This is a genomic window from Pseudomonas ceruminis (assembly GCF_021602025.1).
GTDB lineage: Bacteria > Pseudomonadota > Gammaproteobacteria > Pseudomonadales > Pseudomonadaceae > Aquipseudomonas > Aquipseudomonas ceruminis.
Map to the genome: position 1 here is coordinate 1 of NZ_BQHW01000014.1, position 54,282 is coordinate 54,282.

Below are 54,282 nucleotides of genomic sequence, written 5' to 3' on the forward strand. Positions count from 1 at the left end.
CTTTCTCGGTCACTTGCTTGACCGCTTCGATCTTGAACTCTTCGGGGTAACGCTGACGACTCATGGCACCTCCTATTTGGGCCTCATTATGAGGCTTGGAGGTGTCTACGAAACCAGGGGCGATTCAAGGGGGGGGTGAAAATAAAATGGACATTGCCGACGAACGGTAAATAAATTGCCTATTTGTCAATCTGAGTTTTCACTCAAAAATCCTCGAAAACCTATAAAAAATGCTTTAAAACAGGCGAAAACGCTAACATTTATGAGTTTCGATTCACCAAATGCGAATTTTGATCGCCTACAACCGCGTCCAGTAGCAGATACATTGGCCATGTCGATCATTTGTAACCGTCCGGCCAACTCACCTTCCTATCCACAATTGCTGGGACAAAAATCAGCAATCCTCCCTGGGTCAATTTTCAATCGGCAGGATGGGTCAGTTTTCAATCAGCGCCAACAATCAAACATCTTGCCTAGCCAAAAGGGCCTTCAGATCGCTTGCATGCAGCTGCTCTTGATGCCTATTGATACCATTGGCGCTGATGCTATAGGATCAGATCAGGAGATGGCATTCCTCCTTTAACCGCCTTCGTGCTGATGATGCCTACGTGAACCCTGGACAGGGTGCGTAGGTGCGTCTCCCTGTCCTCCATTTTAGGACAGGCTATGATCTTATCCTCCGAGTTTCCTTTTTCTTTCGGCGCGAGCCGCTTACCAGTTAGTCCACTCAGGTCTGATGAGGTGGGCTCGCCATGCTGAAGTCTTTAATGGTCATCGCCGTTGGCGCTTCACTTGGAGCCTGGTTGCGCTGGATATTGGGCATGAAACTGAATGCTCTGTTTCCTACGATTCCCCCAGGTACTGTGGTCGCGAACATGGTTGGGGGCTACATCATCGGCCTGGCCATCGCCTTCTTGGCCGCTTCTCCTACCCTCAGTCCAGAGTGGCGTCTCCTGATCATCACGGGTTTCTGTGGTGGGCTTACCACCTTCTCTACATTTTCAGCCGAAACGGTTGCCTTGATTCAGGAAGGCAGACTGGTCTGGGCGCTTGGCTCAATTTCGTTGCACGTTGCAGGCTCGTTAGCGATGACCGCTGCGGGGCTTCTGTCCTACCAAATGATTGGTACTCGCTGAGGAGATAGAAATGAAAGGCTATATGGTCGTTTTCTTCACCCAACAAAACCGTCGTTATCAGGGAAAGATGCTAGGCGAATGGATCGTCGACGTGGCTAAAGAAATGGGGTTGCGAGGCGCCACGCTCTGCACCGGAATCGAAGGGTTTGGGCACACAGGAAAACTGCATTCATCGCACTTTTTTGAGCTGGCGGATCAACCCACGGAGATTCGCTTGGCCATCACGGAAGATGAGGCAGAACGATTGTTCAAACGATTGGACTCTGAGGAAATATCGGTGTTTTTCACGAAGACGCCAGTCGAGATGGGCACCCTTGGAAAAATGCCCTCCAGCTCAACACCCTCCACAACTTCGGAGCTATGAACATGAGCTACGCGGACATCCCAGCTGGCAACGCCATCCCCGATGACTTCTTCACCGTTATAGAGATTCCTGCAAACCACTCGCCGATCAAGTACGAGGTGGACAAGCCAAGTGGGCAGATCTTTGTCGACCGCTTCCTCAGCACACCGATGTTCTATCCAGCCAACTACGGATTTATCCCGAACACGCTGAGCGACGATGGTGATCCGCTGGACGTCCTGGTGGTTTGCCCTTATCCCGTCTCACCTGGTGTTGTCATCCGTAGTCGCCCGGTTGGTGTGATGTACATGACTGACGAAGCCGGAGCGGATGCCAAGGTGATCGCAGTGCCTCACGAGAAACTTAGCTCATTGTACACCGACGTGAATGAGTGCTCAGACCTACCTGCGTTACTCCTCGCACAGATCCAGCACTTCTTCGAAAACTACAAAGCATTGGAGCCGGGTAAGTGGGTGAAGATGGGGCGTTGGGGGAGCGCGGATGAGGCGCGGGAAGAGATTCGCAAGTCGGTAGCGGCGTATATCCCCAAATAGGCTTACTCCAGATTCAAATGCCACTGTCGTAGGATCGCGCTGAGGTGCGTGCATTTATGCTGGGCCTCAGTTGCTTCAATCATCAAATATCCGAGGAGCCACACACCTGTAAAGAAGGATCGATGCTCGCTCGCCTAGTGAGGCTATGTGCTTGGAGCGCGCTCCTGCGTTTCATGAGCGAGCCCGTGCCGGGGAACACACTGACGGCTGATTAAGGCTCGGTGTAAATCGTTACAGGCTATGTGCCCTGCCGTGCTGGTAAACCTCGGATGTTAAAATAATCGCTTTGGATCAAAGCGCAAGGACACTGATGACTCATAGTAGAGCTCCCGCAGAAACCCCTAGAGCAGCCGCGATTCTGGCTCGCTTCCTATCGTCGGAATCCGCTGGCGGTCTTGTACTGATGGGCGCAGCACTCGCGGCCCTAATCGTGGCGAACTCGCCTCTCTCGCAAGGTTATTTTGCCGCCTTGCACAGTGTCTGGTTGGGCATGTCTGTGGAGCATTGGGTCAATGATGGCCTCATGGCCATCTTCTTCCTGATGGTCGGCCTAGAGATCAAAAGAGAGGTTCTGGCAGGTGGGCTTTCCACTTGGGGCCAGCGCGCCCTGCCGGGGTTTGGTGCTTTAGGTGGCATGGTTGTGCCTGCGCTGATCTACATCGCAATCAACTGGGGTAATTCTGAGACTTTGAAGGGGTGGGCTATCCCAGCCGCTACCGACATCGCATTCGCCTTGGGCGTCTTGTCGTTGCTGGGGAAGCGAGTCCCTACGTCGCTGAAGGTCTTCCTCGCCGCCTTGGCGATCATTGACGACCTGGGTGCTGTAGTCATCATTGCCTTTTTCTACACCTCTGGTCTTTCCATGCCGATGTTGCTGGCATCGCTCGCAACCCTGGCCATTCTGATCGCAATGAATCGATTGGGCGTCAGACGATTGTTCCCGTATCTGCTGGTAGGTGGTGTGCTGTGGTTCTTCGTGCTGCAATCGGGAGTGCACGCCACCCTTGCAGGTGTCGCTGTAGCGCTGTGTGTTCCAATGGGTAAGCCTGAAGAAGAAGCCCGGTCTCCACTGCTGTTCCTAGAAGAAAAGCTGCATATGTGGGTAGCGTTCGCTGTGGTGCCGATTTTTGGCTTCGCCAATGCGGGTGTTTCATTGGCCGGTATTTCGATGGAAAACCTAGTCGATCCGGTTCCGCTGGGTGTAGCGCTCGGTCTGTTGGTGGGCAAGCAAGTTGGCATTTTCCTATTAGCTGCTCTGGCCATTCGTATGGGCTTGGCCAAACTGCCGGAAGGCAGCAATTGGGCACAGCTTTACGGCGTTGCGCTCTTGTGTGGCATCGGCTTCACCATGAGCCTGTTCATCGGAAACCTGGCGTTTGCTGGATCAGCTCACCTGATCGACGAAGTAAAAGTCGGTGTGTTGATCGGTTCGACCTTAGCTGCAATCAGTGGAGTCCTGATTTTGCGACGCAGCGCTGGGCCCGCCATTGTCGCCGCCACGGTCTCTAAATAAGCGTAAGCGAGCCGGCCACGGAGTTTCTCCCTGACAGAAATCCTGTGGCTGGAACATCGTCTCGCGAAGTGAGGTCATCGTGCTTTACGCCACAAGCTGCTGAGATAGCCCATCAAAGGCTGATTGGCGGCATCAACTCGGACACAACTTTTTTCAGCATGAACGTTTCGCGCTGAATTGACTGCCCCATCGATGACTCCTGACGCTGCATCACGGCTTCATTATGCGTTATGGCCTCATGCAGGTTGATCCAGACAGGCCGCATACCATTCGCGATTTCGTGGCTTTCCATTCTCACGGGCTCTAGCTGGGGCGCTACTTCGCATTGATAAAAATGCGAGGTCATGTGCATCAGATCGTACTGTGGCTTCCAGTAGGGCCGGTACTCCTCAATGTAACCGTAGTGCTGGAGCACCTGTATTTCACGGGCGCCAGTCTCTTCCTCAAGCTCACGCTTCAAGCCTGTGACAATGTCCTCGTCACCGTCAAGGCCGCCGCCAGGAAAGCTGAAGTCGTTATAGCGCTCGGTAAACAGCAACAGGATCTGCTCATGCCGCATCACGATGCCGCGTGCTGCATGTCGACGGAATACTCTGCCCTGCTTTGATGTGAGCTCGGGGTGAACAATTTCAGTTATGAGTTGCATGTGCTCTCGTTACGGCAAGATCAGTTAGTCATCGCCCAGGGTGGCCACGGCATTTCCGCAGTTCTGGAAATACTGTGGCCAGTGGCACTGGCTCAGCGAAGCAGCAATACGGGAAAAGTGGATGTTCGCAGCATCGTCGTGGTCGTGCTGCCTACCAGAAATTGCCTGATGCGTGAGTGCCCGTAACTGTCGGTTCTTCCCCGCTATTGCGGATCAATTCCAAGGTGTTGCGAGAGGTGCCGCATTCGGGGTTGTGGTAGATCGTGATCTGGCTCATATCGCTTCCTCGTGCTGACGTTAGATGGAGCGCTGGTTGACGCGCTTGGACAGGTCTTCGGCGGACTCTTTACGCTCGGAGTACCGATCAACCAGATAATCCTGGCGATCCCGCAACAGCAGGGTGAATTTCATCAACTCCTCCATCACGTCCACCAGTCGGTCGTAGTACGAGGACGGCTTCATACGGCCTGCTTCATCGAACTCGGTGAACGCCTTGGCCACGGAAGACTGGTTAGGGATGGTAAACATCCGCATCCATCGGCCAAGTACCCGTAGTTGGTTAACCACGTTGAAGGATTGAGAACCACCACAGACCTGCATCACAGCAAGGGTTTTGCCTTGGGTAGGTCGTACAGCGCCCATCGCCAGCGGAACCCAGTCAATTTGGGCTTTGAATACCGCACTCATGGAGCCGTGACGCTCAGGGGAGCACCACACCTGCCCCTCAGACCATTGCATCAGCTCGCGCAGCTCAGCGACCTTGGGATGTGTATCGGGAGCGTCATCCGGCAGCGGGAGACCTGACGGGTCAAAGATCTTGGTTTCGGCGCCAAACTCTTCCAACAAGCGCGCTGCTTCCTGAGTCACCAGCCGGCTGAAAGAGCGCTCTCGCGTCGATCCGTACAAAAGCAGAATTCGAGGCTTATGAAGCGAAGGCGTACGAGGTGCCAGTTGCTCCAACGAAGGAATGTCGATCAGGTCGGCGTGGACGTTCGGCAATGTGTCTTGCATATAAACTCCTACGGCGACGCCAGGTTGGGCACCGCCTCGGTTGATCTCTAAAGTGAACCGATGCGACTCAGTTCAGCTTTCAACTGTTCAGCGCTTATGGTCTTCAGTGGAAGCGCAAGAAATGCGCTCACGCGCTCGTGAATTTTCACGAGTGTGGCTTCAAACGCAGCGGTGATCTCGGCTTCCGACCCGCTAGCCTCAGACGGGTCAGCCAGCCCCCAATGCGCCTTCAAAGCTGGCCCAAAGAAGATTGGGCATGCCTCACCTGCAGCCCGGTCACAGACAGTGATCACGATGTCTGGAGGCGAGCCTTCAAAAGCATCCGAAGCCTTGCTGCTTAAGCCCGCCGTAGAGATACCCGCCGCCTCAAGCGTCTGCAGTGCCCTTTGATTCACCCGGCCACTGGGAAAGCTCCCCGAGCTGACCGCTTCTACGCCTTCAGGCGCCAGGTGATTGAACAGCGCCTCGGACAGGATGCTGCGGCAGCTGTTGTGGGTGCACATGAACAAGACTTTCATCAGAAGATTCCTTGATTCAGAAACTGAGGCGCAATGCCAGGGCAGACAAGGTGGCGACGAGGATAGGCAAGGTCAGCACGATCCCAGTCTTGAAGTAGTAACCCCAACTGATCTTGATGTCCTTCTTGGCCAGCACATGTAGCCACAACAGCGTGGCCAAACTGCCAATTGGGGTGATCTTCGGGCCTAGGTCGCAGCCAATGATGTTGGCGTACACCATCGCTTGCTGAACGACGCCATCCACTTCGGCGGCATGAATGGATAAGGCACCCACCAGAACCGTGGGCATGTTGTTCATGATCGACGACAGCAATGCCGTTAGCATCCCAGTACCCAGGGATGCCCCCCAGACGCCATAACCGGCGAATACGTTCAGAATCTGGGCGATGTGATCAGTCAGGCCCGCGTTCTTAAGGCCATAAACGACCAGATACATACCCAGGGAAAAAATCACCACTTGCCATGGAGCCTCCTTGAGCACCTTGCTTGTGTTGATGGCATGACCACGAGCCGCGATGACATAGAGGACGAATGCGCAGACCGTAGCAATGGCGCTGATTGGCACACCCAGCGGCTCAATGACAAAGAATCCGATCAGGAGTAGTGCCAGCACCCACCAGCCGGCTACGAAAGTGGCGCGGTCGTGAATTGCCTCGTCCGGGTTGTCCAGTTGGTCGAGGTCATAGGTCTTTGGTAAATCTTTGCGGAAAAACCACAGCAGCATGGCTAATGTCGCTGCCACGCTGACGATGTTTACCGGCACCATGATCGAAGCATATTCGTTGAAGCCGATATCGAAGTAGTCGGCAGAAACGATGTTGACCAGGTTGGAAACCACCAGCGGTAAGCTCGCCGTATCGGCGATAAAACCGGCTGCCATGACGAATGCCAACGTAGCAGCAGGAGAAAAACGCAACGCCAGCAACATCGCGATCACAATGGGTGTGAGGATTAACGCTGCTCCGTCATTGGCGAACAGTGCCGACACAGCTGCGCCCAGCAAGACGATGAACGCAAACAACTTACGAGTGCTTCCAGCACCCCACCGCGCTACATGCAACGCAGCCCACTTGAAAAAGCCTGCTTCATCAAGCAGCAGGCTAATGATGATGACTGCGATAAACGTCCCGGTGGCATTCCAGACAATGCGCCAAACCTCTGGTATGTCAGCCAGGGTAACGACGCCTGCCAGCAGCGCCACGATGGCACCCAACGTCGCGCTCCAACCTACCCCGAGCCCCTTGGGTTGCCAGATGACGAGCACGATAGTGGCGATAAAGATCAATACGGCAATCAGCATTTCAGTAATCCGGTTGGGGCGTGAATCAGCTGCACACGCCCTGATTGATAGGGCGGTCGTTCATACCGCACAGGCGTTTAGCCTCGGTTTCCAGCCAATGCTGATTGGCGTCTACGACTTCTTTCAAAACCGCAGTTACCCACGCAGGCAAGTCGGGGTTCAGGCGGTAGTACACCCACTGACCTTGCCGACGATCCATCAACAAACCAGCAGAACGCAGCAGGGCCAAATGACGAGAAATCTTCGGCTGGCTCAGGTCGAGTGCCGCCGTCAGCTCGCAGACACACAGCTCGCCTTCGCTCACGACAAGCAGGGAAATTTTGGCTCGGGTGTCATCCGCCAAGCACTTGAATAACGTGGTGGGGTTCATGGGTTCTGTCATAGATCCTCCAGGTGTTTGGTCTTGACCAAAACGAAGAGCTTGATGCGCTCATGGATGTCGTGGAGCGTGTGGCGAAATGCGCCGGGATCATCGCTCGTTACTGGGTCAGAAAAATCCCAGGCAATGACTTCACCTGCACTGGGCATTGATAGGCACTCGCTGGCGGACTTATCGCAAAGAGTGATGACGTAATCGAATCGATCAGCTTGAAACTCGCTGATGGACTTGCTTCGCAGGCCCGCTGTATCGACTCCAACTGCCTCCAATGCCTGAATCGTGCGCGGATCAATCTCAGACGGTTGGGATCCTGCGCTGAAGGCCTCGAAGCGCGGGTCGGTGTGCCGCAGTAACGCCTCTGCAAGCTGGGAGCGGACTGAGTTGGCAACGCACACGAAAAGAACTTTGATAGCAGGGGTCATGACTGGACTCGATGCATATGGAAAATCGAATATACGCTTTGGCAGATATTCGGTAAAGCGAATATGATGACCGCTGCTCAGGCTTGAGCCATAGCGGTCATGCAAAGCAAGGCATAGGGAATGACAGGGTGGAGACGGAGATGATGATCCAGACAATGCAAATAGCCGGAGGGCAATGGCAGCGCTTTCGCGACGCCTTGGAGTCTGCTGACCTTCCATCAGACGATGTGGATCTTCCGAACCGAACCTTTTTCGAATTCACGCGGGATGGTGAGACTGTTGGGTGGGGAGGGTTTGAAACGCATGGGGCAGATGGATTGCTGCGTTCCCTGGTCGTGGAGCCGGCATACAGATCGACAGGGGTTGGAGCTGAAATGCTTCGAGTCGTTGAAGCAATAGCTGCGAAGCAGGGAAACGCTCGATTTCATTTGCTGACAACAATTGCATCAGGCTTTTTTGAACAGCAGGGATACGCACTAACCAGCGAGACTCTGAGCCGCCTCTGATTGGGAATTGCACCTCACTTGACCAATCGTTTGCATTGCACTTGACCACCTGTTTGCATCGGACTTGACCAGCCAATTGCATTGGATCTGACCACTTGAAGCACGGCGTAAGCCGATCAGAACGAGTTCCATGATGGTCGACCTCAATTATCGATTTACGCTATCGTATATCGATAATTTCATCCAGCCTTGTCAGAGATCAGGTATTGACCATGACTAAAATCACCAAGACTGACCGTAGCCCTTGGGCTGTTTTTTTGATCTTCCTCCGCTTGGGGTTCACCTCCTTCGGCGGCCCAATCGCACACCTGGGCTATTTCCGCGATGAGTTCGTGGTGCGTCGACAATGGTTGAGCGAGCGCAGCTATGCGGATCTTGTCGCCCTTTGCCAGTTCTTACCGGGGCCAGCCAGTAGCCAGGTCGGGATTGCGCTCGGGTTGTCTCGATCCGGCTACGCCGGGGCACTAGCCGCGTGGATGGGATTCACCTTGCCCTCCGCAATCGCCTTGATCCTCTTCGCACTCGGCATCGCCAGTTATGGTGATGCCATGCCTGCTGGCGTGCTGCACGGTCTGAAGGTGGTGGCCGTGGCGGTGGTCGCCCAGGCTGTCTGGGGCATGGCGCGCAATCTTTGTCCCGATGCGCCGCGTATTTCCATCATGGCAGCGGCGACCTGCTTCGTGCTGCTCGTACCCTCTGCCTGGGGGCAAGTGAGTGTCATCATCCTTGCAGCCATCGTCGGCCTGCTGCTATTCAAACCACAGCAGGGCGAGGCCCATGATCCACTACCGATCAGCGTGCGGCGTCGCGTTGGCTTGTTCTGGCTGGCCCTGTTCTTTGCCCTGCTGCTTGGGCTGCCGTTGCTGACAGCTGTGTTCCCGAGCCAGACACTGGCGATGATGGATGCCTTCTACCGCGCCGGCTCGCTGGTATTCGGTGGCGGGCATGTGGTGCTGCCGCTGTTGCAAGCTGAGGTCGTACCAACAGGCTGGGTCGACAACGAAGCATTCCTCGCGGGCTATGGTGCGGCGCAGGCCGTGCCGGGGCCTCTATTCACCTTTGCAGCATTTCTCGGTGCCTCGATGAACCAAGCACCAACTGGCTGGCTTGGCGGGCTGATTTGCCTGCTGGCGATCTTTGCGCCGTCTTTCCTGCTGGTGGTGGGGGCCTTGCCATTCTGGGAGCACCTGCGCCGTAACCTGCGTACGCAGGCAGCACTGCTGGGCATCAATGCGGCCGTGGTCGGCCTGCTGCTTGCTGCTCTCTACCAGCCGGTATGGACGAGTGCGATTCATGGCCCGCAAGACTTTGGCCTGGCCCTCGTGGCACTGGTGGCGTTGATGTTCTGGAAGCTGCCGCCGTGGATGGTCGTGCTGGGCAGCGGTGTCCTGGGCGGGCTGTTGAGCATTGCACTGTGAGATACATCGAGTGACCGACAAAGACCTCTACGGCGGGTTGATCCGCCTGCATATCCTGCACCACGCTGCCGAGGCTCCCATCTTCGGGCTGGCCGTCATCGAGGAGCTGAGCCACCACGGTTACAAGCTCAGCGCGGGCACGCTGTATCCGATGCTGCACGGTTTGGAGAAGAAGGGTTATCTGTGCTCGCACCATGAACGCACTGGGCGCCGCGAGCGACGCATGTATGAGATTACCGATGAAGGCCGAGCCGCGCTGGCAGATGCCAAGGTGAAGGTTAGGGAGTTGTTCGGCGAGTTAATCGAAGGACGCTGATGGTCTTAACCGGAGTGCCTGCGACCAGCTACTTGCTTTCATGACCGCACACTGACCGAAAGCAGTGGCCTATTAGCTACGTACGCTTTTGGCCGACTTCTGCCCGTCAAGGCGTACCCGTGCGCCGGTCAAATTCGATGCAAACAACTGGTCAAGTCGAGTGCAACAGGTGGTCAAGTCCATGCAATTACGCATCTGATCTCACAGACGGAGCAGTTCAGGGGGCTTTGCCCTGGCTCGGCTTGCTACATGTGCAAGGCGTTACCATTCGTCAATGGCTTATAGTCTGCCCACCCGATAGTCTGAAAAGCCAGATCGGAAAAATGTGGCAGTGAAGCTCAGCACACAAGACCACGAATCGCACAGTCTCTGGTGCGGCGGCCCTCACTCGATAGAACGCAACGACAGGCTAGATGGCATTAGGCTCGTATGCCGTGGTCAAGCCGTATAATCTCGTCATGGATAATTGTGAGTCCCATAGGTGTGCACAGCACCCTGCAGGGTGCCTGACGGCCTACACCTACTACAGATCTTACGAGCCATCGCTCCGCCTTCTTTCGGCTTCCAAACACTTCAAGTGCGATTGAGAAGACCTGCTCGTAACGCGTTTCAAAACAGCGATGCCTAGCACTCCAGCAGCCGATCGGGGAGCGAACGCATCGCCCGACAATCCTAAGCTCATTCATGCTTCACCCTCTGGTGATACTGGTCTGGTCGCCGCTCGTACTCTGTGCAGGGGGCATCCCGACAGGGCCACCTCGTGGCGCGGCCCTTTAGCTCAGACGCAACGCTTCCATCGAATTGAAGATCTGCTCCCAGCTACCTATCACTCAGCACTGATTGTGCAAAATGGGAAAGATTGGAAGCCCCGCCTCCATTCCTGCGCAACAGATAACCCTTGATACCAACCTGGCCAGGCCCATCCCGATCACACCTTTCTGAGTCGCCAATCATGACAATCCGCCTCTGACTACTGAGCTCATTTCCTGGCCGAACATCAAGTAGATCGCAGATGTGCTGGTAGATGGTCGCTTGCGGTTTCATAACACCAATGCGATAGCTGAAACCATAGGCCCCAAGGTGCGGGAAAATCCTTTCCACTACGGGGCCGTAAGGCATGGCCAGGTTTGAACACACAGCCAGTCTCAGCCCTGCAGCTTGCAGTAGCCCAACGGCCTCAACCGCGTCTGGATAAGGCCGAATGCTTGCCAGTTCCTCCTCCAGGCATTGGTCGAGAAATGCAAGCTGGGAGGGCGAGATTTTGATACCAAAGTACAGCGCAGCCTCGCTTAGGGAAAGGCAACGGGTCATGATCGCTCGAATGTCATCAGCGCGAGGCAAGCGGCCTTGGCGTCGCCCCTCTCGAAGCAACTGTCGAAACGGATGTGTCGGCTGCTGAATCTCGACCAGCGTTCCGAAGGCGTCAAAGATAACGGCATTGGTCTTCATCTGAGTTTCCTTCGCTGGTCACCGTCCGCAAGACAGCCACTCTAACGAGAATCAAGTTCAACAACCAAAAAACTAAGCTATCGAAGAGTAACGCCAAATTTTGAAAAATCATCCACCAGCGTTTTTCGACCCAGCATTTTCGGAAGCTTGAAGACGTTCCTGTACCCATACCACAAAAACATAGGAATAATGACAAGCCCAACTCCAAAGGTTGCCGTTGCAGCAATAATCCCAGCTGGAACCGCTGCTAGCGAAATAACCACACCCTTTACCAAAGTCGACCTTGCAATAATTCGCAGATCATCCAAGTCGCACTCAACTTTCCCACCAGCCTTCTCAAAAGCGACAACAATTATCGATTTCTTTGAGGCATGCTTATAGTACCAAGTTCGCGGAACATCAGTCGCCAAAGCACCATGCTTCACAAGGTACTTCAGCATCACAACCTCTTTGAAATAGAGAGTAGCGCCGTGCTCATCTTCGTATCTAACACGTCGATAGAGAGCGTCTAGATCACCGCTCCCTTGAGCATCATAGTTCTTAACAGTCAATGTCAGTTTCTTTAACTCGGACATGCTTCCTCCCTTAAACACACATTAACTATTAATGGATTAGATGACGGCGGGGCCTAATTAAGCAGGCTGAGACAGCGGCCTCGACAACGCGGGGGCAATCAAGCGGCGGCAGGCAATCGGCTGACCATGACGTAATGATCGTTGCCTGACACTGTCCGCAATAACGCCATGCCTTCGACCTCCGCTATCACCTCACTAGGGGGTGTGACAATTGTCATCCCATCAGCCAGTTGCCCTGAAAGATCGCCATACACATACGCAACGAAACGATCGCCAACTTCAGCTGCATCTACCAGGTACGCGTCCACTAGTGCACCCCAATCATGGGCCTGCGCGATCGCCAACTTAGCTGACACCAGACTGGGCAGTCGTATTACGCCCTCAACCATCCAGTCCTGGGAATTCAGACAACTCATGGATTCTCCATCACGTTCGAATTTGAAACCTACTCACTTACTGAAAAAGCTAAACGACGGCAGCCCAATCAGTCTTCATACACTGACAACTAGGTCTGGCCGAAAGCCAGTTTCTTCGGTGGGATAACCACGAGGATTACTCACAAACCGAACGCCATTAACCACCTCATCCACAGCTTCGTGGGTATGGCCAAAGATCCATAGATCGATCTTGAAATCCATCAGGCCATCCCAATTGTTTCCATAGGCTGCTCGCAAGTGAGGATCGGCTCCTTGGTCACTCACGAACTTCATAAGGGGCGGATAGTGAGTCACAACTACACGCTTACCGTTGAATGGCAGCGATAGCTGGCCCTCCAACCACTCCTTCGTCTCTCGATTTCTCGCGATCAGATCATCAGGGCGCAAACGCCGATACTGTTCACCGACACGGATTGCGCGAAAGTCATTCAGTGAGTTACGAGCGCACCAAGAAGCAGCTACTGGGTCTCCGGTCGCGGCCAGGCTCGTCCAACCCGTAGCGCAGAGAAACTGCACGTCACGGTGTTCTAAAACCTGATTTTCCAATACGTGGACGTGCGCCTCAGCAGCGTCAAGCAGCTTGCTGTGGGTTCGATCTATATTCCCGCTGTAGTGCTCATGATTGCCCATGGCATATATGACAGGCGTGCTGAAGGTCAGGCTGGCCCACATGGCCCCCCTGGACTTCACGTGGATGTCACCGGCTAATACGACCACGTCACAGTCCACCACAGGGGGGACGAAATCGGCGAACTCACAATGCAGATCAGACAGTATATGAAGCTTCATCCCAAGCCTGCTGACGTCGACTTTCTAATAAATTGATCATTCCCTGGCCCGGTCGCTCGGACGCGGCGAAGCTGCCATCAGTAGGCCCACGATAAACGATGATCGCCATTATTGCTAGCTTTCGATATTTATCGACGCATGGCGCTGTGGCCCTATTCTTCGTTTTGAGCGCTCAGCATGCAGAACGAGATAGCAGCAATAGTCCGAGCTCTGCGCGACCTGAGAGGATCAGCTCAGGAGGAGCTTGCCGAGATCAGTTCCCAAGCCAATCTGTCACGATTGGAGCAAGGGAAAACGCAGGTCTCTTTGGTCAAGCTGAGCAAGATCGCGCGCACCCTGGATTTCGACCTCGTGGCTCTCGTCGCGCTATGTCAGGCCCTCCAGGATGGGTCATCACCTATCGATGTCATGGCGAAGGCTTCAAAGGACTTGGAAGGCTTCGTAGCCCAGGGAGGGTTGCAGGGCCTGAAGAGGCATTGGGACGCTGGTGAAGGGCTGGTGAAGCGCACGCGAGGCAAACCCAGCAGCCCAGATCGAATCCGGGCAGTACTAGAGCTCAAGGCCAGTGGCATGTCGAAGGCGGAGGTGGGTCGAGCGCTGGGGTTGCCTGAAGCGACTGTCAGGCGTTACTGGCTCAAAGAACTGCCTGGCTAGAAAGGGAGTTGTGGGGTGAGAGCAGAGAAGCTCTCCACTTTTCCAATTCGATTTAGCGCGGCGGCAGATCCGTGAAGCGCAGCCGGGGATAGATACGCCTTTCCTCAGCGCATTTGGAAATCTGCAAGAACGCTGACAGCAGTGCATCTTCCGAAGGGCAGTGGCGGGTCATGACCTCGAACTCGTTGTAATCGAAGGCTAGGACGCGAATTCCGACCTCATCCATGAATTTCAAAATCATGGCGCTGTATTCATCGTAGTTGTCGATAAAAAGCTCTCTGACCACGACAACTCCCACCAGGGGGCGTGCAGCAAGATCAATGTCCAAGGGCGTGCCGTCCACAAGCGCTAAGGCTGGATTGCCTTCTCGCCTGATCGTTGAGATGGCGCCACGTAGTTGCTGCAGGCCGTTCTTCAACTGACTTATGGCCTTCTTTCGCTTTCTCTCAAGCGTTGTGTTCATCATTGCTGGCGTATTGGGACTGTCCTTCGCCTGCAGCAGCAAAGTCACTTCATCGCCCATCACCACTACGTCAGCCAGCTCCTCGCCATCGGAAACCTTCAAGGGGCCATGGATGATCCGCTCGGAGGTGTATGCGCGCTGGAGAAGATAGATGATGTCCAACTCCTGAAACGTGCCCGGCTCAGTGCGCTCTAACTGCGTATTGGAGAAGCCTTGGGAGCCTCGAAAGTCCTGGCGGGTCAGGTCGGTGATCAAATAGTCCGAGGGGAACAGATCTTCCTGCAGGAACACCGTTGTGGCACGAGCGTCGTCCTCATAGGTCGTGAGGCTGAACCATCTTTCCGCCTGCTCATACATCTTGGGCCAGTGATCTGCTCCAATGGGGCTGAGTGTACCGAGCTCCTTGCGGAGCTGACCAAGCTTCGCCTGGGCCTTACAACTGAACAGCTCGCGGTTGTGCTCGTCGAAAAAGCACACACTGAATTCGTCAGGGAAGCTCTGCAGTGCCTCTGTGAGAGGGTCACCAGGGATGAGTGGGGTTTTGATCAATAGCGGACTTTGTGGGTCATCAAAGCAGGCTGTGAGAAGCGTAAGCCCCGTCGTTTCGCCTGCCTTGTATGGCGCAAGGTAAAGCTTCAATTCACGCCTTTGCTGAGCGGCCAAGATCAGCTCTTTCCCTGCCTTGATTACCAGCACGAAGCCTTCAGGGCCTTCAACGATCCATAATCCACGGGCTAAGACAGCGATTTGCTGAAGCGCTTGTGGCTTCATGATCGTGAGGTACATTTGAACTCCTTGGCGGTTGCCTGATTGCGTCCTGCAAAACCCGAAGCCTAAAGCGATGAGGCGAGGCCTATGCTTACCATTCAAAATTCCCATCCTGGCCAACCAAAATTTGGCTAGCCAGGCATCGACTCAGTTAGATCGATACAGGAGCAGGAATATGAGGATGTGGGTCATAGCCCACAATCTCAAAGTCCTCAAACTTGTAATCGTAAATGCTGTCCGGCTTGCGCTTGAACTGCAACTTAGGCAGAGGGCGCGGATCACGAGTCAGTTGCAGGTTAACTTGCTCAATATGATTCAAGTAAATATGCGCATCACCCATTGTAACTACAACCTCGCCAACTCCCAAATCGCACTGCTGCGCCAACATATGAGTTAAAAAACTAACCCCTGCTAGGTTATAGGGATTTCCGAGCAATAAGTCTGACGACCGAATGTATAGATGCGCCGACAACTTATTGTTGGCTACATAGAACTGATAGAGCAAATGGCATGGTGGCAATGCCATCTTCCCATTCCGGGCATTCTCTTGTGGACTCACCGATTCATCAGGAAGGTACTCGACGTTCCATCCATGGAAGAGAATCCGACGACTGTTTGGGTTAGTCTTGAGCGTATGAACGACGTAGTCGATTTGATTGATGGCCTTGCCGTCCTGGGTAGGCCAGGCCGTCCACTGCTTGCCGTAGATCGGGCCGAGGTCACCGTCTTCAGTTGCCCACTCATCCCAGATGCTGACACCATGCTCCTTCAGCCATTTGGTATTCGTGTCACCATTCAGGAACCAGATCATCTCGTTGATGATGCTCTTGAAATGCAGCTTCTTGGTGGTGAGGAGCGGGAAGCCATCCTCCAGGTTGTGGCGGAACTGGCGACCGAAGACACTCAGCGTGCCGGTGCCGGTGCGATCGCCTTTCTCGACGCCATTCTCTAGCACGTCGGCCAGCAAATCGTGGTACATCTTCATTTCGGTTCCTCAAGGTTCGCGCTGACCAAATCCAGTGCGTCACGCAATTTCAAAATTTCAGTATCTTGCTCTTTGATCTTCTGACGCAGCTCATCTGCGAGCTGGAGGTAGTAGTCCCTAGACTCGCGGACAGTGTCCAATCTCTTGTCGAGCGTGGCACAAGAGTTCTCAGAATCCTGATACCTATTGAACCAATAAAGCACTTCCAATCGACTCTTTTCAAGGCGTTGCATCAGAATCGTCTTGGGATCCTGCTTCTTCTCAGCCTTGACCCTCTGAGCGAGCACTGCAATGCGGCGGTTGTCCTTGATCGCCTCAAGCCGCTGCGCCGGGAAGTCGCGCTGTCGGATAGTGTTGCGATGAATGCCTGTGATGCGGCTCAGCTCCGCCATCGTCGGCTTCAGTTTCGGATCAGAGGCAATCTGCATAAGCCCCTGAGCCAGCAGCTCAGTGTTCCGGTCGTAGTCGAGCTTATTCTTGGCATCAAACGCCTGGACTGTCATACCTCGACCTCCTCACCCAGATGCTCCAACACACCCTTGGCTTCCTCCATCGCCGCTCGCAACTCCTCCTCAGAGCCTGCTGAGTTCGGAGAGCTCAAGGCCAAGCTGTTCTGCACATAGATCTCCCGCCATTTAGGAGCGTGAGCCTTGGTGACCACGGCGTTTTTGCACCGATTCGGATTGCAACGCAGCGATCCGATGCAGGGCAGAGACTCGTCAAATACCTCACGTTGACCGCCATAACAGAAGCCTTGTCCCACGTTGATGATCGCCATGCGCTTCTTGGCCATCTGGGCGATGATTTGCTCTTTGGTGTAGCCAGCCGCCATGTACCCGCTGAACACCTTTTTCATCCGCGCCTTGTGGCTCTCCGCATTGGGGCCGGCGTAGTTTCCGTCGGGATCGCAGTAGCTCTGGATGTACTCCTCCTCTGCCATTTGCGTCGGCGTCTTGCTAGATGAACGCCCACCCTTGGACAAGATCTCAGCGATCGCTCCGTACCCAAGCGTCACCGCACTGAACGCCTTGTTCTGGCCAGCACCACCGATAAGGTCACCGAAGTGCTTTAGCTGGTGAGAGATGAATGGGAGCCCAAGCTCAGCCCTGGCCATCTGGTAAGCCAGGGTGTGTCGCAACGTGTAAGGCGAGAATTCCAGCGACTCGAACTCCTCGTCCGTCAGAATATCCTCGAAGAAAGCTCTGAACTGGTGAGTGATTCCAAGCGAGGACATTGAGTTTGGTTCGGCGTCCTGCGCGACAGTATCCACATTGGAGAACAGGTAAGGATTCTGCTTTACCTTAGCGATGAGGCAAGCGGCACGGATGGCGTCACGCACAATCGGAATCGCGATCCACTTGTCGTCGAACAGCTTGGCCAAGCCTTGGCGATGCTTGATCACGTTGCTGATCAGCAACCAGTAGTCGCTCTCTTGCTCCATGCACGACTCGACTAGGATCTCGGAGAGCTCTGAGGGCCGCATGCCGGTGTACTGCGCCACGAGATAGCAGGCACTGTACGAGACGAAATTGATGTACCTACGGAAATCATCGTCCAGTTTGGAATCTGAGAGCTTGAGTAACGTTTCGGTCGCCTTAAAATCATGTCGACCAGAGCCAGATTGGAACGTAGATGGAATGCAGCCAAAAGCTGCGGACAGTGCATTCGCCATCGCACCGGAGTCATAGCCTTTTCTCCGCAGCCTCAGCGCTACGTACAACTCGAAATTGTAACGCGACAGCTCTTGAGCGTTGGCTAACGAGTAGCCGCTAGCGTTTTGGCGGGTAAGGGCAACCAGGTCATCCACAGGCTCCCCCAGAGTGCTTAGGAAGTCGACCACTGCGAACGACGCCTCGCGAGAAGCCTTCTCGAACACATCGTTCGGCAGAATACGGTATGTGCGCTCAGAATCAGGGACGTGCTTGAGTACCTTGGCCCAGGCGAGCGATTCCAGCTGAACGTAAGGCAGTGGCTCTTCGAAAATCTGCTCCTCGAAAAATGGCGACCTGACCAAGGTAAAGAACTTCTTGAGATCAGGGCCAAAGGCGTAGGGATGAATGAGCGCTGCCTCCCGGTACATACCCGCATCAAAGTACGTCAGACCATGGTGTCCAACCTCGAAGAACTCATCCGTCATCAGCTGGCGCGCCTGCCCCGACATCGTATCCAGGAAGCTCAATCCAGCCTTCATGCATGAAATGGCGGTGTTGGCTTTGATGTTCCTTGGCGAGGCAAACGAGCGCGTTGCCGCTGGCATCTTCAGCCAGCAATACAGGGCCACCTTGACCTCCAAGACCGCCGACTGGTTGAGCAATGGGTACGAGTCAAAATTGAGCCGTAGCTTGGCTCCTTGGACATTCCTGGCGGCGTTCGGATGATCGTCATTGAAGTCCCAGACGGCGTCGCCCAAGACGGATGTCTTACTGACAGGCAACGCCATCAGCGCCTGGTACCAAGAGAGTGCTTCCAGCGACACAGGAGTCGGATCGGCGATGTTTCTGCGCAACTCAAGCAGCAGGGTGTGAGCAGTTGTACGCCACTGTTTGTACGCAGCGAGTTCAGGGATCAGAGCATGGTTCATAGCGTTACTCCCTCGGTCAAAACACTGACCTGCAGGTTTTCAGAGAGGCGCTCAGCCTTGGTCAGCTCTTCTGCGGAAAAGTCCGATGTCTCAGGATCTAGAAGGTTGTTTAGCACATCAAGGTTGTCCAGGATGACGGCTCCGTAGGGCGTATCGAGCACCCGGTTGACTTCAATCATCCTTTGGTAGTCACGCCGCATGGCGAAGAGCTCCGGCAGGTGCGATACCGTGATGATGCTGTTGCTGCATGAAAGGCACATGTTGAACAGCGTGCAGGGCTTGCTGGGGTCATAGCTTGCCAACGCCTTGATGAAAGCAGGTGGGTCAAAAACGTTCATGCATGTGGCAAGGCCAGAACGCAGTGGCATCGCCTCGGGCGTGGGCTCGATAGTCTTGGTCGGGATCAGCTTCGGAGCCTCCTCTAACGTGTCTTGCTGCATTTCATGGAGAACCTTATTCAGCATTCGGCGCGCCATGGGGTTGAAGTCCATCTGATCCAGATAGGCCATGGTGGTGCTTAGGCTCTTATGCCCCAGGAGAACCTGGATCTCACGTGGAGAGACGCCGCGCTCGATCAGTTCGCTTACGAAGCTAGGTCGGAAACGTGACGGTGAGAGCTTGAGAGGATTACCATCTTCGTCAAGCAGCCCGTGATCCTGAGAGAACTTGTCCAGGGTCTTATTGAGCTGGTTGCCACCTGAGTTCTCAAAGGAATCTACAACCCCGTATTTCCTGGGAGAGCTTGAGCGGTAAATGAAGAGCTTGTTCTGGGCTTCGACAGGCGCACTCAAGCGAATCTCACGGGTCAGGTGCTTCACATCGTCAAAGATTTTCTTGACCACACGGCCTTGAGAGGTGGTCAGCCAAGAGATCTCCGCATGGAAGATATCTAGATGAAGCATCTTCGCGCCTTCAGAACGCTCTTTCCAATACAGCAAGCAAGGCCGATCCGTTAAGTCATGGCGCTCAATGAAATCATCCAGCTCCAGTCCCAGCAGCGAGTCAGCATTCATCCCGGTAACTTGGGCAAGCCGAGCGATGTACGGCGCAATGACTCGACCATCAACCTGATACTGCACGCCCCAGCTTTTATAAACCTCGAAGATCGAAATTGGCGAAGCCGAGATAATCGACATAAACGCCCGTTGATAAAGGTCGTTTTTATCTACGGATTCGAAGTTTAGGGGCTTGCAGTTGAGTTTGTTCTCAAAAATCCACCGTGCGTTATCCAGAGTGTTAAAGCCTCGGCGTACTCTTCCGTCAGCGTTCAGCGGATCTTCCCCTACCTGGCTTGGAACGTAAGCCTGGGCCAAGCGATTGGTTTCATCAATTTCTTGCTCAATGACCTGCGAAATACGGTTTCGGACAGCCTGGGGATAAGGCTTGTACTGGTCAGTTTCACGCTCAGCATCGAAGCCTGTAGCTGCGACGTAGCTGCTCAGCCCGAGACCCTCGATTTGGACTGCGCGCGCCATCATTTTCCGAGCAGAGCTCATCATCGAACTGCTGTGGCTGGTCGACAGCGAACGCTCCAAGATCTTTTCCTGGAGATATCCCCTGAACTTGGGGAGGGAATACGGGGTTACGAGCTCCCTAATGTCCTCCAAGCCTGTGTAGTTGGCATCCTTGAGATAGGCTCGGAAGTTTTTGAAAGCCTCAATGAAATTCGACTGCCCTGACGCACTACTGCTCTTCATTGATGAAGCACTGAAGAGGTGCAGCAGGTGCTGGAAGGGGCGCTCCGGTTCCGGGCTTACGAGGTCGGACAGGCGATGGATGCGGACTGAGCGCAAAGCGTTGAAGCCGTCTCGCAATGACTCAGTCTTTTCGACTACCGTCTTCGAGGCGATACGCTGCTCGACGGTTTGATAGTTAGGGTCAAGAACACCAAGCTTGCGAAGATCATCGAGAATCTCCTCAAACGTGATCCGCACCAGTTCGAAGCTCGCCCTGGCTGATTTGAAGCCAGCCAATTCAGGAATCTCGCTCATGAAGCCACGATCCCTGATGGTATTGGCAGCCACTGGAATCGCCAGCTTCTCCTCCATAGACATGCCTTCGTACCAGGCAAGCAGCCTACGGCGCCAATCGCAGGCGCCAGACGGATGGCCAGGTACGATAATTCCTTCGGCGCGCATCGCCTCGAAGATCGGCTCAAAGCTTGAGACGCGCTTTGAGATCGTACCTGGGTTCAGATTAGTCTGTTCGATGAGGTATTTAGGAGCCACCGCCAACTCGTCCCCCCTGCTCAGACATACCTTCAGCAACGACTCCCGATCATCAGTGGCGCGGGCCACAAATGACTCAATGACGGCGTCTGCCTGAGCGCTAGTCAACCGACTCATTTCATATCTCCCGCATCAATTTTCAGGCGCGTCTGCTGGGAAAGCTCAGCCATCTCGCCTGCTTTCGTCTTGGTTTCAGTTCCGGGGCGTACGAGCTTCTGGTAGAGGTCGTAGGGGATCTGGGTATAGGTTTCCGACGTGCTGAGGCGCGAGTGACCAAGCGTCTTCTGCACGCTCACTAGCCGGTCAAGGTAATCACTACCAATGTCTGGCGTTCTCAACAGGGCATAAGCATTCCCGTGCCTCAACTTGTGGGGAGAGATCATCCTGTCGATTTTCAGCAGGTTCAGCGCTCGCTCGGATGTGCGCTCCAAGAGCTTGGAGATCGAGCGAGGGGTGTACTCACCCCCTTCCGCATTCAGGAAAGCAGGGGTGTTCTCAGCCCCCTTGAATTGACGCTTAGTCATTTTGTACAGCGGCGAAGCATGGTACTTCTTGATGCGCAGCAGCGTGGCGCGGCTGACCAACGTCTGGCGGGGCTTAAATGAGTCCGCAGGGCCTTTGCTTCCATCAATATGCAGCGGGCAGTAGTCCGCGTTTACCGGTTCTGAAACACCAGGCGAGATGAACAACGTGTCCTGGAATCGAAGGGCATCATCAATGGCCTTGAGGGTCACTCGCGGGACTTCTGAGCGGCGCACGCCTGCGTCGTACATGAACTGGAGCAAGCAGCGCTCACGCTCACTCTGCGTAGCCAGGATGAGCTCTCTGAGATCATTCAGGGAACAAGCCACTACCAAGCTCTTGTTGGGACGGGGGGACAGGTAGCCGGCAGTGTAGGGGTTAGGCGCGGTACGAGGCGCGGGTGCGTCGTCCACTCCCCGGCATAGAGAATCATTGAAAAACGCCATCAAAGACGAATCCCGGTTGCGCACCGTCTTCTTGGAAAGCTCCTCGTCCTCGCGCAGGTGAGCGAAGTACTCCTCGATCACGTGGGTGCGGATTTCCAAGAACGCCGAGTCACGCTCGCAATCACGAAACTCACGGCGGTTCGTCAGGTACTCGCAGGTGTACCCAAGGTTGCGACCATAGGTGATGGCCGTCTGCTGGGATATATAGGCTTTCTGAAGCGCGTGGGATAGGTAACCCGAAATCAAAGGCATGAGGCGCTCATCATCATCAAAGACGGCTGTCCCTGTGACGTTCACGGCTTCCTGAATTGGGGATTCTTCGGATGAGTCGTCCCGCCTGGTTGGGGACTCTCTGAAATCTAGGGGGGCGCCCCTAACTGCGATGACCTTCACGGCTTCCTCTCTCTTCAAAGCGGCCCGTACTATACACAATGTGCATTTCGTATTGGGGCACAATAAATGAGCTTGGAAGGTAAAGCCTTACTACGCAGCCATTGCGTAATGTGCGGTTTCGTCGAGGGGGTATAATAGGCCCAGGTCGTTGGAGCGTATGTAGAGGGTCAAGGAAATTTCCCGGGTCTCGACATTCGGGTGGAACTGGTACAGCAGGTGGCACGGCGGCAGCGCCATTTCATCCAGCTGGGCGCAGTTCCAGCCGTGGAACAGGATGCGCCGGCTGCCCGGGTCGTTGGCAATGGTATCCAGGCACTGACGCACCTGGTCGATGGCCTTGTACAGGATGACAAACGCCTGGCCATCCTCTTCATCCTGGGCGATCTTGCGAAACCCCGCTTTTTCAGCCATTTCGATGGCCGCCGGGTTGCTCAGGGCAATGCGCTTGTAGCCCGGCCACTGGCGCCACTGCACGCCGTAGATCTCGCCCAGGTCGTCATGGCCCTGGCGGAACGGGTTGGCCAGCCACTGGGCGTTCTCGTTGGCGTTCTGGTCCCAGACCTTGCAGCCCAGCTCGCGGAACTCGCCGGCGTTTTTCACGCCGCGCAGGAAACCGACCATCTCGCCGATCGCCGACTTGAACGCCAGCCTGCGCGTGGTGATGGCCGGGAAGCCTTTCTGCAGGTCGAAGCGCAGCATGGCACCGGGCAGGCTGATGGTGCGGATGCCGGTGCGGTTTTCCTGCAGGGTGCCGTTTTCGATGACGTCGCGGACCAGGTCCAGATACTGTTTCATGGCTTACCTGTAGCAAGAACGGCAGAGGGATCACCTCTGCCGTCGGGAATCAGATGGCGGGTTTCGCCGTGGGTTTGCGATTATAAGCCCACCAGATCAATCCGAGGCCGGCCAGAATCATCGGGACGCAGAGTATCTGACCCATGGTCAGCCAGCCCCAGGCAATGTAGCCCAACTGGGCGTCTGGTACGCGGACGAACTCGACGATGAAGCGGAAAATGCCGTAGAACAGCGCGAACATGCCCGATACCGCCATGGTCGGGCGTGGTTTGCGCGAGAACAGCCACAGGATGATGAACAGCGCCACGCCTTCCAGGGCGAACTGGTACAGCTGTGACGGGTGGCGCGGCAGTTGGGCCGGGTCGCTGAAGGGCGGGAACACCATCGCCCACGGCACGTCGGTCGGCTTGCCCCACAGCTCGGCATTGATGAAGTTGCCGATACGCCCGGCACCCAGGCCGATCGGTACCAGCGGGGCAACGAAGTCCATCAGTTCGAAGAACGACTTGTTGTTACGCTTGCCGAACCACAATGCCGCCAGCATCACCCCGATGAAGCCGCCATGGAACGACATGCCGCCCTTCCACACCTCGAAGATCAGCGTCGGATTGGCCAGGTAGGCATGCAGGTCGTAGAACAGCACATACCCCAGGCGCCCTCCGACGATGACCCCCATCGACAGCCAGAACACCAAGTCCGAAAGCTTTTCGCGGGACCAGGTAGGGTCGAAACGGTTGAGCCGGCGTGAGGCAAGCAGCCAGGCGCCGCCGATGCCGATCAGGTACATCAGGCCGTACCAGTGGATTTTCAGCGGCCCGAGGGCCACGGCCACGGGGTCTATCTGCGGGTAAGGCAGCATGGATATTCCTCTTGGTTCAAATCAGGAAGCTCAAGCCGACGCAGAACAGCAGCGCGGCGAACAGGCGCTTGAGCAGGCGCGGCGACAGTTTGTGCGCCAGGCGTGCGCCGAAGCGGGCAAAAAACATACTGGTCACGGCAATGCCGACCAGCGCTGGCAGGTACACATAGCCCACGCTATGGGGTGGCAGGTGGTCTTCGTGCCAGCCGAGCCACATGAAGCTCAGCGCGCTGGCCAGTGCGATCGGCAGGCCACAGGCCGAGGAGGTGGCCACCGCCTGCTGCATCGGCAGGCTGCGCCAGGTCAGAAACGGCACGGTCAGCGAGCCACCGCCGATGCCGAAGATGGCCGAAGCCCAACCGATCACCCCACCGGCACCGATCAGCGCGGGTTTGCCAGGTATGCCCCGGCTGGCCTTGGGCCTGAGGTCCAGGGCCATCTGCGCGGCGATGACCAGGGCGAACACGCCGATGATCTTCTGCAGCAGCGGTCCCTGGATCAACGAGGCGGTTTTGGCGCCGATACCTGCGCCAATCAGGATGCCGAGGGTCATCCAGGCAAAGACCGGCCATTGCACCGCGCCTTTACGATGGTGCTCGAGCACGGCGTTGATCGAGGTGAAGACGATGGTAGCCAGTGAGGTGCCGACCGCCAGGTGGGTCAGCACCGACGCGTCGAAGCCCTGCAAGGTGAAGCTGAACACCAGCACGGGCACGATGATGATGCCGCCGCCCACGCCGAACAGCCCGGCCAGCACGCCGGCGCATGCGCCCAACAGCAGATAGAGTGCGAACTCCATTCGTCGTCCCCGAGAAAATCAATCCGGCATGGTAACGGAAGGCGGGCTCAGGGCTCTAGTGAAGTCTGCGACAGGATGGATCGCCGTCGCCACAGTGGGTAGAGTGACGGAAAACACAGAGGCCAGACCTATGTGCCTGATCGTATTCGCTTGGCGGCCGGGGCATGCCCTGCCGCTGATCGTCGCTGCCAACCGCGACGAGTTCTATGCCCGCCCCACGCAGCCGCTGGCTCCGTGGGACGACGCCCCCGGCGTACATGCCGGCCGTGACCTGGAGGCAGGCGGCACCTGGCTTGGCGTGGGGCCGCGAGGGCGCTTCGCCGCACTGACCAACATTCGTGACCCTGGGCAACCGCTGGGGCCTCGCAGCCGCGGTGAACTGGTGGCGGCGTACCTGCACGGTGAATTGGGGGTCGAGGCATACCTGGACCAGGTCGCCAGCCGCAGCGAACAGTATTCGGGGTTCAACCTGCTAGTGGGTGACAGCCAACGGTTGGGCTACCTGCATGCACGCGATGCAGCACCGCGCCTGCTTGAGGCCGGAGTGTACGGGCTTTCCAATGGCGGGCTGGACACGCCGTGGCCCAAGCTGGTCAAGGCGCGCAATGGCCTGAAGAGCCTGCTGGGTTCAGCCGACCCGCAGCGGTTGCTGGCGCTGTTGGCAGATGACGCGCCGGCGCCGGACAGTGAATTGCCCGAAACCGGCGTGGGATTGGCGACTGAAAAGCTGCTGTCGAGCGTGTTCATTGCCAGCCAGAACTACGGGACCCGGGCCAGTACGGTGCTGATTGTGGACGATCAGGGGACAAGGCGGCTGATCGAGCGCAGCTTCGGGCCGTTTGGTGGGCATCTGGGGGAAGTTGAGCTGGTGGTCTGAAAGCCGACGTCGCTGGCCGGGCTTCCGGGCGGGGTTACCCCCAAAGAGGCCTGTGCAGGCCTCAGAGCGTCTTGTTGGCCCCAGGCCCGATCATCCGCGCCAGGCCGAGGTTCTTCAACGCCAGTTGCAACGAGCTGTGGATAACCTGCGGGTTGTCATGGGTCATGGCCTCGGCCAGCAGATCCTTGGCCTTGCTCATGTTGATCTGACGCAGCATCCATTTCACCTTGGGCAGGTTGGTGGCGTTCATGGACAAGCTGTCGAAGCCCATCGCCATCAGCAGGATGGCCGCGGCCGGGTCGCCGGCCATCTCACCGCAGATGCTGACCGGCTTGCCTTCGCCATGGGCGTCGCGCACCACGGTATACAAGGCCTGCAGCACCGCCGGATGCAGGTAGTCGTAGAGGTCGGCGACCCGCGGGTTGTTGCGGTCCACCGCCAGCAGATACTGGGTCAGGTCATTGGAGCCGACCGACAGGAAGTCCACCTGCCGCGCCAGTTCCTTGGTTTGGTAGACCGCCGCAGGGATCTCGACCATCACGCCAACCGGCGGCATCGGCACGTCGGTGCCTTCGTCGCGCACCTCGCCCCAGGCGCGGTGGATCAGGTGCAGCGCCTCCTCCAGCTCGTGAATGCCAGAAATCATCGGCAACAGGATACGCAGGTTGTTCAGCCCCTCGCTGGCCTTGAGCATGGCGCGGGTCTGAACCAGGAAAATCTCCGGGTGGTCGAGTGTCACGCGGATACCACGCCAACCCAGGAACGGGTTCTCTTCCTTGATCGGGAAGTAGGACAACGCCTTGTCACCGCCGATGTCGAGCGTACGCATGGTCACGGGCAGCGGGTGAAAGGCCGCCAACTGCTCGCGGTAGATCGCCAACTGCTCTTTCTCGCTGGGGAAACGCTGGTTGATCATGAAGGGCACTTCGGTGCGGTACAGGCCAACACCTTCGGCGCCACGCTGCTGGGCACGGGCCACATCGGCGAGCAGGCCGGTGTTGACCCACAGTGGCATACGGTGGCCATCGGGGGTGACGCAAGGCAGTTCGCGCAGTGCATCAAGGCCCTGGGCGAGCTGGCGTTCCTCTTCCACCACTTCGCTGTACTGCTTGCGCAGCACTTCGCTGGGGTTGGTGAACACCTCGCCCTTGTAGCCATCGACGATCATTTCGATGCCGTCGACCTTGGAATACGGCAGGTCGACCAGGCCCATCACCGTCGGAATACCCATGGCGCGGGCCAGGATGGCAACGTGGGAGTTGCCCGAACCCAGCACCGAGACCAGCCCCACTAGCTTGCCTTCCGGCACCTCGCCGAGCATGGCCGGGGTCAGCTCCTCGCTGACCAGGATCGTATTGTCGGCGTACACCAGCGATTGCGAACGGGCTTGCTGCAGGTAGGCCAACAGACGCCGGCCCAGGTCCTTGACGTCCGAGGCACGCTCGCGCAGGTAATCGTCGTCCATCAGCTCGAAGCGGTTGACGTGCTCGCCAACCACCTGGCGCAGGGCGCCCTGAGCCCACTGCCCGGTCTTGATGACTTCGGTCACCTCGCCGCCCAGGGCCGCGTCTTCGAGCATCATCAGGTATACGTCGAACAGCGCGCGCTCTTCCGGGCGCAGCTGGGTAGCCAGCTTGGCCGAGAGCTTGCGCATGTCGGCGCGCACACCTTCGAGGGCGTTGTGGAACAACCTGAGTTCGGCGTCGATATCATCGACCGCCTTGTCCGGCACCACCTCGAGGTCGGCCGGTGGCAGCATGACCACGGCCCGCCCGACCGCAGCGCCCGGCGAGCCTGGAACGCCGACGAAGCGCGCTTCCTGGATACCCTTGCCCTGGCGGCCCAGGCCCCGGATCGAGCCGGTCGCCTCGGCATGGGCGATAACCCCGGCAAGCTGGGCGCTCATGGTCACCAGGAAGGCTTCTTCTCCCTCGTCGAACTGGCGGCGTTCCTTTTGCTGAATGACCAGTACGCCCACCACACGGCGGTGGTGGATGATCGGCGCGCCGAGGAATGATGCGAATTTCTCTTCGCCGGTTTCGGCGAAATAGCGATAACGCGGGTGATCGGCAGCGTTTTCCAGGTTGAGCGGTTCTTCCCGGGTACCCACCAGGCCGACCAGGCCCTCGTTGGGGGCCATGCTGACCTTGCCGATGGAACGCTTGTTCAGGCCTTCGGTGGCCATGAGCACGAAACGGTTGGTTTCCGGGTCGAGCAGGTAGACCGAGCAGACCTGGCTGCCCATGGCTTCCTTGACGCGCAAGACGATGATCCCCAACGCCGTCTTGAGATCTTTGGCGGAGTTCACTTCCTGGACGATCTTGCGCAGCGTATTGAGCATGGCTCGGGGTCGAACTCCGTCGTCAGTCGCGCGTCAGCAGACGCGGTGCTAGCTCTTTCAGGGCGCGGCGGTAGACTTCGCGCTTGAATGTCACCACCTGGCCCAGCGGGTACCAATAGCTGACCCAGCGCCAGCCGTCGAATTCGGGCTTGCCGGTCAGGTCCATCCGCACCCGTTGTTCATTGCTCACCAGGCGCAGCAAAAACCACTTCTGCTTCTGGCCGATGCACAGCGGTTGGCTGTGGGTACGTACCAGTCGCTGGGGTAAACGATAACGCAACCAGCCGCGGGTGCAGGCAAGAATTTCCACATCGTCGCGTTCAAGGCCAACTTCTTCGTTCAGCTCGCGGTACAGGGCATCTTCCGGCGTCTCGTCAGGGTTGATACCACCCTGCGGGAATTGCCAGGCATCCTGGTTGATCCGCCGAGCCCATAGCACCTGCCCGGCATCATTCGTAAGAATGATCCCGACATTGGGGCGAAAACCATCCGGGTCGATCACGGCAGCAACCTCGCAAACGCATGTCACCGCATTGTTCCACAAAGCCTGCGAGCGCAGCAACGCGCCTGCCAAGCTTATGTGCAGCAAGCTGAAAACTACGTATTCTGCGGGCCTACCCTGTAGCTGATGCGAGTGACCGCAATGCGCCTGGCTTTATTCGACCTGGACAATACCCTCCTCGGTGGCGACAGCGACCATGCCTGGGGTGACTACCTGTGCGAGCGGGGCATCCTTGACCCTGTCGCCTACAAGCAACGCAACGATGCCTTCTATCAGGACTACCTGAACGGCACCTTAGACCTGCAGGCCTACCTGGCCTTTTCCATGGAGATCTTCGCAGCCACCGAGCCTGCACAGCTCGACCAGTGGCACCGCGAGTTCATGCGTGACTGCATCGAACCGATGATCCTGCCCAAGGCCCTGGCCTTGCTCCAGCAGCACCGGGAAGCGGGTGACCAGTTGGTGATCATCACCGCCACCAACCGCTTCGTTACTGCGCCGATTGCCCGCCGCCTGGGTGTGCGCACCCTGCTGGCGACCGAGTGCGAAATGCGCGAGGGCCGTTACACCGGCCGCAGTACCGATATACCGTGTTTCCGTGAAGGCAAGGTGACGAGGCTGGAGCGGTGGATGCTGGAGAACGGGTTCGATCTGCAAGACAGCTACTTCTATAGCGACTCGATGAATGACCTGCCGTTGCTTCAGCGGGTTGCGCACGCGGTGGCGGTGGACCCGGACCCTAACCTGCAGGCCGAAGCGCAGCGGCGCGGTTGGCCGGTGATTTCGCTGAGGGATTGACATCGCTTGGCCCCAGCGTCGCCAAGCCAGTCGCCACCCAGAGGGCTGCACAGCCCTGTGGGCGCCGGCTTGGCAGTGCTGGGCTGCAGCGCACCCCACGTCACCTAGACCGGCTTGGCGCCCATCAAGCCGGCAATGGACAGAAAGCAAACCCCGCTGAACACCGCCAGCGCCAAGGTAAAGCGCAAGCCCACCACCTCGGCCTTGCGCAAACGGTTCAGCCGCACCAGCAGCCACCACACCGCGAACGCGCCAAGCGTGTAGATGACGCTGGAGGCCAATACCCAGGTCTGCCCCAGCGGCCAGCCAATCAGGTGCACCAGCCACCAGCCGGTAAACGGCATGCTCAGCAGGCACACGCCCATCACCAGCCAGATGAATAGCAAAGGCCGGCGCAGCAACTTGCGATAGGCATCGGCGTCACCTTGCCTGCGGGCGCGCACGGTCCAGATCGCCAAACCCAGCGCGCCTAGCAGCAACAGCACGGTGGCGAGGATGTGCAGGGTCTTGAGCGTGGTCAGATGTTCCATCGATCTTGTCCTTCAGCAAACCATTCGCGTCGGCTCATTCGCGGGCGACCCCGCGAAGCGCCATCCACCCTAGCGTAGCCGCTCAGCCCAGGAACAGCCGATAGGCCGGGTTGTCGGTTTCGTCCCAGTACGGGTAGCCGATCTTCGCCAACGCGGCCGGCACCAGGTGCCGCTCGTCCTCCGGCACCTGCAGCCCTGCCACCACGCGCCCATCGGCCGCGCCGTGGTTGCGGTAATGGAACATCGAGATATTCCAGCGCCCACCCAGCTTGTTGAGGAAGTTGAACAAGGCGCCTGGCCGCTCGGGGAATTCGAAGCGCAGCACGATCTCATCGCTGGCACCGGCTGAGTGGCCGCCGACCATATGGCGGATGTGCAGCTTGGCAAGCTCGTTGTCGGTCAGGTCGGTGACAGGGAACCCCTGCTCGGTCAGTTGCTGCACCAGCGCAGCCCGCGGGTCGTTCTCTGGGTGGGTCTGCACGCCGACGAAGATGTGGGCCTCGGCGGAGGTGTGCTTGCGGTAGTTGAATTCGGTGATCTGGCGCTTGCCGATGGCCTCGCAGAAGGCCTTGAAGCTACCGGGGCGCTCAGGGATGGTCACGGCGATGATCGCTTCACGCTTCTCACCCAGCTCGGCCCGCTCGGCCACGTGGCGCAGGCGGTCGAAGTTGACGTTGGCACCCGAGTCGATGGCCACGAGCGTCTGGCCGGTCACACCCTTGAGTTCGACGTACTTCTTGATGCCGGCAACGCCCAGGGCGCCAGCAGGTTCGGTGATCGAGCGGGTATCGTCGTAGATATCCTTGATTGCTGCGCAGATTTCATCGGTGCTGACTGTTACCACCTCATCCACATAGTGCCGGCAGATGTCGAAGGTGTGCTGGCCAATCTGCGCAACGGCCACGCCATCGGCAAACAGCCCGACCTGCGGCAACACCACACGCTCACCTGCGGCCATGGCGGCCTGCAGGCAGTTGGAATCATCCGGCTCGACGCCAATGACCTTGATTTCCGGACGCAGGTATTTCACGTAGGCGGCAATGCCGGCGATCAGGCCACCGCCACCCACCGGCACGAAGATCGCGTCCAGCTGGCCTGGGTGCTGGCGCAGGATTTCCATGGCCACGGTGCCCTGGCCGGCGATGGTGTGCGGGTCGTCATACGGGTGGACATAAACGAAGCCCTTCTCGTCGACCAGCTTCAACGAGTAAGCCAGCGCTTCGGGGAACGAATCGCCATGCAGGACCACTTTGCCCCCCCGTGAGCGCACGCCTTCGACTTTGATTTCCGGGGTGGTCTTGGGCATCACGATGGTTGCCTTGATGCCCATTTCCCGCGCGGCCAGCGCCAGGCCCTGGGCATGGTTGCCGGCCGAGGCGGTGACGACGCCGCGCGCCAGCTCTTGCGGGCTCAGTTGCGCCAGCTTGTTGTACGCGCCACGGATCTTGAAGGAGAACACCGGCTGCAGGTCTTCGCGCTTGAGCAACACCTGATTGCCCAGGCGCTTGCTCAGTTGCCCGGCGCTTTGCAGTGGGGTTTCGACAGCGACGTCGTAGACGCGCGAGGTGAGGATCTTCTTGACGTACTGTTCGAGCATCGGGAAAGCATCACTGGCCGCGGGACAAGGGCTGCGAGTCTACCCCAGCGCTACGTCGGGCGACCACAGCAAAGCCGCCCGAGCCGTTATACTAGGCTCCTTTGACTATCGCCCTGCCCCTTTCCGGAGCCCGCATGACCCAGGACCAACTCAAACAGGCCGTCGCCCAGGCCGCTGTCGACTTCATTCTGCCCAAGCTGGATGAAAAGAGCGTCGTCGGCGTCGGTACCGGTTCGACCGCCAACTTCTTCATTGACGCCCTGGCCCAGCACAAGACCGCCTTCGACGGCGCGGTCGCCAGCTCCGAGGCCACTGCCCAGCGTCTGAAGGGCCACGGCATCCCGGTCTACGAGCTGAACAGCGTCAGCGAGCTGGAATTCTACGTCGACGGTGCTGACGAAAGCGACGCGCACCTGAATCTGATCAAAGGCGGCGGCGCGGCCCTGACCCGCGAGAAGATCGTCGCGGCCGTGGCCAAGACTTTCATCTGCATCGCCGACGCCAGCAAGCTGGTACCGGTGCTGGGCGCCTTCCCGTTGCCGGTCGAGGTGATCCCGATGGCCCGTAGCCATGTGGCGCGTCAACTGGTCAAGCTGGGCGGCGATCCGGTTTACCGTGAAGGGGTGGTGACCGACAACGGCAACGTAATCTTGGACGTGTACAACCTGCAGATCACCAACCCGGTGGAGCTGGAAGCGCAGATCAATGCGATCGTCGGCGTGGTGACCAATGGCCTGTTTGCGGCGCGGCCCGCGGACCTGCTGCTGCTAGGCACCTCGGACGGCGTGAAGAGCCTCAAGGCCGAGTGACGCCATTCGCGAGCGATTCCGCTCCCACAAGCGCTGCCCCCTTTTCAGCCCCAGGGGTGTAACTGTGGGTGCGGGCTCGCCCTGCGAAGCGGCCCTCACACTCCGTCAATCAGCCGGCTGCTTGAACACATAAAACAGGTTCGGCTCGCTGACCAGATAAATGGTCCCCGCCTCATCCATCGCGATCCCCTCAGCCTGCGGCACTGTCGCCTTCAACCCCTGAAACCCCTTGCGCAACGACAAGGTACTCAGCGGCCTGCCCTTCACATCCAGCTCCAGCACCAACCGCGATTCATCCGATAACGCCAGCAGATGCCCACTGCGCTCATCGAACTGCAGGCTCGACAGGTCACGCACGAACAACCGCGCATCACGCTTGCGGTCCTGCACTACGTGCACCGCGTAGGGCTGGCCAGGGTTTTCATGGGGGAAGCCATGCACCTCGTAGATCAACATCGGGTCGCGCTCCTTGGCCACGAACAGGCGCTTGCCCGCCGAGTCGTAGGCCAGACCTTCGAAACCTTTGTTGCCGTTCAGGCCGATGCCCAGGGTCAACTGCTCGGCATCACCGGCATCGAGGAACGGCGTATCGTCTTCCAGGTGCACCCGGATCAGACGCTGCTGACGCTCATCGGTGATCACATAGCTGTTGGGGCCAACGTACTCCACGGCTTCCGGGTCACCGAACCCCGTCAGGGGTATGCGCCGCAGGATGCGCCCGTCCAGTGACAGCTCGATCAGCTCCGAGCGGGCATTGGTGACCGTGAAGAGGGTCTTGCGGTCGGGGTCGTAGGTGAGGGCCGAAATATCGTCATCCAGCCCCGTCACGGGCTGCGCCTCGACCACTACCCGATAACGGTCCAGGCCGATGCTCTGTTCTGCCGGCTGCCACCAGCGCTTGAGGTTGAACCAGCCGCGCTCGAACAGGCGGAACTCCTGACCGAACAGGCCCAGCACCAGCAACCCGGCCAGGGCCAGAAGCAGTGGCAGACGAACAAAACGACGCATGACGGAAGACTCGACGTGAGGAGGGCGAATCTAACCACGACTGACTGAAATGAAGCTTAATGCCAGCGTCCGAACAACCTGATAGTGCTACGGATTCTTCTTGAAACGATAGAACAGCGCAGGCTCGCTGACCATGTACAGGTTGCCCTGGTCATCCATGGTCACTCCCTCGGCGCGCGGAATAGTGCTTTTCAGGCCATTGAAGCCACCCAGCAACGTCATGAAGCTGACCTGCTGCCCTTGTTCGTCCAGCTCCAGCAACAGGTTGGAGTCCGCCGACAGCACCAGCAGGTGGCCGGTACGCGGGTCGACGCTCAATGCCGAGAGGTTGCGCAGGTCGAGTTCGTCATTGGCCAACGCCTGCTTGCCACCCGTGAGCGGGGCGCGGCCATCGGTGTTCCAGGTGTACAGCTTCGGCGGGCGCTCTTCGCCAATCACCAGGCGCTGGCGCATGGGGTCCCAGGCGATGGCCTCGAAGCCTTTGTTGCTCTTCACCGACTGCCCCAAGTCGTGGCTGACGAAGTCCGCATGGTTCAGCGACCGGGTATGCGCATCCACCTTGACCACGGTCAGGTCGTGCAGGCGCTCATCGGTGATGGCCAGTTGGCCATCCTCCAGCACGGCTACGCCCTCGGGGTTGTTCCAGCCCACGAGGGGGATCTGCCTCAGCACATCGCCATCAAGGCTCAGTTCGACCAGGAAAGGGTTCTTGCCCATGACGACGAACAATGTACGGGTCTGCGGGTTGAACGCTACGTCCGAGGCTTCGTCATCGGCCATGCCCGGCAGCGGCTTGGCATCGATATCGACTTGATAGTCCGGTAGCCACACGCTCTCGCTACGCTCGGCGCTGCTTTCAAAGCCTTCCTTTATCCACAGCAGGCCACGGTCATCCCAGTGCATGGCCACCGCCACGCCATAACCGATCACCGCCGCCACGGCGAGGCCGAAGGGCCAACGCAGGTAGAAGCGGCGCTTGGGTGATGCTGGGACGGTGGAAGGAGATGGCATGCAGGAGGTTCCCGAGGAAATTGCTGAGACTCGCGCATTATCCGGATGGGTTGTGAAAAAACAGTAAAGCGCTCAAGCGCTTCGCGGGTAAATCCGTCCCACAGGTACCACGGTGCCTTCAAGCGCAGCGCAGTATCGGGGCGAGCGAATTTACCCGCGTTGCGGGCGACGCGGTCTCAGCTCAGAGTACGCGGCTTTCGAAGCGGCTCGCGCCGGGCAGTTCCAGTACCAGCTCATCGCCCACGGTGAACGGGCCAACGCCGGCAGGGGTGCCGGTGAGGATCACATCGCCCGCCTGCAGCGAGAAATGCGCTGCAATGTACTGAATCATCGGCACGATCGGGTTCAGCATCATCGCGCTGTTGCCGTCCTGGCGCACTTGGCCGTTGACCGTCAGGCGCACCGGTATGTCGGTCACGTCTTCGAAGCTGGCAGGCGACACGAACGGCGGCAATACGCAGGCACCGTCAAAGCACTTGGCCAGCTCCCACGGCAGGCCCTTCTCTTTCAGCTTGGCCTGCACGTCGCGCAGGGTCAGGTCCAGCGCCGGGGCATAACCGGAAATGGCATCGAGCACCTCTTCCTCGCTCGGATGGGTCGACAGCGGCTTGCCCAGCAGCACGGCAATCTCGGCCTCATAGTGCACCGAACCACGCTCGACCGGGATCTTGAAGCCGCCTTCGGCCGGCACCACGCAACTGCCCGGCTTGATGAACAGCAGCGGCTCGCTGGGAATGGGGTTGTTCAGTTCCTTGGCATGCTCGGCATAGTTACGGCCAATGCACACCACCTTGCCCAACGGGTAGTGGATACGCGTGCCGTCTACGTACTGGTGCTGGTAACTCATGGCCGACTCCTCTGATCACTGCTTTTATTCAGGAGCGAAGATCTTACCCGGATTCATGATGCCGTTAGGGTCGAAGACGGCCTTAATTGCCTTCATGCAGGCAATTTCATCTGCCGAGCGGCTGTAACCCAGGTAGTCGCGCTTGGTCATGCCCACGCCGTGCTCGGCTGAGATCGAGCCGTTGTAGCGCTGGACGATCTCGAACACCCATTTGTTGACCTTGGCGCACGAGGCAAAGAAATCATCCTTGCTCATGTGATCGGGCTTGAGGATGTTCAGGTGCAGGTTGCCGTCGCCGATGTGGCCGTACCAGACCACTTCGTAGTCCGGGTAGTGCGTGTTCACGATGGCGTCGATGTCGCGCAGGAACGCCGGCACCTTGGAAACAGTGACGGAGATGTCATTCTTGTAAGGCGTCCAGTGGGAAATGGTTTCCGACAGGTACTCACGCAGCTTCCACAGGTTTTTCAGCTGGGTTTCGCTCTGGCTCATCACCCCGTCCAGCACCCAGCCCTGTTCGACACAGTGCTCGAAGGTGGCCAACGCTTCATTGGCCACCGCCTCGGTACTGGCCTCGAACTCCAGCAAGGCATAGAACGGGCAGTCGGTAGCGAAGGGCGAGGGCACGTCGCCTCGGGCCATGATCTTGGCCAGGCCCTTGTCGGAGAAGAACTCGAATGCAGTCAGGTCGAGCTTGCCCTGAAACGCATGCAGCACCGGCATGATCGAATCGAAATCCGGCGTGCCCAACACCATTGCAGTGAGGTTGCGCGGGGCACGGTCCAGGCGCATGGTCGCTTCGACCACGAAGCCCAGGGTGCCTTCGGCCCCAATGAACAACTGGCGCAGGTCGTAGCCGGTGGCGTTCTTGATCAGGTCTTTATTGAGCTCGAGCAGCTCGCCTTTACCGGTGACCACCTTCAGGCCGGCCACCCAGTTGCGGGTCATGCCGTAGCGAATCACCTTGATGCCCCCGGCATTGGTGCCGATGTTGCCGCCAATCTGACTGGAGCCGCTGGAGGCGAAATCCACGGGGTAATACAGCCCCTGCTCTTCGGCGAACGTCTGCAACTGGCGCGTGATGACGCCGGGCTGGCAGACCACGGTGCGGTCGAAGGCATTGAAGCCAAGAATCTGGTTCATGTAGTCAAAGGCCACGACCACCTCGCCGTTGGCCGCCACGGCACCCGCGGACAGCCCGGTACGGCCCCCGGAAGGCACCAGCGCAACCTGATGGCGATTGGCCCACCCCACGATGGCCTGCACCTGCTCGATGCTCCTGGGGAACACAATGGCGGTGGGCGCCGGCGGATAGTGCTTGGTCCAGTCCTTGCCATAGGCCTCCAGGGAAGCCGCGTCAGTCAGGACCTTGCCAGGGTCGACCAACGTCATCAGTTCATCAATTACCGCGGGGTGGGTCATCGCTGGAACTCTCGACTTATTCATAGTCACCCTGAGCACTCTTCACCTGTCGGGATAAGCTCAGATTGTGTCGCGTATGCTAGCATAGCGCTCCCGCTGTTCATGCTAAGGCCGACGCCGCGCCTAGCATCACTCCTCGCCATTTTTTCTCCGGGATACAGGTTTACGCAGATGAGCAAGACTTCTCTCGACAAGAGCAAGATCAGGTTCCTTCTTCTTGAAGGTGTGCACCAGAATGCGGTCGATACCCTCAAGGCCGCTGGGTACACCAACATCGAGTACCTCACTGGCTCACTGCCGGAAGCAGAACTCAAGGAAAAGATCGCTGATGCCCACTTCATCGGCATCCGTTCGCGTACCCAACTGACCGAAGAGATCTTCGACTGCGCCAAGAAACTGGTCGCCGTCGGCTGCTTCTGCATCGGCACCAACCAGGTCGACCTCGAAGCGGCCCGCGAGCGCGGCATCGCGGTGTTCAACGCGCCGTACTCCAACACCCGTTCGGTCGCCGAGCTGGTACTGGCCGAGGCCATCCTGCTACTGCGCGGCATCCCCGAGAAAAACGCCTCCTGCCACCGTGGCGGCTGGATCAAGAGCGCGGCCAACTCCTTCGAGATCCGTGGCAAGAAGCTGGGCATCGTCGGCTACGGCTCGATCGGTACCCAACTGTCGGTCCTGGCCGAGAGCCTGGGCATGCAGGTGTACTTCTTCGACCCGCTGACCAAGCTGCCACTGGGCAATGCCGTGCAGGTCACCAGCCTGAACGAACTGCTGGGCCTGGCCGACATCGTCTCGCTGCACGTCCCTGAGCTGCCGTCCACCCAGTGGATGATCGGCGAGAAGGAAATCCGTGCGATGAAGAAAGGCGCGATCCTGATCAACGCTGCCCGTGGCACCGTCGTCGAACTGGACCACCTGGCCGCTGCGATCAAGGACAAGCACCTGATCGGCGCCGCCATCGACGTATTCCCCGTCGAGCCGCGCTCCAACGACGAAGAGTTCGAAAGCCCGCTGCGCGGCCTGGACAACGTGATCCTGACCCCGCACATCGGCGGTTCCACCGCCGAAGCCCAGGCCAACATCGGCCTGGAAGTGGCCGAGAAGCTGGTCAAGTACAGCGACAACGGTACCTCGGTGTCGTCGGTCAACTTCCCGGAAGTCGCCCTGCCGGCACACCCGGGCAAGCACCGCCTGCTGCACATCCACGAAAACATTCCGGGCGTGCTCAGCGAGATCAACAAGGTCTTCGCCGAAAACGGTATCAACATCTCGGGCCAGTTCCTGCAGACCAACGAGAAAGTCGGCTACGTGGTCATCGACGTCGATGCCGAGTACTCCGACCTGGCGCAAGAGAAGCTGCAGCACGTCAAGGGCACCATCCGCTCGCGCGTACTGTTCTGAGCGTGATCGCTGAATGAAAAGGGAGGCCCTGGTGGCCTCCCTTTTCGTTTGCCAACTCCAAAGGTGGATCTTCGCAGGCAACCTGCGAAGCAACCGAGCCCTATTTCACCTCAACGGTGATCTTCTTCGATTCAACGCTCGGCTTGAACGGCACGTGGTACTGGTCGCCCAGCACCAGCTGCAAAGTATGCTTGCCCGGCGTCAGGGTCAGGGTGGCTTCGGTCTGTGCCTTGCCGAAGTGCAGGACTTGCGGGCCGGCAGGCAGCGGTGCGTTGTTCTCTGGCATCAGGCTGGTGGGCAGCGGCTGGTCGGCAACAGGCTCTTGATCCACATCCACCAGCAGGTGGTGATGGCCTGTGTGCGGGGTCTGGTCGCCGGCGGGCTTGAGCGCCATGCCCTCGATACCGAACTTGACGGTGAAGGTCTTGTCGACCGTGGCACCGTCGGCGGGGGAAACGATGAAGACCTTGGCATCCTTGGGCGGCTGCTGGCTCTTGAGGGCATCCGCAGCACTGGCCAGCACCGACGCTCCCATCAGCACACCGGCAATGGCAGCACGCGAAAATAGGCTATTCATTCACTTCTCCTGTGATTCACTTAAAGACCGCAACCGGTAAACGAACGGCGGCGGTACTTCACCATAGCCCACAAAGAGAAATATTTCAGTTAGGGTTAAACCTCGCCAAGGCTTGAAGGTCATAGGCTGCGCCCGACCGTGACGAAGGAACAAAGTCGCGGCGGAAGTTATTCATTTGCCAAAGAAAAAGGGGCATCACATGCGTTCGACCATAGGCGTACTGCTGGCAGTACTGATCACTCCATTGGCTCAAGCCGAGCTGATAGACGAAATCGCCGACCGGGGCGAACTGCGCATTGCCGTTCAGGCCGACAACTCACCGTACGCCTTCAAGGAAAACGACCATCTGACCGGGTTCGAAATTGAGTTCGGCCAGGAACTGGCCAAGGAGTTGGACCTGCGTGCCGAATTCATCGAAACAGCGGCCGCAGACGCGCTGCCAGGCGTACAGAGCGGCACCTACGACATCACCCTGACCCCTGCGGACGACGCGCCGAAGGCTGATACGCCGTTCGATCTCAGCCAGCCGTTCGGTGAGAAGAAACTGGTGATCCCGTTCCAGAAGGGCAACCCGGCGTTCGAAAGCGCAGTGAACAATGCGCTGCAACGGCTCAAGGACAGCGGGCGCACCGCTGAACTTGAGCAAAAGTGGTTCAGAGGCGCGCAGGAGACGGCTGCCGAGCAGTAGTACCGATTGGCGCGCTTTGCGGGTTAGCGGTGGGGCCGGGGCCGGCGCAGCATCAGGCTGAAAAACCAGCCAACGCCTGCTCCGCCTCTTCCAGCTCCAGCTCGCTGAACACCAGCACCCCTTCGCGCCGCAGCAACGCGGTGGTCACCCCTTCCCCCGGCACCTTTACCCCGGAAAAGGTGCCATCGTAAGTCAGTCGGTTGCCACACGACGGGCTGCCGGCCTTGAGCACCGCCACCCGAATGCCATGGCGGCGCACCAGTGCCAACGCCAAGTTGGCCCCGGCAAGAAACGCCGCACTGACATCCTCACCCATCACCGTCAGCACCTGCGCCGCGCCATCAAGCACCTCGCCACCCTGACCACCCGGGATCTCTGCGGCCGGACGCGGTGTCGGCAAGCCACCGGCCACTTCAGGGCATAGCGGCACGACACGCCCCTCAGCCTGCCAATGCCGCAAACGGTCAGGGTGCCCGCTGGCGCGTCCGTCATAACGCACCGGCTGGCCCAACAGGCAGGCGCTGACCAGCACCTTCGGCAGTTCAGAACAGGTCATTGCCACGCCGCCGAAACCAGCCAGTCAGGGACAACCGCTCGCGCCCGGCCGGCAACACTTCATGAGGGACCTCTGCGGACAGGAACACCACCAGGCAGCCTGCCACCGGCTGCACGTCGTGCTCAGTATCGTTTTTCAGGAACATGCGCAACTGCCCTCCATCCTGCGGCTGCCATTCTTCGTTGAGGTAAAGCACTGCCGAAACCATCCGCCGGTCATCGTCACGAAAGCGGTCCAGGTGCCGGCGATAGAACGCCCCCGGCGGGTACAGGGCGAAATGGCATTCGAAGTCTTCCAGGCCCAGAAACAGACCCTGGTTGATGGCCAGGCGTAACTGATCCATGGCGTGTAGATAGTCGTCGCAGGCCTGAGCCTGGCCCGGATCGATCCACTGGATCTGGTCGCCACGGATCGCCTCGCGCACCTCCTGGGCAACACCGCGCCCAACCCCGGCGGGGTTGAGCTGGCCTTCGGCATCGCGGCGCCGACACTCGGCCGCCAGTGCGCGCACCAGTTCAGCAGGCAGAAAAAAAGCCTGCTGCGACCAGCCACGCAGGGCCAAGTCGTCGACGACGGCAGAAAGCATCGGGTTTTCAGGGGATATGTGCATGGCGCGCATCATATCCATTAGCCTTGCACTCGCACAGCGCCACTTGGCCGAGAAACACGCGGATATCTCGACAAACCAGCGCCGAGCCAAGGACAATAGCCCCCTGCCGACAGGAGTCCTGAATGCGCCGTCTGTTTTCCCTGCTTCTGCTGATGATCTGCACCATGCCTGTCTGGGCAGACAGCCTTGATCAACTGTACAAGGCCGCCGGCTGGCCCGACCAGCGCGCCCATTTCAACGATGCCGTGAGCGCTGCCCAACAGCGCTACCGCAACAGCCTGCCGCCTGCGGTTTATCAGGCGCTGGTCAACAACAGCAATCAGCGCTTCCAGGCCCAGGCCATGGACCGCCGTGCCCAGGCGCAACTGCGCAGCGCGCTGCCCAACCCGGCGCCGGCGCTGGCGTTCTTCCAATCGCCGCTGGGCCGCAAGATCGTCGCTGCCGAACTGCTGGCCACACGCAAGGACCAGTTGGCAAAGAACGCCAAAGGCCTGCCGAAAATACAGGCCAGCGATAACCGCCTGCTGATCGTCGGCCACTTGGCCCAGGCCCTGCCGGCCCGGGAAGCCGGCGCCGAGGTCAGCCTGGCGATTGCCGGGGTGGCGGCCGACAGCCTCAGCTCGATGATCCCCGGGTTATTCGGCGGCGGCCAGGCCCAGGGCCTGCTCGACGGCCAGCGCCAGCGGTTGATGAACCAGATTGGCGAAGACCTCAACAACACCTTGCTGTACGTCTACCGCGACCTGTCCGATGCCGAGCTCGAAGAATTCGCCACCTTCGCCGAATCGCCGGAAGGCAAGGCGTATTACCAGGCCGCCGTGGCGGCCGTGCGCGCCGGGTTGGCGGTCGGCCAGAGCGGCGCAGACCTCAAGTGATCAGCGCAATCGCTGGTCGATGAAGTCGAAATAGCGCTGCCGAATACCCGGTAGTTCGTTGGCCAGGTGGTGGCGGGCGTCAGGTAGCAGGAGTATCTGCGGCTCGCTGAACTTGGCCTTGAGCACCTTGAGGTTGTAAGGCCAATCCACCGTGCCATCCGCCTCGCCCTGCACGATCAGCGGCCGGCGTGTACTGCACGGCGCAGCCTCGATACGTTTGACCCAGGCCATCAGCGCACCGACCCAGGCCGTCGGCAGGCGCCGCGGTTGCAGCGGATCGGCTTCCAGGAACGGCAGGAAGGCAGGGTCGTTGGTGTTTTCACTGAATCGCCGTTCGATGCCATTGACGAAATGGCGCAGCACTCGATAGCTGAACTTCGACCACAACCAGGCGCGGGGGCGCACCAGCGGTGCCAGCAGGATCACCTGGCCGTCGACCGGGCTCTGCGCCCCGCGATGCAGTAGGTGATCGACAGCGATAGCACCACCGGTACTCTGCCCACACAGATGCCACGGGCGTGGCAGGTCAAGGCCACGTGCCTGCTCGAACAGGGCATCGAGTACCTGCTGGTACAGCGCGAAATCACGGATACTGGCGCGCTCGCCGCTGGACAGGCCATGGCCGGGCAGGTCACAGCTGATGACCGCATAGCCCAGCTTGAGCGCCCATTCGATCACATGCCGATACAAGCCCATGTGGTCGTAGTAGCCGTGCAGCACAAACAAGGTCGCAACGGGCCGCTCAGGCAGCCAGACCTGCCCCACCAGGTCAAAGCCAGCCGCCTGGAAGCCGCCGAGCCAGCTGTGTGACGACAGGGCCAGGCCATAGAAGCGCTGGTAGTCTTGCGCCTGTGCAGACAAGGGCTGGCGGGCGCCAAGGGGCGCGAGGCTGGCGCGTAGGCGGTCGGGGTGAAAAGCAGCAGGCATCAGGTACATCCAAAGCGGAGCGAGTATTGATCTGGGATATTCAGCTCTTGGCACCATCGTGGCAAGCTTGAGTACTTTCTTGCCTGGAACCGGCGATCAGGCCAGCCAATCAACAGCGGGTTTTCATGCAGAAACCAATCAAACGGATACTCATGGCGACTGCGGCGCTGCTGTGTGCCGCCGTACTCTGGTGGGCCTACGCCGGCTTCCAGTCCCGCTACCTGCGCCCGTTCGACAACCAGACCACCCTGTTCGACGGTAGCCAACTGCGCCTGCCCGCCGCCCTCGCCGGCCCAGGCCCGATCCGCGTGGTGCACTTCTGGGACCCAGCCTGCCCGTGCAACGTGGGCAACCAGCAGCACCTGGGCGAGCTGGTCAGCCACTTCGCAGGCGAAGGGGTAACCTTCCACGTCGTGCAAAAGCCCGGCAGCCATGGGCAACTGCCCGCCAACCTGAGCAGCCTGCAGCCCATCGCTGACCTGCCTGGCAGCGCATACCTGCCCGCCTCCCCCGCCGTGGCGATCTGGGACCGCCAGGGCCACCTCGCCTACTTCGGCCCCTACAGCGAAGGTGCGGTGTGCAATGCCAGCAACAGCTTCGTCGAGCCAATCCTCAGGGCGCTGCTCGACGGCCGTCGGGTCACCGCATCCAACACCTTGGCGGTGGGCTGCTATTGCCCCTGGACCGACTGACGCACCCGCGCCGGATTACCCACCACCACCGCGCCCGCCGGCACATCGCGGGTCACCACACTGCCCGCGCCGACCACAGCGTTATCGCCAATGGTCACCCCCGGCAGGACGATCGCCGCCCCACCTATCCACACGTTGTTGCCGATGGTGACCGGTCGCCCACTTTCCAGCCCGGTACGCCGGACCTCTGGGTCGAGCGGATGGTCGGCGGTATAGATTTGCACCGCCGGACCAATCTGGCAGTCGTCGCCGATGTGTACCGGCAATACGTCGAGGATCACGCAGTTGAAATTCATGAACGTATTGCGGCCGACGCGGATGTTGTAGCCGTAGTCGCAATAGAACGGCGGGCGGATCACCGTGCCTTCGCCGACATGCCCGAAGTGCTCGGCGAGCAAGCCGTTGCGCGCCTCGTTGAGCAGCTCGAAGCTGGTGTTGTAGCGCTGCATCCAGTGCTTGTTGGCGATCTGCTCGGCCTGCAGCTCGGGGCAGCTGGCATGGTAAAGCTGGCCGCTGAGCATTTTCTGTTTTTCGCTGAGGGACATGGAAACTCCTATCGGGGGCTATGCTCTGTTCGCGAATCCGTCGATGATCGGACCACAGTTTCCGCTCGAATGCACAAGGAGTCTCGATGAAGCGCAGCCTCACCCTGCTGGCCGTGGTGGTCGCCGTGGCCGCCGGCGCCGGATACTGGTACGTGCACGGCAAACTGCCGCAGCGTGAGGGCGAGGTAGCCATCGCCGGCCTGCAGGCCCCGGTCAGCGTGCGCTATGACCGGCGCGGTGTACCGCACCTGCAGGCGCAGAACGAACAGGACCTGTACCGCGCCCTGGGCTACGTGCATGCCCAGGACCGGCTGTTCCAGATGGAAATCATGCGCCGCCTGGCCCGGGGCGAACTGGCCGAGGTGCTGGGCGACAAGTTGCTGCCAACCGATACCCTGTTCCGCAGCTTGCGCATCCGCGATCAGGCGGCACTGATGGTCCAGCGCCAGGACCGCCAGGGTCCCGCCTGGCAGGCCCTGCAAGCCTATCTGGATGGCATCAACGCCTGGCAGGCCAGCCACCCCAAGCCGCTGGAATTCGACCTCATCGGTATCACCCCCAGGCCGTTTACCGCTGAAGATACCCTGAGTATCGCCGGTTACCTGGCCTACAGCTTCGCCGCCGCCTTTCGCACTGAGCCTGCGCTGACCTACATCCGCGATCAGCTCGGGCCCCACTACCTGACCCTTTTCGACCTCGACTGGCAGCCCGACGGCGCCCTCGGCAGGCCGCTGGCAGCTGCCGATTGGCAGAGCCTCGAAGCCCTGGCCCGCCTCAGCCACGAGGCATTGGGCGAAGCCGGCATCCCGCAGTTCGAGGGCAGCAACGCCTGGGCCGTGGCCGGTAGCCGCACCCGCAGTGGCAAACCCCTGCTCGCTGGCGATCCGCACATCAGCTTCGCCGTCCCGGCCGTCTGGTATGAAGCCGAACTCTCGGCCCCCGGCTTCAACCTGTATGGCTACTTCCAGGCGCTCAACCCGTTTGCGCTGCTTGGGCACAACCGCGAATTCGGCTGGAGCCTGACCATGTTCCAGAACGATGATGTCGACCTGATCGCAGAAAAGACCAACCCCGCTAACAGCGACCAGGTGATGATCGACGGCCAATGGCAAACACTGGAAAAGACCGAGCAGACAATTGCGGTCAAAGGCGAACAACCGGTCACTATCAGCCTGCGTCGTTCACCCCACGGGCCAATCGTCAACGAGGTACTCGGCGCCACCGCAGGCACCACACCCATCGCCATGTGGTGGGCGTTTCTGGAAACCGAGAACCCGATCCTGGAAGGTTTTTATCAGCTCAACCGCGCCGACACCCTGGCCAAGATGCGCGAAGCGACGGCCAAGGTGCAGGCGCCAGGGCTCAACTTTGTCTGGGCCAACGCCCGGGGCGATATCGGATGGTGGGCAGCCGCGCAGTTACCGATCCGGCCGGCGGGGGTAAACCCGGCCTTCATCCTCGATGGCTCCAGCCCACAGGCCGACAAACTCGGCTTCTACCCGTTCAGCGTCAACCCGCACCAAGAGAACCCGGCGAGCGGCTACATCGTCTCGGCCAATTACCAGCCGCCCGCAGCGGTGGCGATTCCGGGTTACTACAACCTGCCTGACCGTGGCCGCCAGTTGGACCGGCATCTGTCCGCACCCGAGGTGAAATGGGACACCCAGAACAGCCAGGCCCTGCAACTGGATACGGCCAGTGACTATGGTCCACGTACCCTGGCGCCGTTGCTGGGGACCTTGCGCAACATCGCCCAGGGGGATGAAGAGCAGGAGCTGGTCGAGCAACTGGCCGCCTGGCGCGGGGATTACCCACTGGATTCCACCAGCGCCACGCTGTTCAACCAATTTCTCTACGAACTGGCCTATGCCGCCTTACATGACGAGTTGGGCGATACCTGGTTCCCGGTGTTGCTCAGCACCCGCATCATCGACGCCGCACTGCCCCGTCTGGCGGCCGACGCTCAGTCGCCATGGTGGAGCACGCGGGGCAGTAACGAACGGACCGACCGTACCGCCATCGTGCGCATCGCCTGGCAAAAGACCCTCAAGCACCTGCGTGACACCTTCGGCAAGGACCCGGCCAGCTGGCAGTGGGGCAAGGCCCATACCCTGACCCATAACCATCCACTGGGCGTTAAAAAGCCGCTGAACCTGCTGTTCAATGTCGGGCCATTTGCCGCGCCCGGCACCCATGAGGTGCCGAACAACTTGTCGGCGAAGATCGGGCCAGCGCCGTGGCCTGTGAATTATGGGCCCTCGACCCGCCGGCTGATCGACTTTGCCGATGCCGGGCAGGCGTTGACCAGCAACCCCGTGGGCCAGAGTGGCGTGCCGTTCGACACGCACTATGCGGATCAGGCCGAGGGTTACATCGAGGGCCGGTACCAACGGGCACAAATGGGCGTCATTCCCGCCCACAGTACCCTGCGCCTGGTACCGGCGCAGTGAAGCGGGCCGCGTCGCGGCCCCGGTTTTACGCTCAGCCCTGCCACTTACCGCCTTCGACAATCACGCTCTCAGGCTTGGTGTCATCGCTCAGTTCCTTGCGCACGTACTGGTCATACAGCTTGAGCAGGAACTTCTCCTCGCCCAGTTTGGCCAGTTCGGCGTTTACCCAGTCACGCAGCTCGGTATTGCCTTTCTTCACAGCTGGCGCGATCGGTGCCTCTTCGCCCAGCAGTTGCGGCAGCACGCGGTAGCCCGGGTTCTGCTTGGCCCAGCTGAACAGGATCAGGTTGTCCTGCGCGTAGGCATCGCCACGGCCGTTGGCCAGCGCTTGCAGCGACTCACTGTTCTTCTCGAACTTGAGCAGCTTCCAGTCTGGGTGGTTCTTGGTCAGCCAGATGTCGGCGGTGGTACCGGTGGTGACGATAATGGTCTTGTCGGCCAGGTCGTCGAGCTTCTGTACCGGGCTGCCATCGGCAACGATGGCCTGCACGGCCACGCGCAGGTTGGGGTTGGTGAAGTCCACTGCCTCCTTGCGTTCCGGGGTCACGGTCATGTTGGCAAGGATCAGGTCGACCTTGTCGCTTTGCAGGAACGGGATACGGCTGGCCGGCTCGACGGCGACGAACTCCACCTTGTTCTCGTCACCCAGCAGGTCCTTGGCCAGGCGACGGCCAATGTCGGTGTCAAAGCCTACGTAGCGGCCGCTCTCGTCCACGAAGCCGAAGGGTGGCTTGTCGGTGAACACGCCGACAATCAGCTTGTCCCGCGCCTTGATGGTTTCCAGGTAGCTGGTGGCTGGCGATGAGGCGGCCGGCTTGGGTGGCTCGTCGGCCTTGTTGCAGCCGGCCAGCAAGGCCAGGCCGAACAGCGGCGCCAGCAGTTTGGTAAGGGGGGCAGTTTTCATGACAGTTCCTTATGCAGTGTCTTGGGCAGGCTTTCGACGAAGGAGAATTTGTCCAGAAACTGCTGCGCACGTGCGGTCCGCGGTTGGCTGAAGAAGCTCTCGGGGTCGCTCTGTTCAAGGATCCTGCCGGCCTCCATGAACACGATGCGGTCGGCCACCGCGCGAGCGAAGGCCATTTCGTGAGTGACGATAAGCAGGGTCATGCCATCGCGGGCCAGGCCCTGGATCACTTGCAGCACTTCCTTGACCATCTCCGGGTCGAGCGCTGCGGTAACCTCGTCGAACAGCATCACCTGTGGGTTCATGCACAGCGACCGCACGATGGCGATACGCTGTTGCTGGCCGCCAGACAGCTGGCGCGGGAAGGCATCCCGTTTGTCCAGCAGGCCGACCCTGGCCAGCAGGGCCTCAGCCTGGGCCTGCGCTTCGGCGCGTTGGCGCTTTTGCACCTTGAGCGGCCCGAGCAGCAGGTTGTCGATCACACTCATGTGGCCGAACAGGTGATAGCTCTGGAATACCATGCCCACTCGCTGACGCACCTGGCGCCAGTCGGTGCCGGGTGCGAGCAGTTCCTGGCCGTCCAGGCGCAGATGGCCGCTATGCGCCTGCTCCAGGCCGTTCAGGCAGCGCAGCAAGGTGCTCTTGCCGCAGCCACTGGGGCCGAGGATCACCACCACCTCACCGGTGCGGACCTTGAGGTCGACCTCGGCGAGCACCTGGTGCTCGCCGAAATACTTGTTGAAACCCTGGAATTCTATGAGTGCAGTCATGAGTGGGCCCAGCGGCGCTCCAGCACGCGCGAGGCGGCGGACAGCGGATAGCAGACGATGAAAAAGAACAGGAACAGCACGCCATAGATCAGCACCGATTCGTAGGTGCGTTCGATGATCTGCTGGCCCGCCTTGATGACCTCGACCACACCGATCAGCACCGCCAGCGAGCTGGTCTTGATGATCCGCGTGTAGATGTTGATGGTCGGGGGAGTCATACGTTTGAGCGCCTGGGGCAGCAATACATAGCCATACAGCTGGCTGCTGGACAGGCCGATCGACAACCCCGCTTCACGCTGACCGCGCGGCAACGATTGCAGTGCGCCACGCACCACTTCGCCAACCTCACTCGCGCCCCATAACCCGAGCACCAGTACCGCGCACCAGAAGCTGGGAATACTTACGGCAAAGAAGATCGGCAACCCGAAAAACACCAGGTACAGCCAGACCAGCACCGGTATGGCCCGAAACAGCTCAAGGTAGACTTGCAGGGCGATGTTCACCACACGGTTGCCAAGCGTGGCCAGCACACCATAGAGCACGCCGCCAAGGGTGGCGAACAGAATGCCCAGGGCCGAAATGGCCAGGGTCTGTGCTGCGCCCTTGGCCAGTATCGGCAACGACAACAGGAGCAGCTCAGGAGCCGAACTGGCCATGTTGCAGCCTCCTTTCCAGGTAGCGCAGCAGCAACGACAGCGGCAGGAACAACAGCACGCAGAGCAGCGTCAGCACAGCGAGCATTTCGTAGGTCTTGTAGTACAGGGCGATGTAGTTCTTGGTCGTGTAGAGGATCTCGGGCACTGCAACGGCCGACACCACCGTGGTTTCCTTGAGCAGGAAAATGAAGTTGGCGAACAGCGCCGGCAGGCTGAGGATGCCAGCCTGGGGCAGGATCACGTGACGCAGCAGTTGGCCCTCGGACAGGCCAATGGAGCGTCCGGACTCCAGTTGTGCCCGCGGCACCGCCTCGACGCCAGCACGCAGGACTTCGGTGAGATAGGCACCGCCCATGAAAGTCATGGTGATGATCGCTGCGGCGAACCCGGATACTTTCAGGCCAAGGCTGGGCAAGGCGAAGTAGACGAGGAACAGCTGGATCAGCAACGGCGTGTTGCGAGCGAGCTCGACATAGCCTTTGACCAGGCGCCACAGGTACGGCGTGCGTAGCACCAGGATCGTGGCATTGAACAGGGCTACCAGCATCGAGGTGGCAATGGCGATCAGGCCTACCTGCAGGGTAACGCCCACTGCTTTGAGAAACGCCGGCAAGGTACTGAGCATGAAGGCGGTATCGAAGGTCATGGGCAAACCCTCGGCACAGGGGTTGGAAAATACGGCATGGGGAATATCTGAAGTGTGCACAGTGCACGATCAGTAGACTCTAAAGGTATAAAAAACTTTTCATAAATACCTTTATTGCATATTGATATCACTGAAACTTTCTTGCCGGTGCTCTCTCCAAACGTTTTACAACGCAACGTGCCAGCCCATCGCAATGCACATAGGACGACAAGGATGAACAGCCCCTGCTCGACTGATTCCAATGAACAGATTCTGTGGTTGATGGCGTTACGCCGCGCGCTGGCTACCCAGCGCTGAAGAGGGTGGCTTTGCCCGCGAACAGGCCGGCCACAAAAAAACGCCGGCGCAAATGCGCCGGCGTTTTTCATACATGCTCAAGCAAAACCATCAGAACGCCGGCAGTACCGCGCCCTGGTATTTCTTGGCGATGAATTCCTTCACCTGCGGGCTGGTCAGCGCCTTGGCCAGCTTCTGGATGGCATCGCTGTTCTTGTTGTCCGGACGTGCTACCAGGAAGTTCACGTAAGGCGAGTCGCTGCCTTCGATCACCAGCGCATCCTTGGCCGGGTTCAGGCCGGCTTCCAGTGCGTAGTTGGTGTTGATCAGGTCCAGGTCGACCTGGTCCAGCACGCGCGGCAGCATGGCCGATTCCAGCTCACGGAACTTCAGCTTCTTCGGGTTCTCGGCGATGTCTTTCGGCGTTGCCAAGGCGTTTTTCGGGTCTTTCAGGGTGATCAGGCCAGCCTTCTGCAGCAGGAGCAGGGCACGGCCGCTGTTGCTGCCTTCGTTAGGAATGGCAACGGTAGCGCCTTCCTTGAGTTCGCTCAGGTTCTTGACCTTTTTCGAGTAGCCACCGAATGGTTCGACGTGCACGCCAATCACGGTTTCCAGGTGGGTGCCCTTGCCTTCGTTGAAGTTCTGCAGGTACGGCAGGGTCTGGAAGTAGTTGGCGTCCAGGCGCTTCTGGTCAACCTGCACATTAGGCTGTACGTAGTCGGTGAAGACCTTGATCTCCAGGTCCACGCCTTCTTTGGCCAGGGTCGGCTTGATCAGCTCGAGGATTTCAGCGTGTGGCACCGGGGTGGCGGCAACGACCAGTTTCTCGGCGGCGGTAGCCAGGCCGGCGAACGACAGGGCGGCGGCCAGGGCAGTGGTCAGCAAAGTCTTCTTCATGGTGATCCTTGTTCTGATGCTGGGCCATCGTCGATGGCAAAGTCGGTTGCCCAACCGGTTCACCGGTGGGCGTGAGGCGGAAGATACCGAGATTTTTTATTCCGCAACAATACCTTTTGATTCGCTGCTTATTCCAAAAACAAATTGCCATTACGGAATTTGCTTATGAGCGCTGTCTAGCTCGCGGTATTGGGTAAATCCAGGTCCTGCGGCAGGATCTCTTCACTGTCGTTGACCAGCAAGGCGAAGTGGATGATGTTCTCCAGTTCGCGGGTATTGCCTGGCCAGGCATGGGCCTCCAGCGCATGCTGCGCGGCTTCGCTGATCAGCGGCACCGAGCGCTGCAGGCGCACGCTGTAGATACCCACGAAGTATTCGGCCAGGGGCAGGATATCCCCCGGGCGCTCACGCAGGGGGGGCAGTTCCAGCGCGCCTTCGCGCAGGTACTGGTACAAGCGCTCGTTGAACCTGCCGGCCTTCACCACCCGCGCCAGGTCGATGCTGGTCGCGGCCACCAACCGCACGTCCACGGCCTGGGGCTGCTGCGCGCCCACCCGGGTGACTTCGCGATTTTCGAGCGCCGCCAGCAACTTGCCCTGGATGGCCAGCGGCAAGTCGGCGATCTCGTCCAGGTACAAGGTGCCGCCGTTGGCCGAACCGAACCAACCCGCCCGGCTGCTGGCGGTACCGCCCTGGGTGCCTGCGCTGTAGCCAAACAACTCAGCATCGGCGTAGGTAGGGCTGATGGCCGCGCAGTTGACCGAGACAAACAGCCCCGCCCGGTCACTGGCACGGTGAATCTGCCGTGCCAGCAGCTCCTTGCCCGTACCGGTTTCACCGCGGATCAGCACGGGCAGCGGTTGCGGCGCCAGCCGTTCGAGCGCCTGACGCAACTGCTGCGAGCGCGGGTCGATGAACACCAGGGCCTTGGCACGGATGCTCAGTGGGCTCTTGTCCAGCTCAGGGAAGGTCAGCAATGGCTGGCCAAACGGGTTTTGAAAAGTCATGACGAACTCCCGCCCCAGGCCTCTGCAGGCCGGGCGTCAGGCAAACGGTGAACAGAAGCGTCGATCAGGCGCGGCGCAGTGCGCGCTGCTCGACCCGGCTTTGCAGGCGATACAGGTAGGCAAACCCCTGCTCCCAGCGTTCATGCCCCGACTTGACGTTGATGTGCCCGGCATTGCTCAGCAACCCCGCTTCAGCGCCCCAGGCCTGCGCCAGGTAGAGCGCGCGGGGCACGGTGACTGCCGGGTCGTTGTCAGAGCTGACCACTTGGCTGGGGAACGGCAGGGCCTGCTGCGGGATCGGCGCAAAGTTGCGCAAGGCAGGTGCGCAGGTCGGCCGCTCGACGTCGGCCGGGGCCACCAGCAGCGCCCCACGTACCCGGCGCAGCAAGGCCGGGCTGGCCTGAGCGGCCCAATGGGCCACCGTGATGCAACCCAGGCTGTGGGCGATGAGGATGACCGGTGAACGTTCAGCGGCGATCGCCTGCTCCAGCGCCTGTACCCAGTCGTGGCGCTGCGGGGTCAGCCAGTCCTGCTGCTCGACCCGGGCGCTGTTGGGCAAGCTGCGCTGCCAGTGACTCTGCCAATGGTTGTCTGGCGATCCTTGCCAGCCCGGCACAATCAGGTAACGAATCGACTCATTGCGCATGGGGACGCCTCCGTAAGTTTGCGTGCTTGGAGGTCAGTATAGGGGGGGAGTTATATTCGTAAAGGAATAAGAAGCTATTTATTAATAACCGCAAGGCACAAGCGGAGAAGGGGCTGGTTCCAGAAGGCTGAACCAAAAAAAAGGGCCACCCCCTGCCAAGAGATGTGGCCCATAAGCACTTGCCTGAAGAGGATTGGTCGATCAGCGTGCGGTGATCACCGCCAGTTTGCTGATGCCGGCACGTTCGATCGCAGCCATGGCGCGCGCCACTTCGCCGTAGTTCACACCATCGTCGGCCTGCAGCTGTACGCGGACTTCCGCGTCCTTGTCCTTGGCCGCCTTGAGGTTGGTTTCCAGCAGGTCGGGCTGGATCTCGTCCTTGTTGATGAACAACTTGCCAGCGCCATCGATGCTGACCACCAGCGGATCTTTCTGCTCCACCGGGGCCACCGCCTCGGTCTTGGGCAGGTTGATCGGGATGGCGTTGGTCAGCAGGGGGGCGGTGACGATGAACACCACCAGCAGCACCAGCATGACGTCCACCAAAGGCGTGACGTTGATCTCGCTGAGGACTTCGTCGCTGTCCTGGGTCGAAAAGGCCATATCAGGATGCCTCCTTCACCGGCTGGGTGAAGCCGGCCTGGGCCTTGTGCACGGCAGGGTGCACCAGCACGCGGAAGGCACTCTTCTGCGCCAGGCTGTAGAAGTCGTGGGCAAAGTCATCGAGGTCGGCCGCGGTCAGCTTCAAACGGCGCAGGAAATAGTTGTAGACCAGCACGGCCGGGACCGCGACGGCGATACCCACGCCAGTGGCGACCAGGGCGGCACCGATCGGCCCGGCGACGGTTTCCAGGCTGGCCGAACCCGCCGCGCTGATGCCCTTGAGCGCTTCCATGATGCCCCACACGGTGCCGAACAGGCCGATGAAGGGCGAGGTGCTGCCGATACTGGCCACCACGGCCAGGCCGGTTTCCAGCGAGCGACGCTCACGCACGATCTGCTGGCGCAGGGCGCGCTCGAGGCGGTCCTGATGGTTGATCGCCTGGCTCAAGTCGCCGGCCTGGGTGTCGCCAACGGCAATGGCGGCATAGCCAGACTGCGCAACGCGGGCTGCCGGGCCAGGCAACTCGTGGCTGATTTCCGCTGCCGAATCCAGGCTTGATGCCGCCCAGAACTGCTGATGGAAGCGCTTGTCCTGGTTTTTCAGCCGCACGAACTGCACGACTTTGACCAGGGCCAGACCCCAGGTCACGACAGAGAAACCGACCAGCAGCCAGATGACTGCGCTTTCAACGGATTCGAGAGGGGATGCCAACAGGCTCATGATGATGTCTTCCTATGTTCTGCTGTTTTTGCAAAAGAGTTAGCGAAGCTTGAAATCGATCGGCACGCTGACCCAGCCGGCCTGGGGCACATCGCCCTGCTTGGCAGGCACGAAGCTCCAGCGCTTGACCGCAGCCAGGGCGGCGGCGTCGAGGGCATCGCGACCGCTGCTTTTCTGAATCTGGATCTGCCCCGGTTTGCCGCTGGGCAGTACCTCGACCCGCAGCAGCACAGTGCCTTCCCACCCGCGGCGCTGGGCCATCTGCGGGTACTCCGGCGCCGGGTTTTTCAGGTACGCGGCGTTGGCCGAAGGCGGCGTTACCGGCGCCGGCGCGGGTGGCGCAGGTGCTGCGGGAGCGGCCACAGGCGCGGGTGTGGGCGGTGGCGCTTCGACCGGCTTGGGCTGTGGTTTGGGCTGTTGCTTGACCACGGGCTTTGGCACCGGTTTGGGCTTGGGCTTTGGCTTGGCCGCCAGTTCGTCCACCACCGGCGGTGGTGGCTCTACCACCGGCGGGGCCGGTGCAGGCGGCGGCGGTTCCACCACCGGCGGCGCCGGGGCAGCGAACTCGATGGTCATGGGGGGGACCTGTGGTGGCACCACCGGCAGCTCAGGCGTCGGTGCCTGGCTGACCCAGTAGGCGGCGGCACCGTGCAAGGCCAGCACCAGCAGGCCCAACGCCAGCTTGTCGCGGCGCTTGAGGCCGCTGACCGGGGTGCGCTGCAGGCGCAACTGGCCCAGTGGCAGGCGTAGCGTCCGTCCAAGCTCGACCAGGTCACCCGGTGCCGGGCGCCATGGCTGGTCGTAGGCCCTGACGGCCGTCTGGACATTACCCATTGATCAAACTCCTGGGGTTCTTGATTCAGGTGTGTGGCTGAATCATCGGTGCCAGAGGCTTATCTCTTAAAGTAATGTTTAAAATTAATGTTAGATCAATTTCTTATATAGTTTCTAAGCGTTCGCTTGCAGCCCGCGTGATTCGCGGGGTGTAGCGCGGGCGAGCAAAGGCCATGCTTAACAGGCATATAAAATATTCGTGCAAGGCATCAAAAAGCAGCTGGACGCGCCCTCGATCAAGCCGGCTCCCAGGCCTTTCGGCAGCCCCCGCAACCCAACAGGCAATAAAAAACCCGGGACCATGCCCGGGTTCTTCATTGACCGACGAATCAGATATCCGCCACTTTCTGCCAGACTTTCGGCCTGAAGAACAGCGTCTCACCACGCGCCAGCCCGGTCAGGCTGTCGTGATCCTTGACCACCTCGGCCTCGATCAGCTCGCTTTGCCCTTCCA

Annotated in this window: 59 protein-coding genes, 3 pseudogenes and 1 riboswitch (1 of these 63 only partly in view); of the genes and pseudogenes, 16 read left to right on the plus strand and 46 right to left on the minus strand. The window is 59.3% G+C overall.

The genetic code is table 11. From position 1 onward, the window contains the following. The first annotated feature begins 552 nt into the window (after positions 1-552). Positions 553-614: riboswitch (Fluoride riboswitch) on the plus strand. Positions 615-752: 138 nt separating this feature from the next. The 4 genes from crcB (at position 753) to nhaA (ending at position 3,546) form a co-directional block, all read left to right on the plus strand. Further along, a complete protein-coding gene (gene crcB / locus L6D80_RS16640; RefSeq protein ID WP_017337059.1) occupies positions 753-1,136 on the plus strand; it encodes a fluoride efflux transporter CrcB in 384 nt (127 codons plus the stop codon). Between the two features lie 10 nt (positions 1,137-1,146). Next, positions 1,147-1,500, plus strand: a complete 354-nt coding sequence (locus L6D80_RS16645) for a DUF190 domain-containing protein (protein ID WP_020191805.1) — start codon at positions 1,147-1,149, stop codon at positions 1,498-1,500. A 2-nt stretch (positions 1,501-1,502) separates the two neighbouring features. Next, positions 1,503-2,033: an inorganic diphosphatase gene (gene ppa, locus L6D80_RS16650; protein WP_042561608.1), complete on the plus strand. Its 531-nt coding sequence runs from the start codon at positions 1,503-1,505 to the stop codon at positions 2,031-2,033. 310 nt (positions 2,034-2,343) lie between these two features. Beyond that, the gene (gene nhaA / locus L6D80_RS16655; RefSeq protein WP_176513845.1) at positions 2,344-3,546 is read left to right on the plus strand and encodes a Na+/H+ antiporter NhaA; all 1,203 of its coding nucleotides are present in this window, start codon (positions 2,344-2,346) and stop codon (positions 3,544-3,546) included. A gap of 112 nt (positions 3,547-3,658) precedes the next feature. Here nhaA and L6D80_RS16660 read toward each other — a convergent pair whose 3' ends face one another. The 8 genes and pseudogenes from L6D80_RS16660 to L6D80_RS16695 all read right to left on the minus strand — a co-directional run bounded on the left by L6D80_RS16660 (position 3,659) and on the right by L6D80_RS16695 (position 7,822). Continuing rightward, a complete protein-coding gene (locus tag L6D80_RS16660) occupies positions 3,659-4,192 on the minus strand; it encodes an NUDIX hydrolase (protein WP_020192018.1) in 534 nt (177 codons plus the stop codon). A gap of 92 nt (positions 4,193-4,284) precedes the next feature. Beyond that, positions 4,285-4,380 (minus strand): annotated as a pseudogene (locus tag L6D80_RS16665) (universal stress protein); the annotation flags it as partial. Beyond that, positions 4,377-4,469: pseudogene (locus tag L6D80_RS16670) on the minus strand (arsenate reductase); the annotation flags it as partial. The pseudogenes L6D80_RS16670 and L6D80_RS16665, both read right to left, overlap by 4 nt. Before the next feature lie 20 nt (positions 4,470-4,489). After that, on the minus strand, positions 4,490-5,203 hold the full coding sequence (arsH, locus tag L6D80_RS16675; RefSeq protein ID WP_020192019.1) for an arsenical resistance protein ArsH: 714 nt from the start codon (positions 5,201-5,203) through the stop codon (positions 4,490-4,492). 47 nt (positions 5,204-5,250) lie between these two features. Continuing rightward, positions 5,251-5,721: an arsenate reductase ArsC gene (locus tag L6D80_RS16680; RefSeq protein WP_020192020.1), complete on the minus strand. Its 471-nt coding sequence runs from the start codon at positions 5,719-5,721 to the stop codon at positions 5,251-5,253. 16 nt (positions 5,722-5,737) lie between these two features. Then, positions 5,738-7,021 carry an arsenic transporter gene (locus L6D80_RS16685; protein ID WP_020192021.1) on the minus strand — a complete coding sequence of 428 codons (1,284 nt, stop codon included), beginning with the start codon at positions 7,019-7,021 and terminating at the stop codon, positions 5,738-5,740. A 25-nt stretch (positions 7,022-7,046) separates the two neighbouring features. Next, positions 7,047-7,403 carry a metalloregulator ArsR/SmtB family transcription factor gene (locus L6D80_RS16690; protein WP_020192022.1) on the minus strand — a complete coding sequence of 119 codons (357 nt, stop codon included), beginning with the start codon at positions 7,401-7,403 and terminating at the stop codon, positions 7,047-7,049. Continuing rightward, positions 7,400-7,822: an arsenate reductase ArsC gene (locus tag L6D80_RS16695; RefSeq protein ID WP_020192023.1), complete on the minus strand. Its 423-nt coding sequence runs from the start codon at positions 7,820-7,822 to the stop codon at positions 7,400-7,402. Before L6D80_RS16695 ends, L6D80_RS16690 begins: the two co-directional genes overlap by 4 nt. Before the next feature lie 140 nt (positions 7,823-7,962). Between L6D80_RS16695 and L6D80_RS16700 the strand changes: the two genes are divergently transcribed. The 3 genes from L6D80_RS16700 to L6D80_RS16710 all read left to right on the plus strand — a co-directional run bounded on the left by L6D80_RS16700 (position 7,963) and on the right by L6D80_RS16710 (position 10,062). Continuing rightward, positions 7,963-8,328: a GNAT family N-acetyltransferase gene (locus L6D80_RS16700; protein ID WP_020192024.1), complete on the plus strand. Its 366-nt coding sequence runs from the start codon at positions 7,963-7,965 to the stop codon at positions 8,326-8,328. Positions 8,329-8,540: 212 nt separating this feature from the next. Continuing rightward, positions 8,541-9,746 (plus strand): chromate efflux transporter, encoded by a 1,206-nt coding sequence (chrA, locus tag L6D80_RS16705; protein WP_020192025.1) that lies wholly within the window; start codon positions 8,541-8,543, stop codon positions 9,744-9,746. A 10-nt stretch (positions 9,747-9,756) separates the two neighbouring features. Beyond that, on the plus strand, positions 9,757-10,062 hold the full coding sequence (locus tag L6D80_RS16710; protein ID WP_020192026.1) for a PadR family transcriptional regulator: 306 nt from the start codon (positions 9,757-9,759) through the stop codon (positions 10,060-10,062). A 419-nt stretch (positions 10,063-10,481) separates the two neighbouring features. Here L6D80_RS16710 and L6D80_RS30350 read toward each other — a convergent pair whose 3' ends face one another. The 5 genes from L6D80_RS30350 to L6D80_RS16730 all read right to left on the minus strand — a co-directional run bounded on the left by L6D80_RS30350 (position 10,482) and on the right by L6D80_RS16730 (position 13,312). Further along, a complete protein-coding gene (locus tag L6D80_RS30350) occupies positions 10,482-10,748 on the minus strand; it encodes an antitoxin Xre/MbcA/ParS toxin-binding domain-containing protein (protein ID WP_080574935.1) in 267 nt (88 codons plus the stop codon). A gap of 133 nt (positions 10,749-10,881) precedes the next feature. Then, positions 10,882-11,511 (minus strand): HAD family hydrolase, encoded by a 630-nt coding sequence (locus tag L6D80_RS16715; protein WP_020192027.1) that lies wholly within the window; start codon positions 11,509-11,511, stop codon positions 10,882-10,884. A gap of 77 nt (positions 11,512-11,588) precedes the next feature. Further along, positions 11,589-12,086: a hypothetical protein gene (locus tag L6D80_RS16720; protein WP_020192028.1), complete on the minus strand. Its 498-nt coding sequence runs from the start codon at positions 12,084-12,086 to the stop codon at positions 11,589-11,591. 98 nt (positions 12,087-12,184) lie between these two features. Next, a complete protein-coding gene (locus tag L6D80_RS16725; protein ID WP_020192029.1) occupies positions 12,185-12,502 on the minus strand; it encodes a hypothetical protein in 318 nt (105 codons plus the stop codon). 75 nt (positions 12,503-12,577) lie between these two features. Continuing rightward, positions 12,578-13,312, minus strand: a complete 735-nt coding sequence (locus L6D80_RS16730) for a metallophosphoesterase (RefSeq protein WP_020192030.1) — start codon at positions 13,310-13,312, stop codon at positions 12,578-12,580. A 177-nt stretch (positions 13,313-13,489) separates the two neighbouring features. On the opposite strand from L6D80_RS16730, the gene L6D80_RS16735 reads away from it, so the two are divergent. Continuing rightward, entirely contained in the window at positions 13,490-13,966 is a 477-nt protein-coding gene (locus L6D80_RS16735) for a helix-turn-helix domain-containing protein (protein ID WP_042561611.1), read from the plus strand. A gap of 52 nt (positions 13,967-14,018) precedes the next feature. Here L6D80_RS16735 and L6D80_RS16740 read toward each other — a convergent pair whose 3' ends face one another. The 9 genes and pseudogenes from L6D80_RS16740 to L6D80_RS16780 form a co-directional block, all read right to left on the minus strand. Next, positions 14,019-15,215 (minus strand): hypothetical protein, encoded by a 1,197-nt coding sequence (locus tag L6D80_RS16740; protein ID WP_020190343.1) that lies wholly within the window; start codon positions 15,213-15,215, stop codon positions 14,019-14,021. Positions 15,216-15,348: 133 nt separating this feature from the next. Then, positions 15,349-16,182, minus strand: a complete 834-nt coding sequence (locus tag L6D80_RS16745) for a thymidylate synthase (protein WP_020190342.1) — start codon at positions 16,180-16,182, stop codon at positions 15,349-15,351. Further along, positions 16,179-16,685 carry a hypothetical protein gene (locus tag L6D80_RS16750; protein ID WP_020190341.1) on the minus strand — a complete coding sequence of 169 codons (507 nt, stop codon included), beginning with the start codon at positions 16,683-16,685 and terminating at the stop codon, positions 16,179-16,181. Before L6D80_RS16750 ends, L6D80_RS16745 begins: the two co-directional genes overlap by 4 nt. Further along, positions 16,682-18,763 (minus strand): tyrosine-type recombinase/integrase, encoded by a 2,082-nt coding sequence (locus L6D80_RS16755; protein ID WP_020190340.1) that lies wholly within the window; start codon positions 18,761-18,763, stop codon positions 16,682-16,684. Before L6D80_RS16755 ends, L6D80_RS16750 begins: the two co-directional genes overlap by 4 nt. Then, positions 18,760-21,108 carry a site-specific integrase gene (locus tag L6D80_RS16760; RefSeq protein WP_020190339.1) on the minus strand — a complete coding sequence of 783 codons (2,349 nt, stop codon included), beginning with the start codon at positions 21,106-21,108 and terminating at the stop codon, positions 18,760-18,762. The genes L6D80_RS16755 and L6D80_RS16760 overlap by 4 nt, the downstream gene beginning before the upstream one ends. After that, complete coding sequence (locus L6D80_RS16765) at positions 21,105-22,256, minus strand: tyrosine-type recombinase/integrase (RefSeq protein ID WP_236183057.1); 1,152 nt, start codon at positions 22,254-22,256, stop codon at positions 21,105-21,107. Before L6D80_RS16765 ends, L6D80_RS16760 begins: the two co-directional genes overlap by 4 nt. 195 nt (positions 22,257-22,451) lie before the next feature. Next, a pseudogene (locus tag L6D80_RS16770) lies at positions 22,452-23,147 on the minus strand (thymidylate synthase); the annotation flags it as partial. 49 nt (positions 23,148-23,196) lie between these two features. Then, positions 23,197-24,006, minus strand: a complete 810-nt coding sequence (lgt, locus tag L6D80_RS16775) for a prolipoprotein diacylglyceryl transferase (RefSeq protein ID WP_054901911.1) — start codon at positions 24,004-24,006, stop codon at positions 23,197-23,199. 16 nt (positions 24,007-24,022) lie between these two features. Next, entirely contained in the window at positions 24,023-24,805 is a 783-nt protein-coding gene (locus L6D80_RS16780; RefSeq protein WP_054901912.1) for a sulfite exporter TauE/SafE family protein, read from the minus strand. A 130-nt stretch (positions 24,806-24,935) separates the two neighbouring features. Here L6D80_RS16780 and L6D80_RS16785 point away from each other — a divergent pair, with 130 nt between their 5' ends. After that, the gene (locus tag L6D80_RS16785) at positions 24,936-25,682 is read left to right on the plus strand and encodes an NRDE family protein (RefSeq protein WP_176513841.1); all 747 of its coding nucleotides are present in this window, start codon (positions 24,936-24,938) and stop codon (positions 25,680-25,682) included. A gap of 61 nt (positions 25,683-25,743) precedes the next feature. On the opposite strand, the gene ptsP is transcribed toward L6D80_RS16785, so the two are convergent. Further along, complete coding sequence (gene ptsP, locus L6D80_RS16790) at positions 25,744-28,023, minus strand: phosphoenolpyruvate--protein phosphotransferase (protein WP_054901914.1); 2,280 nt, start codon at positions 28,021-28,023, stop codon at positions 25,744-25,746. Between the two features lie 22 nt (positions 28,024-28,045). Continuing rightward, positions 28,046-28,525 (minus strand): RNA pyrophosphohydrolase, encoded by a 480-nt coding sequence (locus L6D80_RS16795; protein WP_003249017.1) that lies wholly within the window; start codon positions 28,523-28,525, stop codon positions 28,046-28,048. A gap of 141 nt (positions 28,526-28,666) precedes the next feature. Between L6D80_RS16795 and L6D80_RS16800 the strand changes: the two genes are divergently transcribed. Then, positions 28,667-29,323: a histidinol-phosphatase gene (locus L6D80_RS16800; protein ID WP_054901915.1), complete on the plus strand. Its 657-nt coding sequence runs from the start codon at positions 28,667-28,669 to the stop codon at positions 29,321-29,323. A 104-nt stretch (positions 29,324-29,427) separates the two neighbouring features. On the opposite strand, the gene L6D80_RS16805 is transcribed toward L6D80_RS16800, so the two are convergent. Both L6D80_RS16805 and ilvA read right to left on the minus strand, forming a co-directional pair. Further along, the gene (locus L6D80_RS16805) at positions 29,428-29,853 is read right to left on the minus strand and encodes a DUF2269 domain-containing protein (protein WP_054901916.1); all 426 of its coding nucleotides are present in this window, start codon (positions 29,851-29,853) and stop codon (positions 29,428-29,430) included. Positions 29,854-29,935: 82 nt separating this feature from the next. Further along, complete coding sequence (ilvA, locus tag L6D80_RS16810; protein WP_054901917.1) at positions 29,936-31,450, minus strand: threonine ammonia-lyase, biosynthetic; 1,515 nt, start codon at positions 31,448-31,450, stop codon at positions 29,936-29,938. Positions 31,451-31,584: 134 nt separating this feature from the next. On the opposite strand from ilvA, the gene rpiA reads away from it, so the two are divergent. Continuing rightward, complete coding sequence (gene rpiA / locus L6D80_RS16815; protein ID WP_054901918.1) at positions 31,585-32,259, plus strand: ribose-5-phosphate isomerase RpiA; 675 nt, start codon at positions 31,585-31,587, stop codon at positions 32,257-32,259. Between the two features lie 105 nt (positions 32,260-32,364). On the opposite strand, the gene L6D80_RS16820 is transcribed toward rpiA, so the two are convergent. The 4 genes from L6D80_RS16820 to L6D80_RS16835 all read right to left on the minus strand — a co-directional run bounded on the left by L6D80_RS16820 (position 32,365) and on the right by L6D80_RS16835 (position 36,547). Further along, on the minus strand, positions 32,365-33,267 hold the full coding sequence (locus L6D80_RS16820) for an SdiA-regulated domain-containing protein (RefSeq protein ID WP_176513839.1): 903 nt from the start codon (positions 33,265-33,267) through the stop codon (positions 32,365-32,367). An 87-nt stretch (positions 33,268-33,354) separates the two neighbouring features. Then, on the minus strand, positions 33,355-34,278 hold the full coding sequence (locus tag L6D80_RS16825; RefSeq protein WP_054901920.1) for an SdiA-regulated domain-containing protein: 924 nt from the start codon (positions 34,276-34,278) through the stop codon (positions 33,355-33,357). A 181-nt stretch (positions 34,279-34,459) separates the two neighbouring features. After that, complete coding sequence (locus tag L6D80_RS16830; protein WP_054901921.1) at positions 34,460-35,125, minus strand: fumarylacetoacetate hydrolase family protein; 666 nt, start codon at positions 35,123-35,125, stop codon at positions 34,460-34,462. A gap of 24 nt (positions 35,126-35,149) precedes the next feature. After that, positions 35,150-36,547 (minus strand): FAD-binding oxidoreductase, encoded by a 1,398-nt coding sequence (locus L6D80_RS16835; RefSeq protein ID WP_054901922.1) that lies wholly within the window; start codon positions 36,545-36,547, stop codon positions 35,150-35,152. A 171-nt stretch (positions 36,548-36,718) separates the two neighbouring features. Here L6D80_RS16835 and serA point away from each other — a divergent pair, with 171 nt between their 5' ends. After that, positions 36,719-37,948 (plus strand): phosphoglycerate dehydrogenase, encoded by a 1,230-nt coding sequence (gene serA, locus L6D80_RS16840; protein ID WP_054901923.1) that lies wholly within the window; start codon positions 36,719-36,721, stop codon positions 37,946-37,948. A 100-nt stretch (positions 37,949-38,048) separates the two neighbouring features. Here the strand turns inward: serA and L6D80_RS16845 are convergent, their stop codons facing one another. Continuing rightward, positions 38,049-38,525 (minus strand): DUF4399 domain-containing protein, encoded by a 477-nt coding sequence (locus L6D80_RS16845; RefSeq protein WP_054901924.1) that lies wholly within the window; start codon positions 38,523-38,525, stop codon positions 38,049-38,051. Positions 38,526-38,724: 199 nt separating this feature from the next. Here L6D80_RS16845 and L6D80_RS16850 point away from each other — a divergent pair, with 199 nt between their 5' ends. Then, positions 38,725-39,213: a substrate-binding periplasmic protein gene (locus L6D80_RS16850; protein WP_176513837.1), complete on the plus strand. Its 489-nt coding sequence runs from the start codon at positions 38,725-38,727 to the stop codon at positions 39,211-39,213. Between the two features lie 52 nt (positions 39,214-39,265). Here the strand turns inward: L6D80_RS16850 and L6D80_RS16855 are convergent, their stop codons facing one another. Continuing rightward, a complete protein-coding gene (locus L6D80_RS16855) occupies positions 39,266-39,769 on the minus strand; it encodes a 2-thiouracil desulfurase family protein (RefSeq protein ID WP_176513835.1) in 504 nt (167 codons plus the stop codon). Next, positions 39,756-40,391: a 2OG-Fe(II) oxygenase gene (locus tag L6D80_RS16860; protein ID WP_176513849.1), complete on the minus strand. Its 636-nt coding sequence runs from the start codon at positions 40,389-40,391 to the stop codon at positions 39,756-39,758. Before L6D80_RS16860 ends, L6D80_RS16855 begins: the two co-directional genes overlap by 14 nt. Positions 40,392-40,501: 110 nt before the next feature. Here L6D80_RS16860 and L6D80_RS16865 point away from each other — a divergent pair, with 110 nt between their 5' ends. Further along, on the plus strand, positions 40,502-41,254 hold the full coding sequence (locus tag L6D80_RS16865) for a DUF2059 domain-containing protein (protein ID WP_054901927.1): 753 nt from the start codon (positions 40,502-40,504) through the stop codon (positions 41,252-41,254). Here L6D80_RS16865 and bipL read toward each other — a convergent pair whose 3' ends face one another. Further along, positions 41,255-42,181 (minus strand): phospholipase BipL, encoded by a 927-nt coding sequence (gene bipL / locus L6D80_RS16870; protein WP_176513833.1) that lies wholly within the window; start codon positions 42,179-42,181, stop codon positions 41,255-41,257. Between the two features lie 125 nt (positions 42,182-42,306). Here bipL and L6D80_RS16875 point away from each other — a divergent pair, with 125 nt between their 5' ends. After that, positions 42,307-42,873 carry a DUF6436 domain-containing protein gene (locus L6D80_RS16875; RefSeq protein WP_176513831.1) on the plus strand — a complete coding sequence of 189 codons (567 nt, stop codon included), beginning with the start codon at positions 42,307-42,309 and terminating at the stop codon, positions 42,871-42,873. Here L6D80_RS16875 and L6D80_RS16880 read toward each other — a convergent pair. Next, positions 42,852-43,418, minus strand: a complete 567-nt coding sequence (locus L6D80_RS16880) for a sugar O-acetyltransferase (protein ID WP_176513829.1) — start codon at positions 43,416-43,418, stop codon at positions 42,852-42,854. The genes L6D80_RS16875 and L6D80_RS16880 overlap by 22 nt on opposite strands. Positions 43,419-43,504: 86 nt before the next feature. On the opposite strand from L6D80_RS16880, the gene L6D80_RS16885 reads away from it, so the two are divergent. Continuing rightward, positions 43,505-45,868 carry a penicillin acylase family protein gene (locus L6D80_RS16885; RefSeq protein WP_176513828.1) on the plus strand — a complete coding sequence of 788 codons (2,364 nt, stop codon included), beginning with the start codon at positions 43,505-43,507 and terminating at the stop codon, positions 45,866-45,868. Between the two features lie 31 nt (positions 45,869-45,899). Here L6D80_RS16885 and L6D80_RS16890 read toward each other — a convergent pair whose 3' ends face one another. The 11 genes from L6D80_RS16890 to L6D80_RS16940 form a co-directional block, all read right to left on the minus strand. Beyond that, entirely contained in the window at positions 45,900-46,772 is an 873-nt protein-coding gene (locus L6D80_RS16890) for a transporter substrate-binding domain-containing protein (protein WP_054901932.1), read from the minus strand. Continuing rightward, positions 46,769-47,542, minus strand: coding sequence for an amino acid ABC transporter ATP-binding protein (locus L6D80_RS16895; RefSeq protein ID WP_054901933.1), 774 nt, complete (start codon positions 47,540-47,542; stop codon positions 46,769-46,771). Before L6D80_RS16895 ends, L6D80_RS16890 begins: the two co-directional genes overlap by 4 nt. Continuing rightward, the gene (locus tag L6D80_RS16900) at positions 47,539-48,198 is read right to left on the minus strand and encodes an amino acid ABC transporter permease (RefSeq protein WP_054901934.1); all 660 of its coding nucleotides are present in this window, start codon (positions 48,196-48,198) and stop codon (positions 47,539-47,541) included. Before L6D80_RS16900 ends, L6D80_RS16895 begins: the two co-directional genes overlap by 4 nt. Then, positions 48,179-48,844 (minus strand): amino acid ABC transporter permease, encoded by a 666-nt coding sequence (locus L6D80_RS16905; RefSeq protein WP_054901935.1) that lies wholly within the window; start codon positions 48,842-48,844, stop codon positions 48,179-48,181. The genes L6D80_RS16900 and L6D80_RS16905 overlap by 20 nt, the downstream gene beginning before the upstream one ends. Before the next feature lie 387 nt (positions 48,845-49,231). Continuing rightward, positions 49,232-50,017 (minus strand): MetQ/NlpA family ABC transporter substrate-binding protein, encoded by a 786-nt coding sequence (locus L6D80_RS16910; RefSeq protein ID WP_054901936.1) that lies wholly within the window; start codon positions 50,015-50,017, stop codon positions 49,232-49,234. Positions 50,018-50,193: 176 nt separating this feature from the next. Further along, complete coding sequence (locus tag L6D80_RS16915; RefSeq protein WP_054901937.1) at positions 50,194-51,024, minus strand: sigma 54-interacting transcriptional regulator; 831 nt, start codon at positions 51,022-51,024, stop codon at positions 50,194-50,196. 64 nt (positions 51,025-51,088) lie between these two features. Next, positions 51,089-51,670, minus strand: a complete 582-nt coding sequence (locus tag L6D80_RS16920) for an alpha/beta hydrolase (RefSeq protein ID WP_176513827.1) — start codon at positions 51,668-51,670, stop codon at positions 51,089-51,091. Between the two features lie 201 nt (positions 51,671-51,871). Further along, positions 51,872-52,273, minus strand: coding sequence for an ExbD/TolR family protein (locus L6D80_RS16925; RefSeq protein ID WP_054901939.1), 402 nt, complete (start codon positions 52,271-52,273; stop codon positions 51,872-51,874). A gap of 1 nt (position 52,274) precedes the next feature. Next, complete coding sequence (locus tag L6D80_RS16930) at positions 52,275-52,994, minus strand: MotA/TolQ/ExbB proton channel family protein (RefSeq protein WP_054901940.1); 720 nt, start codon at positions 52,992-52,994, stop codon at positions 52,275-52,277. A gap of 39 nt (positions 52,995-53,033) precedes the next feature. After that, on the minus strand, positions 53,034-53,828 hold the full coding sequence (locus tag L6D80_RS16935; RefSeq protein ID WP_054901941.1) for an energy transducer TonB: 795 nt from the start codon (positions 53,826-53,828) through the stop codon (positions 53,034-53,036). Positions 53,829-54,157: 329 nt separating this feature from the next. Then, on the minus strand, positions 54,158-54,282 hold the 3' end of the coding sequence (locus tag L6D80_RS16940) for a sulfate/molybdate ABC transporter ATP-binding protein (RefSeq protein WP_008093195.1). 865 nt of this gene lie beyond the right edge of the window; the window shows 125 of its 990 coding nt (coding positions 866-990); its start codon lies beyond the right edge, outside the window; its stop codon occupies positions 54,158-54,160.

What these genes read in the sequence shown, in the direction of transcription:
- crcB (WP_017337059.1), top strand. Translation starts at nt 753, where the DNA reads ATGCTGAAGTCTTTAATGGTCATCGCCGTTGGCGCTTCACTTGGAGCC.
- L6D80_RS16645 (WP_020191805.1), top strand. Translation starts at nt 1,147, where the DNA reads ATGAAAGGCTATATGGTCGTTTTCTTCACCCAACAAAACCGTCGTTAT.
- ppa (WP_042561608.1), top strand. Translation starts at nt 1,503, where the DNA reads ATGAGCTACGCGGACATCCCAGCTGGCAACGCCATCCCCGATGACTTC.
- nhaA (WP_176513845.1), top strand. Translation starts at nt 2,344, where the DNA reads ATGACTCATAGTAGAGCTCCCGCAGAAACCCCTAGAGCAGCCGCGATT.
- L6D80_RS16660 (WP_020192018.1), bottom strand. Translation starts at nt 4,192, where the DNA reads ATGCAACTCATAACTGAAATTGTTCACCCCGAGCTCACATCAAAGCAG.
- arsH (WP_020192019.1), bottom strand. Translation starts at nt 5,203, where the DNA reads ATGCAAGACACATTGCCGAACGTCCACGCCGACCTGATCGACATTCCT.
- L6D80_RS16680 (WP_020192020.1), bottom strand. Translation starts at nt 5,721, where the DNA reads ATGAAAGTCTTGTTCATGTGCACCCACAACAGCTGCCGCAGCATCCTG.
- L6D80_RS16685 (WP_020192021.1), bottom strand. Translation starts at nt 7,021, where the DNA reads ATGCTGATTGCCGTATTGATCTTTATCGCCACTATCGTGCTCGTCATC.
- L6D80_RS16690 (WP_020192022.1), bottom strand. Translation starts at nt 7,403, where the DNA reads ATGACAGAACCCATGAACCCCACCACGTTATTCAAGTGCTTGGCGGAT.
- L6D80_RS16695 (WP_020192023.1), bottom strand. Translation starts at nt 7,822, where the DNA reads ATGACCCCTGCTATCAAAGTTCTTTTCGTGTGCGTTGCCAACTCAGTC.
- L6D80_RS16700 (WP_020192024.1), top strand. Translation starts at nt 7,963, where the DNA reads ATGATGATCCAGACAATGCAAATAGCCGGAGGGCAATGGCAGCGCTTT.
- chrA (WP_020192025.1), top strand. Translation starts at nt 8,541, where the DNA reads ATGACTAAAATCACCAAGACTGACCGTAGCCCTTGGGCTGTTTTTTTG.
- L6D80_RS30350 (WP_080574935.1), bottom strand. Translation starts at nt 10,748, where the DNA reads ATGAATGAGCTTAGGATTGTCGGGCGATGCGTTCGCTCCCCGATCGGC.
- L6D80_RS16715 (WP_020192027.1), bottom strand. Translation starts at nt 11,511, where the DNA reads ATGAAGACCAATGCCGTTATCTTTGACGCCTTCGGAACGCTGGTCGAG.
- L6D80_RS16720 (WP_020192028.1), bottom strand. Translation starts at nt 12,086, where the DNA reads ATGTCCGAGTTAAAGAAACTGACATTGACTGTTAAGAACTATGATGCT.
- L6D80_RS16725 (WP_020192029.1), bottom strand. Translation starts at nt 12,502, where the DNA reads ATGAGTTGTCTGAATTCCCAGGACTGGATGGTTGAGGGCGTAATACGA.
- L6D80_RS16730 (WP_020192030.1), bottom strand. Translation starts at nt 13,312, where the DNA reads ATGAAGCTTCATATACTGTCTGATCTGCATTGTGAGTTCGCCGATTTC.
- L6D80_RS16735 (WP_042561611.1), top strand. Translation starts at nt 13,490, where the DNA reads ATGCAGAACGAGATAGCAGCAATAGTCCGAGCTCTGCGCGACCTGAGA.
- L6D80_RS16740 (WP_020190343.1), bottom strand. Translation starts at nt 15,215, where the DNA reads ATGTACCTCACGATCATGAAGCCACAAGCGCTTCAGCAAATCGCTGTC.
- L6D80_RS16745 (WP_020190342.1), bottom strand. Translation starts at nt 16,182, where the DNA reads ATGAAGATGTACCACGATTTGCTGGCCGACGTGCTAGAGAATGGCGTC.
- L6D80_RS16750 (WP_020190341.1), bottom strand. Translation starts at nt 16,685, where the DNA reads ATGACAGTCCAGGCGTTTGATGCCAAGAATAAGCTCGACTACGACCGG.
- L6D80_RS16755 (WP_020190340.1), bottom strand. Translation starts at nt 18,763, where the DNA reads ATGAACCATGCTCTGATCCCTGAACTCGCTGCGTACAAACAGTGGCGT.
- L6D80_RS16760 (WP_020190339.1), bottom strand. Translation starts at nt 21,108, where the DNA reads ATGAGTCGGTTGACTAGCGCTCAGGCAGACGCCGTCATTGAGTCATTT.
- lgt (WP_054901911.1), bottom strand. Translation starts at nt 24,006, where the DNA reads ATGCTGCCTTACCCGCAGATAGACCCCGTGGCCGTGGCCCTCGGGCCG.
- L6D80_RS16780 (WP_054901912.1), bottom strand. Translation starts at nt 24,805, where the DNA reads ATGGAGTTCGCACTCTATCTGCTGTTGGGCGCATGCGCCGGCGTGCTG.
- L6D80_RS16785 (WP_176513841.1), top strand. Translation starts at nt 24,936, where the DNA reads ATGTGCCTGATCGTATTCGCTTGGCGGCCGGGGCATGCCCTGCCGCTG.
- ptsP (WP_054901914.1), bottom strand. Translation starts at nt 28,023, where the DNA reads ATGCTCAATACGCTGCGCAAGATCGTCCAGGAAGTGAACTCCGCCAAA.
- L6D80_RS16800 (WP_054901915.1), top strand. Translation starts at nt 28,667, where the DNA reads ATGCGCCTGGCTTTATTCGACCTGGACAATACCCTCCTCGGTGGCGAC.
- L6D80_RS16805 (WP_054901916.1), bottom strand. Translation starts at nt 29,853, where the DNA reads ATGGAACATCTGACCACGCTCAAGACCCTGCACATCCTCGCCACCGTG.
- ilvA (WP_054901917.1), bottom strand. Translation starts at nt 31,450, where the DNA reads ATGCTCGAACAGTACGTCAAGAAGATCCTCACCTCGCGCGTCTACGAC.
- rpiA (WP_054901918.1), top strand. Translation starts at nt 31,585, where the DNA reads ATGACCCAGGACCAACTCAAACAGGCCGTCGCCCAGGCCGCTGTCGAC.
- L6D80_RS16820 (WP_176513839.1), bottom strand. Translation starts at nt 33,267, where the DNA reads ATGCGTCGTTTTGTTCGTCTGCCACTGCTTCTGGCCCTGGCCGGGTTG.
- L6D80_RS16825 (WP_054901920.1), bottom strand. Translation starts at nt 34,278, where the DNA reads ATGCCATCTCCTTCCACCGTCCCAGCATCACCCAAGCGCCGCTTCTAC.
- L6D80_RS16830 (WP_054901921.1), bottom strand. Translation starts at nt 35,125, where the DNA reads ATGAGTTACCAGCACCAGTACGTAGACGGCACGCGTATCCACTACCCG.
- L6D80_RS16835 (WP_054901922.1), bottom strand. Translation starts at nt 36,547, where the DNA reads ATGACCCACCCCGCGGTAATTGATGAACTGATGACGTTGGTCGACCCT.
- serA (WP_054901923.1), top strand. Translation starts at nt 36,719, where the DNA reads ATGAGCAAGACTTCTCTCGACAAGAGCAAGATCAGGTTCCTTCTTCTT.
- L6D80_RS16845 (WP_054901924.1), bottom strand. Translation starts at nt 38,525, where the DNA reads ATGAATAGCCTATTTTCGCGTGCTGCCATTGCCGGTGTGCTGATGGGA.
- L6D80_RS16850 (WP_176513837.1), top strand. Translation starts at nt 38,725, where the DNA reads ATGCGTTCGACCATAGGCGTACTGCTGGCAGTACTGATCACTCCATTG.
- L6D80_RS16855 (WP_176513835.1), bottom strand. Translation starts at nt 39,769, where the DNA reads ATGACCTGTTCTGAACTGCCGAAGGTGCTGGTCAGCGCCTGCCTGTTG.
- L6D80_RS16860 (WP_176513849.1), bottom strand. Translation starts at nt 40,391, where the DNA reads ATGATGCGCGCCATGCACATATCCCCTGAAAACCCGATGCTTTCTGCC.
- L6D80_RS16865 (WP_054901927.1), top strand. Translation starts at nt 40,502, where the DNA reads ATGCGCCGTCTGTTTTCCCTGCTTCTGCTGATGATCTGCACCATGCCT.
- bipL (WP_176513833.1), bottom strand. Translation starts at nt 42,181, where the DNA reads ATGCCTGCTGCTTTTCACCCCGACCGCCTACGCGCCAGCCTCGCGCCC.
- L6D80_RS16875 (WP_176513831.1), top strand. Translation starts at nt 42,307, where the DNA reads ATGCAGAAACCAATCAAACGGATACTCATGGCGACTGCGGCGCTGCTG.
- L6D80_RS16880 (WP_176513829.1), bottom strand. Translation starts at nt 43,418, where the DNA reads ATGTCCCTCAGCGAAAAACAGAAAATGCTCAGCGGCCAGCTTTACCAT.
- L6D80_RS16885 (WP_176513828.1), top strand. Translation starts at nt 43,505, where the DNA reads ATGAAGCGCAGCCTCACCCTGCTGGCCGTGGTGGTCGCCGTGGCCGCC.
- L6D80_RS16890 (WP_054901932.1), bottom strand. Translation starts at nt 46,772, where the DNA reads ATGAAAACTGCCCCCCTTACCAAACTGCTGGCGCCGCTGTTCGGCCTG.
- L6D80_RS16895 (WP_054901933.1), bottom strand. Translation starts at nt 47,542, where the DNA reads ATGACTGCACTCATAGAATTCCAGGGTTTCAACAAGTATTTCGGCGAG.
- L6D80_RS16900 (WP_054901934.1), bottom strand. Translation starts at nt 48,198, where the DNA reads ATGGCCAGTTCGGCTCCTGAGCTGCTCCTGTTGTCGTTGCCGATACTG.
- L6D80_RS16905 (WP_054901935.1), bottom strand. Translation starts at nt 48,844, where the DNA reads ATGACCTTCGATACCGCCTTCATGCTCAGTACCTTGCCGGCGTTTCTC.
- L6D80_RS16910 (WP_054901936.1), bottom strand. Translation starts at nt 50,017, where the DNA reads ATGAAGAAGACTTTGCTGACCACTGCCCTGGCCGCCGCCCTGTCGTTC.
- L6D80_RS16915 (WP_054901937.1), bottom strand. Translation starts at nt 51,024, where the DNA reads ATGACTTTTCAAAACCCGTTTGGCCAGCCATTGCTGACCTTCCCTGAG.
- L6D80_RS16920 (WP_176513827.1), bottom strand. Translation starts at nt 51,670, where the DNA reads ATGCGCAATGAGTCGATTCGTTACCTGATTGTGCCGGGCTGGCAAGGA.
- L6D80_RS16925 (WP_054901939.1), bottom strand. Translation starts at nt 52,273, where the DNA reads ATGGCCTTTTCGACCCAGGACAGCGACGAAGTCCTCAGCGAGATCAAC.
- L6D80_RS16930 (WP_054901940.1), bottom strand. Translation starts at nt 52,994, where the DNA reads ATGAGCCTGTTGGCATCCCCTCTCGAATCCGTTGAAAGCGCAGTCATC.
- L6D80_RS16935 (WP_054901941.1), bottom strand. Translation starts at nt 53,828, where the DNA reads ATGGGTAATGTCCAGACGGCCGTCAGGGCCTACGACCAGCCATGGCGC.